At 45.3% G+C, this 54,671-nt stretch carries 66 protein-coding genes and 1 tRNA gene (2 of these 67 only partly in view); 39 read left to right on the top strand and 28 right to left on the bottom strand.

The genetic code is table 11. The features are described from left to right. The 4 genes from E4V70_RS02575 to E4V70_RS02560 form a co-directional block, all read left to right on the top strand. Window positions 1–910, top strand: partial view of an AAA family ATPase gene (locus E4V70_RS02575; protein ID WP_122862011.1) — the 3' portion only. Its footprint begins 53 nt before the window's first position; the window shows 910 of its 963 coding nt (coding positions 54–963); its start codon lies beyond the left edge, outside the window; the stop codon is at window positions 908–910. A gap of 1 nt (window position 911) precedes the next feature. Next, complete coding sequence (locus E4V70_RS02570; RefSeq protein ID WP_122862012.1) at window positions 912–1,397, top strand: phage protein GemA/Gp16 family protein; 486 nt, start codon at window positions 912–914, stop codon at window positions 1,395–1,397. After that, window positions 1,394–1,675: a hypothetical protein gene (locus E4V70_RS02565; RefSeq protein WP_122862013.1), complete on the top strand. Its 282-nt coding sequence runs from the start codon at window positions 1,394–1,396 to the stop codon at window positions 1,673–1,675. The genes E4V70_RS02570 and E4V70_RS02565 overlap by 4 nt, the downstream gene beginning before the upstream one ends. 63 nt (window positions 1,676–1,738) lie before the next feature. After that, window positions 1,739–2,554, top strand: coding sequence for a hypothetical protein (locus E4V70_RS02560; RefSeq protein WP_134482476.1), 816 nt, complete (start codon window positions 1,739–1,741; stop codon window positions 2,552–2,554). Window positions 2,555–2,562: 8 nt separating this feature from the next. Here E4V70_RS02560 and E4V70_RS02555 read toward each other — a convergent pair whose 3' ends face one another. The 10 genes from E4V70_RS02555 to E4V70_RS02510 form a co-directional block, all read right to left on the bottom strand. Beyond that, on the bottom strand, window positions 2,563–3,048 hold the full coding sequence (locus E4V70_RS02555; RefSeq protein ID WP_122862015.1) for a phage virion morphogenesis protein: 486 nt from the start codon (window positions 3,046–3,048) through the stop codon (window positions 2,563–2,565). A gap of 122 nt (window positions 3,049–3,170) precedes the next feature. Continuing rightward, window positions 3,171–4,418, bottom strand: coding sequence for a phage head morphogenesis protein (locus E4V70_RS02550; protein ID WP_122862016.1), 1,248 nt, complete (start codon window positions 4,416–4,418; stop codon window positions 3,171–3,173). Then, a complete protein-coding gene (locus E4V70_RS02545; RefSeq protein WP_122862017.1) occupies window positions 4,408–5,772 on the bottom strand; it encodes a phage portal protein family protein in 1,365 nt (454 codons plus the stop codon). Before E4V70_RS02545 ends, E4V70_RS02550 begins: the two co-directional genes overlap by 11 nt. Beyond that, window positions 5,769–7,412, bottom strand: coding sequence for a phage terminase large subunit (gene terL, locus E4V70_RS02540; protein ID WP_122862018.1), 1,644 nt, complete (start codon window positions 7,410–7,412; stop codon window positions 5,769–5,771). The genes E4V70_RS02545 and terL overlap by 4 nt, the downstream gene beginning before the upstream one ends. A gap of 8 nt (window positions 7,413–7,420) precedes the next feature. Next, window positions 7,421–7,906 carry a DUF1804 family protein gene (locus E4V70_RS02535; protein ID WP_021088424.1) on the bottom strand — a complete coding sequence of 162 codons (486 nt, stop codon included), beginning with the start codon at window positions 7,904–7,906 and terminating at the stop codon, window positions 7,421–7,423. Further along, window positions 7,899–8,297, bottom strand: coding sequence for a phage protein Gp36 family protein (locus E4V70_RS02530; RefSeq protein WP_122862019.1), 399 nt, complete (start codon window positions 8,295–8,297; stop codon window positions 7,899–7,901). Before E4V70_RS02530 ends, E4V70_RS02535 begins: the two co-directional genes overlap by 8 nt. A 152-nt stretch (window positions 8,298–8,449) precedes the next feature. Then, window positions 8,450–9,418 (bottom strand): major capsid protein, encoded by a 969-nt coding sequence (locus tag E4V70_RS02525; protein ID WP_122862020.1) that lies wholly within the window; start codon window positions 9,416–9,418, stop codon window positions 8,450–8,452. A gap of 10 nt (window positions 9,419–9,428) precedes the next feature. Beyond that, a complete protein-coding gene (locus E4V70_RS02520) occupies window positions 9,429–9,755 on the bottom strand; it encodes a hypothetical protein (RefSeq protein WP_122862021.1) in 327 nt (108 codons plus the stop codon). Window position 9,756: 1 nt separating this feature from the next. Next, on the bottom strand, window positions 9,757–10,605 hold the full coding sequence (locus E4V70_RS02515) for a phage protease (protein WP_122862022.1): 849 nt from the start codon (window positions 10,603–10,605) through the stop codon (window positions 9,757–9,759). Next, window positions 10,596–11,048: a hypothetical protein gene (locus E4V70_RS02510; RefSeq protein ID WP_122862023.1), complete on the bottom strand. Its 453-nt coding sequence runs from the start codon at window positions 11,046–11,048 to the stop codon at window positions 10,596–10,598. The genes E4V70_RS02515 and E4V70_RS02510 overlap by 10 nt, the downstream gene beginning before the upstream one ends. A 150-nt stretch (window positions 11,049–11,198) precedes the next feature. On the opposite strand from E4V70_RS02510, the gene E4V70_RS02505 reads away from it, so the two are divergent. The 17 genes from E4V70_RS02505 (at window position 11,199) to E4V70_RS11055 (ending at window position 20,597) form a co-directional block, all read left to right on the top strand. Next, the gene (locus E4V70_RS02505; RefSeq protein WP_122862024.1) at window positions 11,199–11,639 is read left to right on the top strand and encodes a glycoside hydrolase family protein; all 441 of its coding nucleotides are present in this window, start codon (window positions 11,199–11,201) and stop codon (window positions 11,637–11,639) included. After that, window positions 11,620–11,982 (top strand): hypothetical protein, encoded by a 363-nt coding sequence (locus E4V70_RS02500; RefSeq protein WP_122862025.1) that lies wholly within the window; start codon window positions 11,620–11,622, stop codon window positions 11,980–11,982. Before E4V70_RS02505 ends, E4V70_RS02500 begins: the two co-directional genes overlap by 20 nt. Window positions 11,983–12,212: 230 nt before the next feature. Further along, window positions 12,213–12,596 carry a hypothetical protein gene (locus tag E4V70_RS02490; protein WP_122862026.1) on the top strand — a complete coding sequence of 128 codons (384 nt, stop codon included), beginning with the start codon at window positions 12,213–12,215 and terminating at the stop codon, window positions 12,594–12,596. Further along, window positions 12,589–13,215, top strand: a complete 627-nt coding sequence (locus E4V70_RS02485; RefSeq protein ID WP_122862027.1) for a phage baseplate assembly protein V — start codon at window positions 12,589–12,591, stop codon at window positions 13,213–13,215. The genes E4V70_RS02490 and E4V70_RS02485 overlap by 8 nt, the downstream gene beginning before the upstream one ends. Next, complete coding sequence (locus E4V70_RS02480) at window positions 13,215–13,502, top strand: GPW/gp25 family protein (RefSeq protein ID WP_122862028.1); 288 nt, start codon at window positions 13,215–13,217, stop codon at window positions 13,500–13,502. Before E4V70_RS02485 ends, E4V70_RS02480 begins: the two co-directional genes overlap by 1 nt. Then, the gene (locus E4V70_RS02475; RefSeq protein ID WP_122862029.1) at window positions 13,499–14,584 is read left to right on the top strand and encodes a baseplate assembly protein; all 1,086 of its coding nucleotides are present in this window, start codon (window positions 13,499–13,501) and stop codon (window positions 14,582–14,584) included. The genes E4V70_RS02480 and E4V70_RS02475 overlap by 4 nt, the downstream gene beginning before the upstream one ends. Continuing rightward, window positions 14,581–15,135, top strand: a complete 555-nt coding sequence (locus E4V70_RS02470) for a phage tail protein (RefSeq protein WP_122862030.1) — start codon at window positions 14,581–14,583, stop codon at window positions 15,133–15,135. Before E4V70_RS02475 ends, E4V70_RS02470 begins: the two co-directional genes overlap by 4 nt. Continuing rightward, window positions 15,128–16,315 (top strand): hypothetical protein, encoded by a 1,188-nt coding sequence (locus tag E4V70_RS10825; protein ID WP_197730457.1) that lies wholly within the window; start codon window positions 15,128–15,130, stop codon window positions 16,313–16,315. Before E4V70_RS02470 ends, E4V70_RS10825 begins: the two co-directional genes overlap by 8 nt. Then, window positions 16,312–16,722: a hypothetical protein gene (locus tag E4V70_RS02460; protein ID WP_134482475.1), complete on the top strand. Its 411-nt coding sequence runs from the start codon at window positions 16,312–16,314 to the stop codon at window positions 16,720–16,722. The genes E4V70_RS10825 and E4V70_RS02460 overlap by 4 nt, the downstream gene beginning before the upstream one ends. A 2-nt stretch (window positions 16,723–16,724) precedes the next feature. After that, the gene (locus E4V70_RS02455; protein WP_122862032.1) at window positions 16,725–17,129 is read left to right on the top strand and encodes a hypothetical protein; all 405 of its coding nucleotides are present in this window, start codon (window positions 16,725–16,727) and stop codon (window positions 17,127–17,129) included. Window position 17,130: 1 nt separating this feature from the next. Next, window positions 17,131–17,280, top strand: coding sequence for a hypothetical protein (locus tag E4V70_RS10665; protein ID WP_163026437.1), 150 nt, complete (start codon window positions 17,131–17,133; stop codon window positions 17,278–17,280). After that, the gene (locus E4V70_RS02450) at window positions 17,277–17,909 is read left to right on the top strand and encodes a DUF7338 family protein (protein WP_122862033.1); all 633 of its coding nucleotides are present in this window, start codon (window positions 17,277–17,279) and stop codon (window positions 17,907–17,909) included. The genes E4V70_RS10665 and E4V70_RS02450 overlap by 4 nt, the downstream gene beginning before the upstream one ends. An 87-nt stretch (window positions 17,910–17,996) precedes the next feature. Then, window positions 17,997–18,410 (top strand): DUF5675 family protein, encoded by a 414-nt coding sequence (locus tag E4V70_RS02445; RefSeq protein ID WP_122862034.1) that lies wholly within the window; start codon window positions 17,997–17,999, stop codon window positions 18,408–18,410. A gap of 11 nt (window positions 18,411–18,421) precedes the next feature. Then, window positions 18,422–19,585: a phage tail sheath family protein gene (locus E4V70_RS02440; protein ID WP_122862035.1), complete on the top strand. Its 1,164-nt coding sequence runs from the start codon at window positions 18,422–18,424 to the stop codon at window positions 19,583–19,585. A 10-nt stretch (window positions 19,586–19,595) separates the two neighbouring features. Then, window positions 19,596–20,111 carry a phage major tail tube protein gene (locus E4V70_RS02435; protein ID WP_122862036.1) on the top strand — a complete coding sequence of 172 codons (516 nt, stop codon included), beginning with the start codon at window positions 19,596–19,598 and terminating at the stop codon, window positions 20,109–20,111. An 85-nt stretch (window positions 20,112–20,196) separates the two neighbouring features. Next, a complete protein-coding gene (locus E4V70_RS02430) occupies window positions 20,197–20,457 on the top strand; it encodes a phage tail assembly protein (protein WP_122862037.1) in 261 nt (86 codons plus the stop codon). 17 nt (window positions 20,458–20,474) lie between these two features. Beyond that, window positions 20,475–20,597: a hypothetical protein gene (locus tag E4V70_RS11055; RefSeq protein ID WP_269472412.1), complete on the top strand. Its 123-nt coding sequence runs from the start codon at window positions 20,475–20,477 to the stop codon at window positions 20,595–20,597. Here E4V70_RS11055 and E4V70_RS10660 read toward each other — a convergent pair. Beyond that, window positions 20,594–20,758 (bottom strand): hypothetical protein, encoded by a 165-nt coding sequence (locus E4V70_RS10660; RefSeq protein WP_163026438.1) that lies wholly within the window; start codon window positions 20,756–20,758, stop codon window positions 20,594–20,596. The two genes, E4V70_RS11055 and E4V70_RS10660, sit on opposite strands and share 4 nt — an antisense overlap. 49 nt (window positions 20,759–20,807) lie before the next feature. On the opposite strand from E4V70_RS10660, the gene E4V70_RS02425 reads away from it, so the two are divergent. The 4 genes from E4V70_RS02425 to E4V70_RS02410 are packed head-to-tail and all read left to right on the top strand — an operon-like array spanning window position 20,808 to window position 24,528. Beyond that, window positions 20,808–23,000, top strand: a complete 2,193-nt coding sequence (locus E4V70_RS02425; protein WP_122862038.1) for a phage tail tape measure protein — start codon at window positions 20,808–20,810, stop codon at window positions 22,998–23,000. A gap of 4 nt (window positions 23,001–23,004) precedes the next feature. After that, entirely contained in the window at window positions 23,005–23,379 is a 375-nt protein-coding gene (locus E4V70_RS02420) for a phage tail protein (RefSeq protein ID WP_122862039.1), read from the top strand. Then, a complete protein-coding gene (locus E4V70_RS02415) occupies window positions 23,372–23,563 on the top strand; it encodes a tail protein X (RefSeq protein WP_122862040.1) in 192 nt (63 codons plus the stop codon). Before E4V70_RS02420 ends, E4V70_RS02415 begins: the two co-directional genes overlap by 8 nt. Then, window positions 23,557–24,528: a phage late control D family protein gene (locus E4V70_RS02410; protein ID WP_122862041.1), complete on the top strand. Its 972-nt coding sequence runs from the start codon at window positions 23,557–23,559 to the stop codon at window positions 24,526–24,528. Before E4V70_RS02415 ends, E4V70_RS02410 begins: the two co-directional genes overlap by 7 nt. An 18-nt stretch (window positions 24,529–24,546) precedes the next feature. On the opposite strand, the gene E4V70_RS02405 is transcribed toward E4V70_RS02410, so the two are convergent. Next, window positions 24,547–25,419, bottom strand: a complete 873-nt coding sequence (locus tag E4V70_RS02405) for a tyrosine-type recombinase/integrase (RefSeq protein ID WP_122862042.1) — start codon at window positions 25,417–25,419, stop codon at window positions 24,547–24,549. Between the two features lie 18 nt (window positions 25,420–25,437). Next, a complete protein-coding gene (locus E4V70_RS02400) occupies window positions 25,438–25,950 on the bottom strand; it encodes a hypothetical protein (protein ID WP_122862043.1) in 513 nt (170 codons plus the stop codon). Between the two features lie 244 nt (window positions 25,951–26,194). Here E4V70_RS02400 and E4V70_RS02395 point away from each other — a divergent pair, with 244 nt between their 5' ends. From E4V70_RS02395 to E4V70_RS02385, 3 genes are all read left to right on the top strand, one after another. Beyond that, a complete protein-coding gene (locus E4V70_RS02395; RefSeq protein ID WP_122862044.1) occupies window positions 26,195–26,410 on the top strand; it encodes an XRE family transcriptional regulator in 216 nt (71 codons plus the stop codon). Between the two features lie 124 nt (window positions 26,411–26,534). Continuing rightward, window positions 26,535–26,774 (top strand): helix-hairpin-helix domain-containing protein, encoded by a 240-nt coding sequence (locus E4V70_RS02390; RefSeq protein WP_122862045.1) that lies wholly within the window; start codon window positions 26,535–26,537, stop codon window positions 26,772–26,774. 142 nt (window positions 26,775–26,916) lie between these two features. Continuing rightward, a tRNA-Ser gene (locus tag E4V70_RS02385) sits at window positions 26,917–27,007 on the top strand. A 276-nt stretch (window positions 27,008–27,283) separates the two neighbouring features. On the opposite strand, the gene E4V70_RS02380 is transcribed toward E4V70_RS02385, so the two are convergent. The 15 genes from E4V70_RS02380 to E4V70_RS02310 form a co-directional block, all read right to left on the bottom strand. Further along, a complete protein-coding gene (locus E4V70_RS02380) occupies window positions 27,284–27,793 on the bottom strand; it encodes a hypothetical protein (protein WP_122862046.1) in 510 nt (169 codons plus the stop codon). Beyond that, on the bottom strand, window positions 27,790–28,743 hold the full coding sequence (locus E4V70_RS02375; RefSeq protein ID WP_122862047.1) for a hypothetical protein: 954 nt from the start codon (window positions 28,741–28,743) through the stop codon (window positions 27,790–27,792). Before E4V70_RS02375 ends, E4V70_RS02380 begins: the two co-directional genes overlap by 4 nt. Continuing rightward, window positions 28,740–29,414: an ABC transporter ATP-binding protein gene (locus E4V70_RS02370; protein WP_122862048.1), complete on the bottom strand. Its 675-nt coding sequence runs from the start codon at window positions 29,412–29,414 to the stop codon at window positions 28,740–28,742. Before E4V70_RS02370 ends, E4V70_RS02375 begins: the two co-directional genes overlap by 4 nt. Continuing rightward, window positions 29,411–30,520: an ABC transporter permease gene (locus E4V70_RS02365; protein WP_122862049.1), complete on the bottom strand. Its 1,110-nt coding sequence runs from the start codon at window positions 30,518–30,520 to the stop codon at window positions 29,411–29,413. Before E4V70_RS02365 ends, E4V70_RS02370 begins: the two co-directional genes overlap by 4 nt. Next, on the bottom strand, window positions 30,510–30,698 hold the full coding sequence (locus E4V70_RS02360) for a hypothetical protein (RefSeq protein ID WP_122862050.1): 189 nt from the start codon (window positions 30,696–30,698) through the stop codon (window positions 30,510–30,512). The genes E4V70_RS02365 and E4V70_RS02360 overlap by 11 nt, the downstream gene beginning before the upstream one ends. After that, window positions 30,695–31,831 (bottom strand): nitrous oxide reductase accessory protein NosL, encoded by a 1,137-nt coding sequence (locus tag E4V70_RS02355; protein ID WP_122862051.1) that lies wholly within the window; start codon window positions 31,829–31,831, stop codon window positions 30,695–30,697. Before E4V70_RS02355 ends, E4V70_RS02360 begins: the two co-directional genes overlap by 4 nt. A gap of 14 nt (window positions 31,832–31,845) precedes the next feature. Beyond that, complete coding sequence (locus E4V70_RS02350) at window positions 31,846–32,691, bottom strand: tetratricopeptide repeat protein (protein WP_122862052.1); 846 nt, start codon at window positions 32,689–32,691, stop codon at window positions 31,846–31,848. Between the two features lie 11 nt (window positions 32,692–32,702). Next, on the bottom strand, window positions 32,703–35,399 hold the full coding sequence (ccsA, locus tag E4V70_RS02345) for a cytochrome c biogenesis protein CcsA (protein ID WP_122862053.1): 2,697 nt from the start codon (window positions 35,397–35,399) through the stop codon (window positions 32,703–32,705). Between the two features lie 20 nt (window positions 35,400–35,419). Continuing rightward, entirely contained in the window at window positions 35,420–36,391 is a 972-nt protein-coding gene (gene nrfD / locus E4V70_RS02340; protein WP_122862054.1) for an NrfD/PsrC family molybdoenzyme membrane anchor subunit, read from the bottom strand. Between the two features lies 1 nt (window position 36,392). Then, window positions 36,393–37,076 (bottom strand): 4Fe-4S dicluster domain-containing protein, encoded by a 684-nt coding sequence (locus tag E4V70_RS02335; protein WP_122862055.1) that lies wholly within the window; start codon window positions 37,074–37,076, stop codon window positions 36,393–36,395. Window positions 37,077–37,112: 36 nt separating this feature from the next. Further along, window positions 37,113–37,925 (bottom strand): FKBP-type peptidyl-prolyl cis-trans isomerase N-terminal domain-containing protein, encoded by an 813-nt coding sequence (locus E4V70_RS02330; protein ID WP_122862056.1) that lies wholly within the window; start codon window positions 37,923–37,925, stop codon window positions 37,113–37,115. Between the two features lie 54 nt (window positions 37,926–37,979). Beyond that, a complete protein-coding gene (locus E4V70_RS02325) occupies window positions 37,980–40,046 on the bottom strand; it encodes a cytochrome c3 family protein (protein WP_122862057.1) in 2,067 nt (688 codons plus the stop codon). Between the two features lie 97 nt (window positions 40,047–40,143). Then, the gene (locus E4V70_RS02320) at window positions 40,144–41,583 is read right to left on the bottom strand and encodes an ATP-binding protein (RefSeq protein ID WP_122862058.1); all 1,440 of its coding nucleotides are present in this window, start codon (window positions 41,581–41,583) and stop codon (window positions 40,144–40,146) included. Beyond that, entirely contained in the window at window positions 41,567–42,262 is a 696-nt protein-coding gene (locus tag E4V70_RS02315) for a response regulator transcription factor (protein ID WP_122862059.1), read from the bottom strand. Before E4V70_RS02315 ends, E4V70_RS02320 begins: the two co-directional genes overlap by 17 nt. A 79-nt stretch (window positions 42,263–42,341) precedes the next feature. Then, window positions 42,342–43,448 carry an FtsW/RodA/SpoVE family cell cycle protein gene (locus E4V70_RS02310; RefSeq protein ID WP_122862060.1) on the bottom strand — a complete coding sequence of 369 codons (1,107 nt, stop codon included), beginning with the start codon at window positions 43,446–43,448 and terminating at the stop codon, window positions 42,342–42,344. 52 nt (window positions 43,449–43,500) lie between these two features. Between E4V70_RS02310 and E4V70_RS02305 the strand changes: the two genes are divergently transcribed. From E4V70_RS02305 to E4V70_RS02255, 11 genes are all read left to right on the top strand, one after another. Continuing rightward, window positions 43,501–44,517, top strand: a complete 1,017-nt coding sequence (locus tag E4V70_RS02305; RefSeq protein ID WP_122862061.1) for an RluA family pseudouridine synthase — start codon at window positions 43,501–43,503, stop codon at window positions 44,515–44,517. Beyond that, window positions 44,447–45,664 (top strand): fibronectin type III domain-containing protein, encoded by a 1,218-nt coding sequence (locus tag E4V70_RS02300; RefSeq protein ID WP_232037800.1) that lies wholly within the window; start codon window positions 44,447–44,449, stop codon window positions 45,662–45,664. The genes E4V70_RS02305 and E4V70_RS02300 overlap by 71 nt, the downstream gene beginning before the upstream one ends. After that, entirely contained in the window at window positions 45,664–46,842 is a 1,179-nt protein-coding gene (trmB, locus tag E4V70_RS02295) for a tRNA (guanosine(46)-N7)-methyltransferase TrmB (protein WP_122862062.1), read from the top strand. Before E4V70_RS02300 ends, trmB begins: the two co-directional genes overlap by 1 nt. Then, window positions 46,826–47,497 carry a cell division ATP-binding protein FtsE gene (locus E4V70_RS02290; RefSeq protein WP_122862063.1) on the top strand — a complete coding sequence of 224 codons (672 nt, stop codon included), beginning with the start codon at window positions 46,826–46,828 and terminating at the stop codon, window positions 47,495–47,497. The genes trmB and E4V70_RS02290 overlap by 17 nt, the downstream gene beginning before the upstream one ends. Next, on the top strand, window positions 47,484–48,293 hold the full coding sequence (locus E4V70_RS02285) for a cell division protein FtsX (protein ID WP_122862064.1): 810 nt from the start codon (window positions 47,484–47,486) through the stop codon (window positions 48,291–48,293). Before E4V70_RS02290 ends, E4V70_RS02285 begins: the two co-directional genes overlap by 14 nt. Beyond that, the gene (locus tag E4V70_RS02280; RefSeq protein ID WP_122862065.1) at window positions 48,290–49,540 is read left to right on the top strand and encodes a murein hydrolase activator EnvC family protein; all 1,251 of its coding nucleotides are present in this window, start codon (window positions 48,290–48,292) and stop codon (window positions 49,538–49,540) included. Before E4V70_RS02285 ends, E4V70_RS02280 begins: the two co-directional genes overlap by 4 nt. A 71-nt stretch (window positions 49,541–49,611) precedes the next feature. Further along, complete coding sequence (pyrH, locus tag E4V70_RS02275; protein ID WP_122862066.1) at window positions 49,612–50,331, top strand: UMP kinase; 720 nt, start codon at window positions 49,612–49,614, stop codon at window positions 50,329–50,331. Window positions 50,332–50,346: 15 nt separating this feature from the next. Further along, entirely contained in the window at window positions 50,347–50,565 is a 219-nt protein-coding gene (locus tag E4V70_RS02270; RefSeq protein ID WP_122862067.1) for a DNA-directed RNA polymerase subunit omega, read from the top strand. Continuing rightward, complete coding sequence (locus E4V70_RS02265; RefSeq protein ID WP_122862068.1) at window positions 50,549–52,747, top strand: RelA/SpoT family protein; 2,199 nt, start codon at window positions 50,549–50,551, stop codon at window positions 52,745–52,747. The genes E4V70_RS02270 and E4V70_RS02265 overlap by 17 nt, the downstream gene beginning before the upstream one ends. 17 nt (window positions 52,748–52,764) lie before the next feature. Then, the gene (gene tyrS, locus E4V70_RS02260; protein WP_122862069.1) at window positions 52,765–53,973 is read left to right on the top strand and encodes a tyrosine--tRNA ligase; all 1,209 of its coding nucleotides are present in this window, start codon (window positions 52,765–52,767) and stop codon (window positions 53,971–53,973) included. Continuing rightward, a protein-coding gene (locus tag E4V70_RS02255; protein WP_122862070.1) for a nitronate monooxygenase crosses the window boundary here: on the top strand, window positions 53,973–54,671 show its 5' portion. It continues 393 nt past the right edge of the window; 699 of the gene's 1,092 nt are visible here — the first part of the coding sequence; it begins with the start codon at window positions 53,973–53,975; its stop codon lies beyond the right edge, outside the window. The genes tyrS and E4V70_RS02255 overlap by 1 nt, the downstream gene beginning before the upstream one ends.

Here is a 54,671-nt window from a genome sequence, read left to right as displayed (position 1 = left end):
TAACGAAAAGGTCGAGTTTTTGATAGAGGGCTTTTTAGTAAAGCAGCTAATCACGCTGATCTACGCGGACGGCGGCACGGGCAAAAGCTACATGGCCTTCGCGCTAGCTAAAAGACTTTGCGAAGAGGGCCAAAGGGTATTTTTCATAGACTACGACAACCCAGTAGGCGTACTCAAACAGCGCGGCGTAGATAGGCTACTTATAGAAAGCTACGAGAATATGAATTATATCCAGCGCAGCACGCTAGAGCTTTGCGGATTTGAGCTTGTTCTAAAGCTCGAGGAAAACGCCGTAGGCAAAGCCTATAAAGATTGCGTTTTTATCCTGGATAGCTTGCGGGATTTCGTAGACATCAACAACGACAACCGCATAAATAGACTATTTGGCGCACTTAAGAATTTACGCGAAGCGGGAGCTACCGTGATCATCCTGCACCACTCTAACAAAGACGGTAAAAACTATCAAGGCAGCAACCATATAAGAAATTCTCTCGACGTTATGTATCATCTACTAAAACGCCCTAGCAAGGAAAACGAGTTAAATTTCTTACTTGAAGTAGCCAAAGAAAGAGCCGGGGTAAAAGATAACGGTTTTTGCGTAAAAACGCTAAATTTAGAACTAAAAGAGCTTGACGTAGAGGTAGCTAGAATGAGCGAATACGAGCTAAATTTTACTACCCTAGCGCAAAAGATACTAGCCGGCGGAGATCTAAACAAGACCGAGCTGCTAAACGCTATGAATTACGAAAAAGACGATAGAACGGCTAGGGATTGCCTCGATAAATTCGACGGCAAGCTATGGTTTAGCCGTAAAACTGGCAAGAGCGTGATATATAGTTGTAAAGCGGAGACTACAACCGATACAACTATTACAACTATGGGTGAAAATACCTTAAATTTGGCGGTTTAGGATGAATACGAGCGAGCTTAAAAAGTACTATATCAAGATGATACAAACGTTAAAGCACAACTATTTCGTGGACGACGAGTGCAGAAAGATATATTTACAAGCGCAATTCGGCAAAGATAGCCTAAAAGAGCTAAGTATAGAGGAGCTTAGGGCCGTGCTAGAAGTCGTGGGATATAAGCCCCATAAAGGCGCAAATTTTAAAAAATCTACTCGTAAAACCAAAACAAGCAAAACGTCTAGCTCGTCCTTTATGTCTAGCGAAGATCTAACGCCCGCTAAAGGCAGCCTATACGCCACCAAAAAGCAGCTTGAGACTATCGCCGGCATCTGGGAAGAGATAGCCAACGTAAAAACGGGCATGGCTTTAAGAGAGTTCATCTTTAGAATAGTTAAAATCAGACCTTTGCATCTTAAATTTCTATCAAGGAGTGATGCCGCCGACGTCGTGCAAGCCCTTATTCAAATGAAAGATAAATATTACAAATGATAAATAGCTTCGATCTATTCGCCGAGTTCTACAACCGCGTCAAAGAGAGCGAAAACATGGCCGATATCATCAAAGAATACGGCGGAGCCAATATCTACGTACCCAGCTACAAAGGTACGTTTAGAAACTACGATATACTCAAAGAGTACGAAGAAGGCATAAAGCTAGGTAAACCAAGCCCTATCGTCATTCGCGAGATCGCCGCAAAACATAATCTGAGCTATAATAGCGTTTGCGCTATAACCAAAGAGATAAGAGAGCCTAGTTTATTTGAATAGGGTTATTTCTTGACAGTTTCCGTATAAAATAATTATAATTCTATAATTTTATCAGGGATAGTCATGGTAACATTATTAAAATACTCTATTATCATTTTTATAATATGTTCGGCTTTGATTTTATTGTTGAACCATTTCACTAAAAAGAAATGGGGTCGAATTTTGGGACGTAGGCCAACTCGTGAGGAGTTAGTCATAATAATAGACCTAGAGTCAATTAAGTATCCGCAAGATGAAATAGCCGAAATTTTAAAAAAATTCAATGCTAATTTAATTGATAAAAAAACGATATCGGAGCTTATAAAGAATAAGAGACGAGAACTAAAACAGAAAATAGTAGACGAAGTAGCTACAAAAAATAAAGCAAGAGAACTAAAATTTCAAGCAAAACAGCAAGAATTTCAAAATAAGCTAAGAGAGATTGAGACCCAAAAACAGGCGCTAAAAAATCAAAACTACGATATATCCGTCGTGCCGACAGATGAAGTTATGGAAGCCGAAATCATACAAGAGTATCCGGATGAAACGCCGGTTGAAATTATAGATTTTTACGAGAGACGAGAATTCGATGCTATGCGTTTTGCTCTACAAAAAATAGCCTACGAGATGGTTGGAGATAAACACTCTCGACAAGAAAAAGATAAATTTAAAAAGATTATGACATATTTTGCATACAAAGACCCGCTCTATAATGATTGTATAAAAAAAATAATCGGTATAGTGGCCAAAAACGAGGGCATGCTTCAAACGCAAATTTACCAGTATTTTAAAGAATATGACTCGGAAATAATGAGATACGTGCTTTATTTTGGTGGCGAATTAGGCGATATTCGCAGAGTCAAAAGCGGTCGTAGCTATAAGTTATATACAAGTATTTAAAATAGTCATTATTTAAAACCATCTTCCACAAATTTTATAATGACCTTTTTAACGACGTCTTTTACCCTGCCCGGCAAATTGCCGCTCCTATCGACCGGTAAAAACGGCCTAGCCGGTATCTTTACGTTTTTACTTCGCCCGGCTTTAGTCGTACCGAATTGATGAACTAGCCCGTAAGCAAAGCCGTTTTTATTCGTATTATTAGATACCGTGGCTTTCTTATCGTCTGCTTTAACTATCCATTTATCCGCCAAATTTCCGTCCGATCTTAAAATATTAGAGGACTTTCCTAGTTTTTGTTTTTGCCTAATCGTACTAGGTTTCAAGGCTTGCCATTTTTGTCCGAACGGACTGCTCTCGTTCTCAAAACTGGCTTCTATTTCGTTTTGTAAGATATTGCCTAGCGTTTGCATTAGCGGCTTGGTTTTTTTGTCGATATTTTGCAGAGATTTTAGCTTAGTTTGCAGCTCTTCTAGACCTTTAACTTCTATCATTGCGTTTGTCCTCTTAAAATGTGGTATAATTACACAAAGTAGATAAGAGATGGCCCAGATTTGGCAGGGTTCCAGTTGCGAAAGCAAGCTGTATATGACTTGGGTTCGATGCCCGGCCTTATCTACTTTATCTTTATATATCTTTTTTTATCTTTTAAAATAGCTTTATAGTTTTCTACAGGTATCCTCGTAATAGTCGCTATAAAATTATCGGTTTTAAATTTTTTAAGCGTATAGTCTAGGCGGATGACGGCGTAATTTACCATGTTGTCGTTTTGTAGGCTATTATAAAAATATAGTAAAACATTGTCCTTTTTATCGTAAAATACGCGTTTAGCTTCGTCAAATACGCCTACTACGGCTTTTATTTCATCGATATTGGGCTCTTTTCCCTTCGGCTTGCTATCTCTCGTGATGTGCGAGATGGTGTTTTGATAAACGGCTATACTGGATGCTTTGGGCTCTACGTCGATGATTTTTAGATTTTTCTTGATACCTTGCTTTAACTCCCCTACTTGAGCCACCTGATAAATTTTATCCTTGATGATTTTACCGCCAATTACAGCATTTACCATGTCGTCTAAGCTTTTTTGCCAAACGTAAACGTCTCGCTCATGCTCGAAGCTATCTAGGGATTGTTTTAAATTTTTCTTTGCAAGACTTGACGTAACGGCGTCTAAAACCTTATTTTGCTTGTCTTTTAAAATTTCATCCGTTTTGTCGACCTTACCCGGATTGTATTTGAAGTCTTTTTCTGCAGCCTGGGGCAAAAAAGAGCCGTCAGCAAGCGGTACGATGCCTCTAGCTACGCATTCGGCCTCTGTAAGCACCTGCACCTTACAGCGGCACCCCCAACCGTTTGGCGGATAGTTGGTATCCCAAAATTTATCCGTCTTGGGCAGGGTCTTGCCGTGAAGCTTCCTGTGGGCTTCTCTGGTCCTGCCGTCTAGCACGGCGGTATAGCGGAAGTATTCGCCTAGGCTTTGCATCTGGCTTTCATATCTAGCCTTGGCGTAAGCCGTTCTCATGTTGGTATTAAATATAGTCCTTAGCCGCCTATTGCCTACGTAAATTTCTTTTTCTTCGCCGGTCTTTGGGTCTTTTACCTTGATATTTCCTAGCCAGCCTTTCTTTGCAAGCATAGGCTTTACGCTCTTTTTCCACTCGTCAAACCCGACGCCCTCTTTAAAAGCCTTGGTGAGCGAAGCCTGCGTATCTTTAAGAAGATCCAAATTCATCATCTTTGCGACGGTAAAAGCCTTTTTATGCGCATCATACATGATCTCGTCGTAATCGAAATGGATCTCCGGCTTTTTGCTCTTTAAATATTCATAAACCGCCGTAGGCTCCTCGAAAAAACTAAATTTCATCTAGATATCCCAACATCTGGGCATTGGCCACGGCTTTAAACATCAAGGGCTCAAGCCTCTCAAAGGGTAGATCGTAAAGCTCGTAAAGCTTATCGAAAGCCTCTTCGTAAGTCTCGCTGCTTGCTATTAGTTTGTTTAAGACCGCTTCTATCTCGCCGTCTTCTATATCCATCTCGTTCGTGGCTTTATCAAATCTATCTAAAGCCTTTAAAGAGCCTTTTAAAGCCGTTAAATTTGCTTTATTAGCCTTTAAATTTCGGTCTTTTTCTTGCGCTTGCTCGTTATCGTCCAGCTCGATATTATATGCAGAGGTTATGTATTTTTTCGTAGGCGTGAAGCCCATATCGTATAGCGTCTTGTCTCTTGCGGCGCGCTCGGTATTAGGAGCGTCTTCGTCGAATAGTTTGGCGTAAAGCTCGCCGTTATAGCCGTTGATCTCCTTAAAAAAGCTTATGGCCTTGTTCATGACGAAGACTAAAATTTTGCCGTCGTTTGCGGCCAGATCCTCTCTAATCTCGTTATGCGTCTTCGCTGCGGCATAGCTTCCCTCTTTTACGTCGCTAGTCAAATTTGCGCCTAAAATAGCCTTGCTGATTTGATTGTCGAGGTATGCGGGAAGTCTCGTAAAATCTACGTTTGAGGTAGGCTGCACGAGGGTGATCTCCTCGTCCGTGTCTATGACCGCGCTATCGCCGCTAAGCATAGCTTGCACTTCCGCAGCCATTTCGTCGGGCTCGTAGCTAGTTTTTGCTATCGCCCAGGGCGATCCGAATTTTTCTAAAAACCTAAACCAAAACTTCAAGCTGGCGTTTTTCATTTTGACGGGGAAATACAGCTTTTTAAGTAACCCGTCTCCGTATACTTTTCTAAAATTCGCCCTGTTTAATGCATATATAACTTTTAAAGGCGGGATACTCTGCTCACTTCCGCCGGCGTTAAACACGAACTCGCTCGCGTCGTTAAATTTAAACTGTCTAAAATCGCGCTGCACGAGTCTTGGGTATACAAGACCTTCTTTTTCTTTATAGTTGACCTCGAATACGTTTAACCCGTAAAGATAGGTCTCTAAAATTTGGCTGACGATGTCGGGGTTAAAAATCTTTTTAAATTCGTCCTTAATTTTTTCATCGTCGCAAACGATTTGGATCTCTTTTTTCTCGGTCACGGACTTGCGGCTCACGTCGCACTGCGTAACAGTAAGATCGGCTAGTATCATATCCATATCGTCGTCGCCAATACTGGAAACTCCCGTATTTATCAGCAAATCTATCAGGGTACCGTTTTGAGGGATGAGAGCCGCTTTCTTGCGCTGCGGCTGCTCGGATTTATTTTTAAATAATTTGTCAAATATCATCTAGTGCGCCTTTTTACTTTCTTTTTTAGCTTTGTTAAGTCGTATGCGCCCGCCAAGCTGTCGGGCGCGTCGTCGTGCTTGGCTTCGGGATACTCCGTAAGCTGCTCGATAAGCAGGCTTTGGCTTTGATGAAAGAGTATTTCGCCGTCCTCTATAGGCACTTCAAGCTCCTCTATTCTTTGCCCTTTGCTTGCGGTATTATTCACGCCTTTTAAAGGTAGCTTAGCGCCTATCTCAAAGGCCTTTTCTCTTATCCAGCCCCTAAAAAACTCCTGCCCGCCGTTGCTCTCTATCGCGCAAACGCGGCATTTATAGAGCTGATTAAGCCTAATGATCTCTTTGATGGTCTTTTTGGTCTTCATGACCTCTACTATGCTTTCTGCTACGTAGATCTTGGCTTCTGCCTTGCTCACTCCTAACACCGTTATAGCCGTATAATCGCTCTTTTTCTTTTCGCCTGCAGGGTCGATATACATCACGAAGTAATCGCACCTCGGAAGCTCGCGGTAAAAATGCATACTCTCTTTGGTGAAAATTTGAGTCTCGCTACGCGGATCATTTTGCTGCTCTTTGTTAAAAGATTTCAAGTTTTCGGCGCGCTTTTGCATGAGCTTTAGGATCGGTAGCGCATCATCCCAAAGCACTCGAGAGCCCTCATCCATAAGGACTTTGTTTTTTAGATAAAACGTTTCGCTAGCCTCTTTGGATATATTTTTATAAAGCTCTGCCCATCTCTCCCACAGATCCATTCGCTTTGGGAAATTTATGATGCTTTGATATTTTTTGGCATTCCAAAATTTAAGCTTGAGCTTCCTAGCTAAAACGCTATCTGCATGAAGTACGGTGCCTATATAAAGAACGTCTAGGCTACCGTCTACGCTACCCAAATTTAAAACCGCTTCGTCTAGCCACTCCTCGAGCTTGTCGCGCTGCTCTTTGCTGCGTACGTTGGTGTCGTTTTCTAGGTCGTCTAGGACTACTAGATCGGGGCGGTATACGCCGAATTTTACGCCGCGCAGTCTTTTACCCGAGCCAAACGCCTTAAGCTTGACTCCGTTTTTAGAGACGAACTCGCCTATCTTCCAATTTTTGCTTGTGCCGCAAACGTGCGGGAAGTCCATTTTTAAATTTGCGTTATCCTCAAGCTCGGCTTTTATCGCCTCCAAACACCCCTCGACCAGTTCCACGGCGTCTGAAATTTCGACAATGAAGCGCTTCTTGCTAAAACAAATACACCAAAGCGGAAGAAGCTGCGAGCAGTACGTAGTCTTTGCATGACCGCGCGGCGCGGCGCGGGCGTATTTGTCTCCGCTTGCGTTTTGCGTCATGGCTTCAAAAATCTGCGCTAGATCTTCGTGAAGCGCGCAAGAGCTGCTAATGCTAAAATAGTGCGGGAAATAAGTCCTTGCAAAAAACATAAAATCGCGCTCGGCGCGTTTTACTCTTGCGGATCTATCTTTGGGGGATAGGGGGCTATTTAGATGTATCTGCTCTTTTAGCTCGCCGCTAAGCTCCTCTAGCCAGCCGTAAAAGTCTTTGCGCGTGAGCTTGCTAAGCTCGGGTTCTACGGCACCGGCTTGCTTGTGTGTTTCTCTACTGTCTTCTAGGAAGCTATCTAACTCATCTCTTGAAAAAAGCATGCGTCATCCTAAACGTCGAGCTCTTCGATAGCTTTGACGAACTTCTCGCTCTCGATGAGCTCGACTAACTTCTTGATGCACTCTTTGTTCTCGTCGTCCTTGAACTTATCCACCACAAGCATAATGACCTTTTTGGCGATGCTTAAGCGATATGCCGCCGGATTTTCGTAGCTTGCTACCTTGGTCATCTTCACGAAGCTATCGCCTATCTTTGAAAGCGCCTCGGCCTTTTTGCCCGCGGGCAGTTCGCTCTCTCTTATATCTTTTACGGCTAGGCGCATCTCTTCGATAAAATTTTGATAGATGTTCTGTTTATCTTCGCCGCTTTTATTTAGATAGCTTGCGGCTTTAAGCTCGTCCCAGTCGCCGTTTTGAGATTTGTAGTTTTTTATGGTTTTTACGGTTTTGTTTAAAATTTCGGCTATGCGCTCAAGGCTGAAGCCTTTTAGATAAAGCTCCTTAGCAAGCTCTTTTATATTTGGTTTCTCAGCCATTTAAATCCTTTAAGTCCATTTTTTTCTCGCTGTGCCTAAACGCTCTTATGCCGAGCCTGGGCGCACTATCGTCTTCTATTTGGCTCGGAAGCTTCTTGCTAGCCATCTTCAAAAGCAGAGCGTCCATCTTTTCTATCTGCTCATTCAGCGCCTCTTTGGGGAAGTTGTTGCGCTTTTTGAGCTCGATAATAGTCAAATTTACGCCGATGTCTTTTAATAGCGGCGTAGGGTTTTGCGGAAGTTTGATGAAAGAGGAGATATAAGCCAAGGCATCGTTTACGCTATCGTCTATGACGCTTTGATTAACGGCGCCGCTTCCCTCAAAGTCGCTGAGCTCTTGCAGCTCTCTAGTAGAAACTTCTTTTAGTAGATCCTCGTTTGTTAAAACCATTATTTTGTCTCCAAATATTTTAAACCTTTTGACCGTATTCGTTATTGGCTTTTAGCGAGCGTTAAAAGCGCGTTAAAACGTTTAAAATATTTTTCTCGTAGTTTTAGTCGTTTTTGATTTAAAAGGGCGTGAAGCCCTTTTAAATTGATTTGTTACATTTTTAGCTCGATGATCGCGTCAAGCCTATTGCAGATCGGAAGCGGTCTGCTTTCGCTAACAATGCCCCAGCCCATACCTTTGTCGAGCACCTCCGGAGCCGCAGCGAAGAATTTCGTCGGAGCCTTTCCGATGGCAGACGTATGGTTTGCTCTCGTATAAACTACCTCAAAGATGTCGTCCATCAAAGGCACTACTACGCCTTTTTTGCCGCTCATGTAGCTCGTATCTCTGCCTTTCGTGTTTTTGTACGAGGCATCGTAAGGCATAAAGGTCTTGCCGAAAAGTTTAAGAGTTAAAACTCCGTTACTGTCGACGACTTCGCAGGATTTTAGCTTTAGAAGCTCCTGGGCTTCGGCCAGTTTAAGCAGCTCGCTAAAAAGCTCTCTCGTTACTAGCGCGATATACGGCTTTGCAACGCCTAATACCTCTTTTTGAGCGGCCTCGATATCGCTTAGCAAATCCAATAACTTGGTCGCATTCGTGATAGTTATCTCTTTTCTATTTGCGCTAAGCTCAAACAACACTTTTCCTTTGCCGTCCATTACCTTGCCGAAAATAGCGCCTATGGCCATATACTCTACGGTGTTGGCGATATTGCTCTTTTGGCTAGCTAGTTTTTTGCCGATAGCCGCAGACAATGATTTAAGCTGCTCGCTTTGAGTATTGAGCGTTCTTAGCAAATTCATCTCGCTAGCCGGGAGCGTATCATACTGCGGGAAGCGAGGAAGCGGTACGGAGATGATAGTTTGGTCGGGATTTTTCGTTACCAAGTGCTCTCCGTTTTCGCTAACGCTTTCAAGGATTACGCCCGCGCCTTTTTCGATGATAATGTTATGGGTATTGGAAAGCGTCGGAGTCCATTTTTTGAAAAACGTATCCGTTATGAAACTTTGATCGGTCTTAGTCTGATTTATGATCTCAGTCATCGCCTCGACCGTAAATTTTTTTAAAAGTTCATCCATTTTTATCTCCTTATCTCACTATAATTTTTTGTTTGAATAGTGCGGTTTTTAGCTCCGCGGCGGCGCCTTCCAGCATTACCTCGCCAAGCACCAGCACGTCGGCTTCTTTGGTGGCCTCTACGTTGTCGCATAGCACGCCGAATACTGCTTGGGCGTTTGCGATGGTCGTAGTTTGGTTGTCGCTAGTTACGGCCGCAAAACTCTCGCCGCCGTTAATACTAAACAGCACGGCTCCGCACTCTAGGGCCTTAGTGGTCTCTACTTTGGCGTTAACGCCGAGCACCTTGTTTACGACCACGTCTCCGATGGTCTTTGGCTTTTTTTGTTCGTTAGACATTTTATTCTCCTCCTAATGCAAATTTAACGACGTCTATTTCTGCATCCGATTGGCTTTTGTTGGCAAACATATCGTTACTCGGTATGCTCGTTTTTTGTTGCGGCGGCATAACGCCTTTTAAAAACTCATTAAAGCCGTTTAAATCGGCCTTTGCGTAGCTAAGCGCCCACTGCTTTTGGCTTTCTTGAAGCTTGTTTGCGACAATAGCCGTGTCTACCGCGCTTTGAGCTAGTTGCTCTTTTAGCGCAGCAACCTCTTGTTTAGAGGCGTCAAGCTGATTTTTAAGCTCGACTATCTGAGCCTCATAGTTCGCGCCGTTTTGCGTAGCAGCCTGAGCCTGCGGCTCGCCTTTTGGATTTTTCGCATCATCCATGTTCGTCTCCTTTGTGAAATTTTTATTCGCTCTTACTTCTCCGAGTTCATCTAAAAACGGCTTATTGGTTAGCGCCGCGGAGTGCAACGTGCAGCCCTGCCAAGCTCCGGTTTTTTCGTCTACGCCCATAAAGTCGTAAACCGGGCTAAGATATTTATATTCGCCGTTTTTGATAAATTCTTTTGCTTTGGCTGTCCAACTTACGCGCCCGTAAAGCGCGCCGTCTTTTATAAAAAGCTCTTTTATCCAGCCCGCCGCGGGCGCTATCTCCCCGCTTAAAGTTTGGTGCTCGTAGTCGATCACTATGTCTAGGCTGCGCTTGTCGAAATTTAGTTTCATCTTTTCGATATCGGCGGCGTCTATACTAAACGTTCCTCCGGCGTGTCCTTGCCAAACGCCGGTTACGGCCAGGCAAATTTCGCTTAAAACTTCTTCTTTCTCGTCCTTTAACGCGATTAAGTCTTTGGTTATGAGCATAAGAATTCGTCCTTTTCTAAAAATTGCGTTCGTATCTGCCTGGTGAGCACGTAAACGTAGCCGTAGTCGGTAATATCGTTTAGCGACGCCTTAGCGCTTTGGGGCTCTATCCTAAACTCGTTACATAAATTCGAGTTTCTTAGCCTTTCATCTATTGCCTCGCATAGAGCGTAGGCTTTAAATTTATTGGCTTGTCGGTAATTTTGATTTTTGTTTGAAGTGCAGGCTAGTATATGGATATTATACGTCGCGCTTCGTTCTACTACGTTTTCGTATTTTTCATCCACGAACTCTACGAATACGAAGCTCTCGCCGCCTTTTATCAGCAGCTCCATCTCTTCTTTACTGTTAAACTCGCCCAGGTACGCTCTAGTTACCGAGTTTTTGGGTTCGGCCGCTTCTTTAATCGTGTTTATCAGTTCTTTTTCAAATTCTTCTAGCATTTAGCGCCTTTGATTATTTTTGTGCGAATTATGGGCTGTTTTGTGCCGAAAATCTATTACAGGACTTTGACAAAGTTTTTTAACAAAAAATCGTGATAGATTTCTGAGGCGGGCATGGCGTAATATTGCGGCAAAAGTTTGGAGGACGCCATGACCTTAATAGAAAAAATCAAAGAAAACGAGGGCCTTAAAGATCATAGGTACGAGGATAGCCTAGGAAGACCGACCGTGGGCTACGGCTTTTTGCTTGCCGCGCTTACGGCCGACGAGCTAGCGCTAAACGGCGGCAAATACGAACCTATGAGCAAAGCGACGGCCGATAAAATTTTAGAGCTCAAGCTTGAAAAACTAACCGCCGCGGTATTCGCGACGTTTGATTGGCTAAAGGAAAAACCGAAAAACGTCCAAGAAGTAGTGATAGAAATGGCCTATCAGCTAGGCGTTTCAAAGGTTAAAAAATTCGTAACCACGATGCACCATATAAGAGTGGGCGAATACAGAGCCGCCTATCAAAGCGGCATGAATTCTCTTTGGGCGAAACAAACGCCGAACCGGGCAAAGAAGGTGCTAAGTGGGCTACTTGATAACTAAACTACCGATTGTAGGCTTTGCCTTGGCCGCACTTTTGGGTTTTGCTTGCGTAAATTTGTTCCTCGAAAATTCAAAACTCCAAAGCGTAAATTCCGTCTTGTTTAAAGACCTTGAAAGCGTAAAAGAGAAAAACGAGCGACTGACCAAGGACTACGCTACGGTAAAAAATAATCTAAATGCCTGCAACGTATCTCTTTCTTTGCAAAACGAAGCTATAAAGGCCGCCGCGGTAGAGATCGACGATACTCCGTCAAAAGAGGCCGAGCGGATAAAGAAGATATACGTCAAAGATAAAAGCTGCGAGGCCGAACTAGCTGCATATAAGGAGCTATTTCGTGATTAGGATTTGGATTTTTTGTCTGTTTGCTTTGATATTTACGGGCTGCGCAGCCAAACCTCAAACGAGTGAGCCGCATATTATCTATCAGGAAAAATACGTACCCGTAAGGTGCAATGCCAAAATGCCGCAAAAGCCCAAAAATGATGGCACGTTTGAGACGGACAAGAAGATTGCTGTTTATTACCGCGATTGCGAAAAAAAACTGAAACAATGCCTGGGGATAAAGGAATAAAATGGAAAATAGCCTAAATTTTAGCGACGAGATTAAAGAAACTACGGGACTTATCAACTCGGCGGGAGCTTGGGGGACGAATGAGTTTTTGGTCTTTATGGTGATTTTCGGCTTTATCGTCTTCGTGGTAATCTTTTGGCTACTAAACAAAACCGCAAACAAAAACGCCGAAATTTTGGTGGATATTTCCGTAAGAAGCAACGAAGCTATAAATAACAACACGGCCGCTACCAGAGAACTGGTAGAAACGCTACGCACCGAAAACGGCGCAAACCGCCAAAAACTAAACGAAATTCACGATGACGTAAAAGAGATAAAACAAAACGTGAGACGAAGGCGACCTATTAAAAATAATAAATTTAGCGAGCATATCGGCGATGAGTAGAGAATATTTTATAGAAGTCGCAACGATCAGCGAGGTTCGCGGCGACAAGGCAAGAGTAGCCGTAGGCTCTATGGTTACCGATTTTTTGCCCGTGCTGCAAGCTTTTTCAAACTCCTTTGCCGTGAGCTTCTCTCCTATCAGAGCGGGCGAGCAGGTGCTGGTCTTGCCGGTAAGAGGAAACCTAAACAGCGGCGTCATACTTCGCGGACTCTACCAAAGCGCGCATAAAGAGGAGCCGACGGATAAAAAGGTGCGCGTAAGCTTTGAAGACGGCGTAAGCATGAGCTACGATACGGCTAGCTCTACGCTTGAAGTCAAAAGTCCGAAATCTATAAATATAACCTGCGAAAACGCAAATTTGAACGCTAGAAACGTAATAGTAACGGCAAACGACACCGTCGTAAAAAGCCCGAGCATAAAGCTACTAGGCGACACGTTCATAGAGGGCGCTATAAATACGGCCGGCGATGGCGGCGCAAGCGGAAGCTTTGAGATAAACGGGGACGTAAGAATAACCGGGTCTATAACGACGGGAGGCGACGCAAGTTTCGGCGGCAGCGTAAGAGACGGCAGAGGCGATCTAACAAATCATACAAACAACGGGGCGGCGAGGGACTAATGGCAAAGTATCTAGCGGATATAAAAGAAAGCATAAAAGACATCTTGCTCACGCCTCTAGGCTCGCGGGTTATGTTGCCCGAATACGGCAGCCGCTTGTTCGAGCTAATAGACCGCAAGGTAGACGACGAGTTTAGAGCCGATCTTGCCTGCTACGTCATAGAAGCCGTAGAAAGATGGGAAAAAAGAGCGAATATAGACGAGGTAAAGTTAATAAGCCTAAAAGACCATAGGCTAAATTTTAAGGTCGCTCTCACAAGTGGCGACGAGATAGGGATAGAGCTATGAGCTTTTTAAAAAATTTACCTTTTCCAAACGTAATCGAAGAGCTTAGCTACGACGAAATTTTAAAAAGCGTCAAAGGCGTCTTTAAAACGTATTTAAACGATGACGAAATTTCATTGCTTGAAAGCGACAATTACTCGGCCCTGCTTGAGACGCTGGCTTACCGCGAGCTGCTTTTACGCGCTCGCATAAATAGCTCGGTAAAAGCCATGCTGCTGCCTTTTTCTAGCGGTAGCGATCTTGACAATATCGTGGCGATATACGGCATAGAGCGCCTAAAAGGAGAAAAACCGACGGCTAGTATCGAGCTTTCGCTTTCGACTCCTAGAGATGCGGATACGATAATTCCGGCCGGAACCGTTTTAACTAGCGACAACGGCGACGTCGCCTACGTCAAAGAAACGGCGATCGTCAAAAAAGGAGAACTAAAAACTACGGCCGTATCGGTGCTTGATAAATTTATAAAATCAAGCCCGCTAAAGTGCGAATATATCCAAACCCCTTTCCCTTTCGTGCTAAAAGCAAAACAACTAAGCGAGTTTGGGGGTGGCGCGGAGGTAGAAAGCGACGAAAGGCTAAAGGAAAGAGCCGTGCTTTCTCTTGAAAGATTTAGTACCGCGGGAAGCAAAAAGGCCTATATCTATCACGCTCTTTCGGCAAACGCAAAGGTAGAAGAAGCCAGCGTACTAAACGGGGGACCGGGCATAGTAAAGGTATACCTAAAAACTAGCGATATGAGCGAAGAGACCAGACAAAGCGTGGCGGATTACCTAAGCGGCGAGAAAGTAAGACCGCTAACCGATACGGTTATAGTAGAAAACGCTACGATAAAAAATATAGAGGTTAGGGCCGAGCTGGAACTAACCGATATGTTTTTGCAAGATAGCATCGACAAGGAGATTAAAGGTTCGAAAAGCTCTCTTTCTATCGGCGAAGATCTAAATTTAAGCTACGTATATTCTACGCTTCACAAAAGCGGAGTATATAGGGCGAGGCTAATAACTCCGAGCGCAGATACCAAAGTAGGAGACGATAGCTTTATAAAAGTAAGTTTTTCTCTAAGCTATAAAAAGGCCGAGCTATGAACTTGCTGCCGAATCACAAAAGTAAATTCGACAAGAAATTTGACGAGCTGTTTGGAGTAAGGCTTGATAATCTGGATTTGGGAGCGATAAATATACTGGCCGACTCTTGCCCGGCTTCTCTTTTGCCTATACTGGCTCAAAGCTACGACGTGGATATAGAGGGGCTTGGCGAAACGGGCGCTAGGGGCCTAATAAAGGAAGCTTTTAAGATTCACTACTATAGCGGTACTTTTTACGCCGTAAAAAAGGCGGTTCATGCAATAGATAGCGGCGCGATAATAGTGGAAGGAAATTTGGGACAAAAATATAACGGAAGCATAAAACACGATAGAAGTAGATTTTACGGTTCAAACTCCCACTGGGCGGAGTATTCGATCATCGCTAGCGTACCGCTCTCAAAGAAAAAAGCAAAACAAATAAGCGATGCGGCAAAAAGCGCGGCGCCCGTAAGATGTACGCTAGTAGCCATAGAATATTCGGCTAATAGCGTAACGTATAACGGGCAAATAAAGTATAACGATCAATTCAATTATGGAGTATACAGTGGCTAACGTAAAAGAAGAAAACAGATGGGAAGAAGGCGTATATCAAATCGAGGTAACCGACCCCGTCGTAGGCGGGGTAGACGGTATAAGCAACAAGCAAGCAAAACAGCTGGCAAACCGCACTAGCTACCTCAAAGAAAAAGTGGACGCGCTAACGCCTGCAAAAATCTTTGAAGAAATCAAAAAAATAGACGGAACGGATAGCGGATTGGATGCGGACAAACTAGACGGGCTTGATAGCTCAAGCTTTGCAAAACTAGATAGTACCCAAATCCAGTACTTTACCGGAGACATCGGAGCGGGTAGAAGTTCAAGCTCAAATAACGAGGGCGGAGAGCTAAGGCTAAAAGCCGCACCGATCTCGGGGTTCATAGACAGTGCAATCGATGTTTATTCACCCCAAAGAGGAGTACAAAACATAAGAATACTGCAACCAGACATGAATGGTTCACCCAAAATCTTAACAATGCCGGCAGTAGATGGCACAGTTTGGTCTTCAGGAAACATGGGAGCTGGAAGCGGACTGGATGCTGATAAACTAGACGGTTTCGATAGCTCAAGCTTTGCTAGATTTGGGCAAGCCGTACCTAATGTGGCTTTGCCTCAGGGAGATTATAGTAACGTCGGTTTTTGGCGAAAAATAGATGCTGGATGGTATTGGTACTCTATCTCAATACAAGGCAGTAATAACCCTTCCCCTTATGGTTTTGTGCATGTTATCAAAATGGGAAACGAATGTGATATTTATTGGCACAGTAAGGGGTCGGCTACGATATTTAAATTCGGATTTAATGGGAGTATCTCTGATAACACTAATGTAGGTTGGGCGATAGTGACCTCTGAATTAACTATAGGGGCTTACCCTAATACGGCGGTCTTGAGGGACGCCAACGGCGGGATAAGCGCCGCCCATCTATCTTCCTCGATCCTCACCGGCAACAGCGCAACTCTAGATCTTTCAAAGGCCGATAACTTCGAAATAACCTTGACGAGCAAAGGCGTGCTAACGCTAGCTAACGGCGTGAGAGGCCAAAGCGGGGTAATTGCTATAAGCAATGCTGCTGCGAATATAACGGGGTACGCCTCAAACATCAAGTGGAGAACAACGCCGACAAACCTCCAAGCGACGGAAACCTTTGCGTATTTCGTCTGGCACGACGGATATATCAGTATAGGACGAGTGTGATGTGGTATATGCTAATAGGAATTCAAAAACAGATATACCAAAAAGCCGACGTCCTTTTCTCCGAAACCGCGTCTAGATACTTCGACGGCGGCGGGCAGGTATATACCGACCAAATATCCGTAAAAGGCAACATAAAGGAAATAAGCAAGCTAAAGATCACTACCATTCAAGAAATACCGGGCAACGGTAGCAATACCAGATCGGTAGCATATCCGCTGGGCGACTTTCTGGGCTCTAACGGCGCGGCACATAAGGCGTATCGAAACGACAATGGCGAAGAGTATTGCACTCTATACGTCAAAATAGAAATTCTAAACGATACTAGTATAAAAATACAAAGACGCTGCGTCGTAAATAACGGCCGTCACGTAAATTTCTACAGCATCAAAATAGAAGTAGAGGAGTAAAAATGAAACTATACGATACCAAAACAAAGCAAATTCAAGAGCTTGAACTCATAGAAACGAACGACGGGCTCATGTACGTATCTTTTCTTAGTGAAGAAGATTTATTAAAGAACGGATATAAAAAGGTAATTGAAGAAGCTATCCCTGAACATACTGAACAAGGTAAAAAGCTTGTAATGAAAACTGAGGAAACTTCTACTAGCTATAGAATCTTTTATGCTTTTGAGGAGCTCTCTTTAGAAGAGAAAGCCGAGCAAGCTTTAATGGAAGTACAAGAGCAGATTGAAGAAGTTGAAGGTTATATACGACATGCAATTCTTATCGGTAATGATAGAGTTCTGCCGGAGCTAAGGGAAGAGTATAAAGAACTCTTAGCTCAAAAACAAGCTTTAGAAAAGGAGGAGTAATATGAAAAAGAAAGCTAAACGCTGCGAAATTTGCTCAAGTAAGCTGGATAAGCAGGACAATTGCACTTGGGACGGCTGCCCTGCTAGCCCAAAGTATCAAACGGAAGAAAACGAATCAAAGCAAGAAGAAAAAACAAAAGGACAAAAATGAGAAGACTAAACAATAAAGAAATTTTACAAATTTCAAAAAATATCGCTATCGAGCTTCCGCTTGAGATAGCCTCTTTCGTAGTAGTGCCCATAGCTCTAGCTTTTACGAAGCCTAGCGACGATCGTCTTCCGAAATGGGCCAGATGGTTCGAGGACGCAAACGACTATTACGACGGGCAAAACGCGGCCATAAACGGCGACGGCGGGTGGAGACGGGATCACTTCCCGCCTCCTAAAAACCGCACGTACTTCGCGCGCCTTTGCTGGCTATATAGAAACCGCATAGGGTATTTTTCAAGCAAATACCTAGGCGTTAAGATGGACGACGTAGAGCCCGCTAGCGTAGTTACGGATGGCGACGTGCTTATCACGCAAAACAAAGGATGCAAAAGTGGTTTTTGCAAGGTAGAGTGCCGCCTCAAAGACGGCAGGAGGAGATTTGGCTACTACCGCGAGATAAGATACACGGGCTTTTTAAGCGGCTTTTATTGCCGCATTTACGTCGGCTGGAAACTCATGGACATAGCCGGTGCAAATCCAGAAAATTGGCACGAATTTATCGAAGACGGCGATAAAAAGGTGCTAAAGACTGTTTGGGCGTTTCATCCGCTGAAAAGGGTCAAAGAGTGAACGCGTCAACAAAGAAATTCGCAATCATTGCGGCGGCTATATTGATCGTGGCCGCAATGATAAATTTAATCAAATAGGGGAGCAAAAATGAAGCTGATAGTCGAGAGGATTAAAGAGATTTATGACGGCACGATAGGCAGATTTCGCCTAGTTTCGCAAGATAGGCGCGTGCTGCTAGAGGGCTTTACGCTCGAGCCCGCGGGTCCTGATACCGTAGAGCGAGGCCGCGATAAGCGGATACCGGCAGGAGTTTATCAAACAACCTGGCATGAAAGCGACAAATTTCAAAGGCTTTTGCCATTGCTTTTTAACGAAAAAGTGCCGAAAGATAGATGCATACTCATCCATAGCGGCAACGTCCCAAAAGATACGCAGGGGTGCATCTTGCTTGGAAACAAGGCGGACGAATACGGAGTTAGCGACAGCAAAAGAGCGCTGGAAGCTTTTATAGAGCTGACATTCAAAAAAGAATTTCAGGCAGAAATCATCAACAAATTTTAAAAGGAGATAGTATGGCAGCAAAGTTCGGAGTAAACGTAACCATTTCAGCCGAGGCCGCAAGACCCATCAGCGTAGAAAGCGTTACGCCCATAGGAATCGCCGGATACGAGGAGGTCCTAGATAACGGCCTACATTTTTTCATGACGACGACAAAGGCGCTTGAAGCGTTAGAGGCAAAATACAAAGCCAAAAAGGACGCGAGCCAAGCTTTTAAAAAGGGCTCGATTTATAGGGCTTTAAAAGGCATTGAAGATCAGGCCGTAAATACTCAAATAATTTTAAGCGTATTTACAAAAGACGACGATAGCGATACGAACGACGAGATTACCGAGTGTAAAAAGGCTATATCAGAGCTAACCAAAGCAAAATCCCGCTTCGGGTATAACCCTAATCTAATCATAGCGCCGGGATTTAGCAACGAAGACGCCGTAAAGGGCGAGATAGAAAAAGTGGCCACCAGACTAAAAGCGACCGGCATCGTAGATCTAAAAGCCCAGGATGCGGCCGCAGCGATAGTAAAGATGGGGGATTTCGGCACTAGAAGGCTCGTTGCAGCGTATCCTAACGTCAAGGTTTGGGACGATGAAACGAGCGCTTACGTCTATGAGGGGCAAAGCGCGAGAATAGCCGGAATGATAGCTCATACGGACGGCGCAAGCGAGTTTGGATATAGCGACAGCTACTCAAACAGAGTAATGATAGGAGTTTCGGGTACGGAAATAGACGTAGATTTCGAGCTTGGAGAAACTTGCACGGCCGATGAGCTAAGGGCGGCTAAAATTTCTACCGTCATTAGAGAAAGCGGCTTTAGGGCTTGGGGCGGAGAGACTAGCGATCAAGATACTATATGGAAAGACCTTGCAAGAGTCAGGGTGTTCGACCGTATTTCGCAGGCTTGCCAAAAAGGCGTGCTGTTTGCGATAGACAAAAAAGCCGACCAGCTCTATCACGCCAAAAGAAGCGTTAGCGAGCTACTGCGCGGTCTGGTCGGGGCAAAAGTACTGCTCGGATACGAACTTAGCTGGAGCGAGAAAAATACGCTGGCCAATATCACGGACGGCAAATTTTACCTAGACGTCAGAATGCAAAACAACCCCGTCGTAAAACAGCTTACGCTTGATTTTATCTATGTCGATAAATACGGCGAAACGCTTATGAACGAGCTAAACAAATAAGGAGTAAAAAATGGTAAAAAGACAGATACCTCAGGTGGTACAGGAGGCCAACGCTTTTATAAACGGTCAAGGATATTTAGGCGTAGTTAAATCGCTCACGATACCAAAGATAGAGCAAGAGACGATCGAAGCCAAAGGGGCACTCGGCGGTAATTTCGCAAGCGGAACGATAAAACCGGTGGAAATGGAATTTAAGCTAAGCGTGCTCGATAGGAACACATACTTGGGCTATGGACTCAACACTTGGAATAACAGAATTCCTTTTTTATTTAAGGCTAGCATATTCCAAGCTGGCAAAGGCGCTCCAGAGCCTTTTTCTATGGCCGTAACGGGAGATATTACCGAGATAGACCCGGGAAGCTTTGAAAGCGGTAAAGAGATGGAAGTAAGCATCAAGCTAGCCGTGCATTTCATGGATATATCTATCGGAAAAAATCAGCTAGCCATGTTTGACGTGGAGAACATGATATGCCTGATAGGCGGGGTAGATTATTTATCTCAAGTGCGTTCAAATTTGGGCGAATAATAAATATTTTCTATCGGCGACGAGAGCTGCGCCGATAGATTAAACGGCTTTTAAAGGCCCTTAAATTTAAATCAAAGGAATAAAAATGAGCAAGAAAAACGAAATCATCGAGCAAGACGGCATCAAATACACCGTCGTTACGTTATCAGACAGCAACGAAGTTAAAATCAGGCACCCAAAAGGCAAAGATCTTCGCTTTGCTATGAGCGCAGGCAGAAGCAATGAGGCCGATTTGACCTTTAGGCTAGCTAGCAACCTTACTTGCATGAGCGAAGCGGAGCTTGAGGAGCTAGAGGCTAAAGACTGCTCGCTTATCCTTAGCGCGGTAGCGGGTTTTTTAGCGTAGGCCACACTCGCGAGGGCGTGGCGATAATAGGACACGCGCTTCATTTTTCGTTTGATGAAATTATGGAGTTTTACGTAGACGAATACGAGGATTTTTTAAAAATAGCGATAGAAATTTTAAAGGCAAAGAGCGCTTATTAGCTTCTTATGCCGTCTATCGCGCCGCCGGCTAGAGCGCAAGCGATCATGACGCCGAAAGGATTTATATCAAAAAACGCCCACAAAGAGGCCCCCATGATAATCCCTAGGTTTACGCCTAGTTCTACGAAGTCGGTTTTTTGAGAGTCGATGTTTGTCTTCATGTTTTTATTGTAGCTCGCGAAAATTTAAAAGTCAAGAAAAAGGGCAAAAATGGATAGTACTCAAATAGGTATTTTTATCGGCCTTAAAACGGCGGGGTTTAGCGCGCTTAGCGGCAACGTTTCGAAACTCAATGCCTTATCTTCAAGCCTTGAAAAAGCCGGCAAAAACGTTACCAGGCTAAACGAAAAAATATCTAAAATAAAAGATTTGAAGCTTGGTATCGACTCTAAGATCTCAAAAATCGGCGGCGAGCTTAGTAATTGGCAGTCAAGACTAGCCGGCGCGGCCGGCTTCGCGTTGCCCGTAAAACTAGCCGTAGACGACGAGGCCGCTTTTGCGAACGTCAAAAAATACGTAGACGATAGCGAAGAGAACCTACTAAAACTCAAGCACGAGATGAAGACGCTATCAAACGAGCTCGGAGAAAGTTTTTCAAATTTATCGAGTATCGCCGCGGGCGGAGGAAAGATTAACTTAGCAGGCGAAGAGCTAGTGAAATATACGCGCTTGTTAGCTACCGGTTCTACGGCGTTTGAGATGAGCGCCGACGAAGTGGCTACGGCCGCAAACAATATGAAAGTGGGTTTTAAGCTAGACAAGGTAGACGGTCTAAAAGAGTTTTTCGACGTCGTAAATTTGCTCGACAACAAAGTTACCAACGCCGGCGCGGCCGATATACTTACTGCCACCTCTTTAACGGCGGGCAACGCAAATCTGCTAGGTCTAAACGAAAAAGCCGCCAGTGCGATCGCGGCAAGCATGCTAAGTACCGGCAAGGCCCCGTCGGTCGTAGGTACATCGCTAAATTCTCTTTATACCAGACTGGCCAACGTGGATAATCAGGGCAAGAAATTTCACGAAGCGCTAGCCACCATAGGCCTTGACGCTGGGTATTTAAAAACGGCCATCGGTAAAGACGCCGCGGGAGCCGTGACGCTGTTTTTAGATCGTATCGCCGCTGCACCTAAAGAGCTTCAGGCGGGGCTGCTTTATGATTTGATGGGCGGAAATTTTAGCGACGAAATCGCAGGCTTGATTACGAATATGGATGCCTTTAAAGCCAATATGAAGATGGCTTTTTCGGACGAAGCCGTAGGAAGCATGCAAAAAGAGCTACAAGTCAAGCTAAACACTACCAAATCGAGCCTCGAAAGATTAGCGCAAGCCTGGAGAAATATAGGCTCATCTATAGGCGAAGCGTTTTTGCCGACGCTAAAACTTCTAACCTCGGCGTTAAATTCTATCGCGAGCGGTATGTCTTGGTTTATAAAAGAACGCCCTGAAATATCTAAGTTCGTGTTCGGTCTAGCGGGCGGTCTTTTGGCTTTCGTGACCTTGGCTCCGGCCGTTAAAATTCTAGCTTGGAGTTTAGGTATAGTTTGGCAACAAGCCAAGATACTGGGCACGGCGTTTAGCCTCCTAAAAGAGGTATTTAAGCTCAAATATCTATCTACCCTAAAGCTAAACGCTGCGTATTTGATCACCGCTGCTCGCATGAAAGCCGCGGCAGCGGCTACCTGGATAGCAAACGCCGCTGGCAAAGCGTGGGCGGCGACTATGGCGGCGGTAAGAGGCGCGTCTATTGCGGCTGCGGCCGGTATGAAAATAATGCGCCTAGCCCTCATCTCTACCGGTATCGGAGCTTTGGTAGTAGCTTTAGGAGCGGGCGCGGCATGGATTATAGAAAACTGGGATAAGGTAAAAACCTTTTTTGAAAATATCTGGGAGAGCGTAAAGCCCTATTGGGAGGCTACTTCAAATTTCTTTAGCTCTATATTCGATTCGGTAGTAGAGTGGTGGAGATCTATCTTTGGAGGCTTTTTTGATTGGATCAGCGAGAAATTTCAGTGGATCGTAGATACCGTTAGCTCTATCGGCGACGCCTTGGGAGCGGCTACTAATTGGACGAAAGACGCTCTTGGTATAGGAGATGGTAAAGAAACGGCTTGGTATAATCCTTTTTCTTGGTTTAACGACGAAGAGCCTCAAAGCGCGCCGATAAAGGCCAAAGAGACCTTATTCGCGGCGTCTAAACCCGTCTCCCCGCAAGCCGCCGCAGTAGCGGCTACCGCAAGCGGAGCGAATATAAATATAAGCTTTAACGGCGATTTTTTACTTAATTCAAATAACGGCAAATTCGATCTTGAAAGCTTTAAGGCTCAAATAACAAGAGGTGTCAAGGAGGCTTTGAGAAGGGACGATTTTAACAGCGCCAACACCGAAATAAGAGAGCAAAGGTAGAGATATGGTACTAAATTTGGGCGGATTTAAATTTAACTGGAAGCAAGTAGGCGGCATATCGTTAGAGACGGAGTTTGGCATAAGCTCGCAGGACCGTATCCAAAATCACCCGGCTTTATTTGCGGCAAACCTCGGAAACCAAACCGTGAACATAGAGGGGCAGACTATGCCCTATAACGGCGACAAACAGACGGCGTTAAAAAGGCTTTATGAGCTAGCGCGCAGTAGGCAAAGCTATCCGCTAACCAACGGAAACGGCAAATATTTCGGCAGGTTCGCGGTTCTTAAAATCAGCGAAAAACAAGCCGTATTCACTCCAAACGGAGCGTTTTTTACGCAGAGCTTTAGTTTGGAGCTAAAAAGGGATTACGATGGATAAAATTTATATAGCTAAAGACGGCGATAGGCTCGATACTATCGTTTACGCGCATTACGGACATTTAAGATTTTTCGAACAAGTACTAGCTCTAAATCCAAAGCTGGGCGCTACGCTTAAAGCGGGCAACAAGGTATTTTTGCCCGAGATAAAAGAGAAAGCCAAGGAGCAAAATAAGCTATGGTAAAACATCCAAATTTTAAGCTCGAAGCAAACGGCAAAGATATTACGGAGATAATCAGGGCAAATTTAATCAGCCTAAATTTCGACGACAAAGAGGGAAGCAAAAGCGACGAGATAAGCTTTGGCGTTAGCGGTATATACGCCAAGCCCGTATTCGGCGATAATCTAAAGCTTTGGCTAGGATACGGGGACGATCTTTATCTTTGCGGCTCGTTTAGCGTGCAAACGGCTAGCAGGGATTATAAAAACCAAACCACCGAAGTAAGAGCCACTGCCGTAAACTTCGCAAGCCCTCAAAAAATCAAAAAGCGCAGGAGCTGGGAGAATACCACCGTATTTGAAATAGCAAGAAAAATAGCCGGCGAAAATAAGCTTGCCGTAAAAACGTCCGGGCAGGATCAAAACATCGCCTCCGTCTTGCAAAACGACGCGGGGGATCTAGATTTCTTATATGGGCTTTGCTTTGATTACGGCTTTATCATGGCGGTAAAAAACGCTACTATCGTCATAGCTTCCAAAGACGCCAAAGGGGACGAAACGCAAACTTCAAATACGCCTAAAAACGAAAGTCTACCAGCTTTTACTCTAAATTTAGCCGAGCTTTACTCCTTGGAGATTACCGAAGCCAACAGAAACTCATACGGAGCGGTTATAGTAGAGTGGCAAGACATAGAAGCGGGTAAAACAAAGAGTATCAAGGTAGGTTCGGGGGAGCAAACCTACAAGATGCAAATAGCCCAACCAAAATCAGATAACGAGGCTTTTAGGCAAGGCGAAGCCAAGCTAAACGAACTGCAAAAGGGCGGCATAAACGGTAGGTGTTCTTTGCCCGGAGCAAATATAATAGCGGGCGGAAAGCTTAAATTTAGCGGTATAGCGGGGCTAGAAGCAAACGAATTTAGTATCAAAAGCGTAAGCCATAGATTAAGTACGGATAATTACGAAATAGAGATTGAATTTGAGGGGTAAGGCCGAACGAATCGGCCTCTAAAAGACGTTTATATTGCGATCTATCTTCAAGTGTTCGTTTTTGATGAACCTAGCGTATACCTTGATCGTCATATCTAGGTTTGCGTGCCCTAGTATTTGCGAGACCCATTTGATAGGTATCTCGCCCCTCGCGGCGCGCTCTACCATGTGCGTGGCAAAAGTATGTCTCGTATGCCTCGCACTTCTATACGGCACTCCGCAACTATCTAGAAATTTGCGCCACTTGCCGTTCCCAAACAGCGAAGTAGAGCCAAACAAATGATCTCCTCTCTCTGAAAACACCCACTCGCTATCTCTTTGCCGCGCTAGCTCTTTGATATACGGTAGCAATGGCTCAAATATAGGTATGATCCTATCCTCGCCCGTTTTTGTTTGGTTTTTGACTAGGCCGTCCACAAGGCTTTTTGATATACGAATCGTCATACCATCCAAATCTATATCATCCCATTTGAGAGCCAAAATTTCGCAACACCGCGCTCCCGTATAAAATGCAAAGGCTAGATAGCTCTTAAGCCCGCCCGTAGCTCTTGATAGCATAGTTTCTATTTCATCTTTGGCGAAAGGGTCTATCTTTGAGGAGGCTATCTTCGGGCGCTTCACTCCTTGAAAAGGGTTTTTGTCTATGCCGCCCTTTTCAATAGCCTGTGCGCAAGCTCTGTTCCAACAAAGCACTACGCGCTTGATAGTATTTGGCGCTAGGTTTTTTTGCATAGCCGCGACCCATTTTTGAGTATCGGCCGACGTGATCTTTTCTACGTCCTTTGGTAGCTTCTCCGTGTGAGAGAAGCTGCTTTTTTGTATTCTATACCGTTCAAGGCTGATTTGGCCTAGGGTTTCTAGGTAGTCGTTTGCTATGTTTGAAAGTGTCATGATTGCACCCTAAAAACGCTACAGCTCTTCTCTATATTGCTCGCCAAATATAACCTGCCCATCAGCTGTTTCGCCCATATACGCTGTTTTTTCTAGATAGTTCCATCCTGCCCCATACCCATCGCCGTCGCAGTATATCATCAGGTCCCCAAACTTTTCCAAAACCTCCGGGGCGTCTACGTCCGCCCTCACTATATCTCCACACTTGACACCACGTGCGCGGAGCTCTTGCAAAAGCTCCTCTAGGTTGCAACCTGAAGCTAGCCCTAGTGCTTCGCAAATGTCTTCAAAATAGGCATACGCGCTACCTAGCTCGTCTAGGCTTTCAACATCAATGTCTAGAACATCTACCATTTCTTCCCACTCGCCTGCAGAAAACGGTATGGCGACGATATACTCCGCAATCACTGGGGTAGGTTCTGCGACAACCTCAATATCTCCGGTTTTCCATTCATCGCCTATTAAATACTGATGGTCCGCAAAATCAATGAAATATTTTGCCTCGCGTTGTTGTAGTATATCTTTTTGCATTTTAGATCCTTTATTAGATTTTGGTATAATAAAGGCTCCCGTTTGGGAGCACCTAGCGGCGAGATGTGATCTTGGCGGATTGTCTCGTCGCGCCTGCTTAAGATTGTATCGTTTCAATCTCTTTATATGCCGTTATTGTATCGTATAGATACTTAAGGGTATCTTAAAAAATGTATCTTTTAGATACAAAAATTTGATTTTTTTGTATTTTTAGGCTACTATTGCAAAAATCAAAGGAGTATATATGGATAAAGAGATTTTTCAAAAGCTACTAGATGTCGCAGGGCTTACAAAAAAACAGCTTTCTGAAATATCGGGGATACCATATCCCACAATACGAGGCTGGGGATCTACTACACCTTTTCCGCCCTATTTGCAATTTATGTTGGAAAATTACATAAAAGCCAAGAGCTACGAGAGTATGAGGGATCAGGTGTTTAGAATAGAGAAAATCAAGTAGTTTAAATGGCTTTTAAAGAGTGTTTAAAAAGGGAAACTGGTGTTTAAAATGAGAGCAAACGAGGCGTAATTTTTGCCTCACTCTCATTTTATATGCAAAATACTCTCATTTTATATGCGCGCCGATAGATTTTAAGAAAATCCCCTATGTCGGCGAGGCGACCGAGGCGGATCTGCTCGCACTCGGCTACGAGGATATCGCTTCGCTAAAGGGCGCGGATCCAAACGAGATGTTTGAACGCACAAAGGCGCTCGGACGCGGCAGCGACAGGTGCATCCTCTATGTTTACCGCATGGTCTGTTACTACGCCAGCACGCCCCATCCCGACAATGCCAAGCTAAAATGGTGGCTCTGGAAGGATTAAGTTTGCAAATTTGATACGCGCGAGCTGTTTAAACTCGATCAAATTTTGCGCGGCTATTTTTCTGCGGGAGGGCGGCAGGCGCGAAAACGCAAATTTAAGCAAGATATCAGCGGTATTTAATTATAATGCGGTTTCTTTTTTGGGACAGATGGGTGAGTGGCCGAAACCACACCCCTGCTAAGGGTGCAGCTTCTAACCGGGGCTCGAGGGTTCAAATCCCTCTCTGTCCGCCACCAACTTTTTATTAATTTTTTTAGTTTCAAAAACTTCTTTAAAAATATCCAGACCAATCAATTTTAAATCACTATGGTTTTGGTAGATTTTGAAAATAAATAATATCATACAGTAACTGCTAGACATTTTAGATGTTTACTGCTCGTGTTCTTGGCAATAAATAGAAAAATATTGTTTTGCGTGCAGCCTTGATTGTTATGCGACTAATTAAATGTGTATAAATGCAGTCCCATTGCGCTTCTCGGAGAATAAAATAGCCAAGCGGGCTTCAAAGCCTAAATTTTATTCTCCGAAAGCAAGATAAAAATTAGCGGATTTATCAGAGTTTCGCCGCGTGCGGCATAGAGCATGACGTCCTCGAAATAGTTGTCGTTGATGCCGTAAACGTGGTATTCGTATGCGCCGATGCCGTATCCCATCGGAGTGATGTCTACGCGCGAGTACCAGGCGTCTTTAGCTAGGATATATCGGCTGGTATCTTGCGAATACACCCACAGCACGACGTCATCTTTGTTCTTTTGCCGCATGAGCCAAGTAAACGAGTTTGAGATGTCGTAGAAAAAGTACGTATCGCCGTTTGGCATTACCGCCTGAGCTGTGTTATTTAGGTCGCTGATGAGTACCTTGCTCTCAAAGCAGAGGTATTTGTTTAGCTCGATTTCTAGCGGCTTTTTTTCTACGTTGCCGTGGCGAACGACGATCTTGCCCTCGCTAGTATCCACCGAAAACGCGAGCAGCGCCACCACGCCGATGAGCAGCACGGCGGCGAAAATTTGCTTTATCATAATAAAACTCCTCGCAAAAGGTAGTATTTAGCGACGAAAAAGCTGCAAACAAGAGCATTTACGGCCAGCCAAAAAGAGGAAATTTTGAGCAAATGCTCGTAAGGTTTTTTCACGATTAGCTCGACCAAAAACGCCGCGATACCGTAGAAAATACCCAAAAACAGCGAGCCCCAGATGAGGTAGCCGACGTAAAAATACTCGCCTTTTAGCATGCAGTACGGGCATTTGTGATTTGGCTGTTCGTAGACGTAAAGCCCGAAAAAATAAGTAATCGCGTAGTATGCGATAAATAAAAACAGCAGGTTACAAACAAAGCTCGCCATCGTCTGTTTGAGCAAATTTAGCGCCAAAATGACCGCAAAAACGGCATAGTAAAAGACGACCAAATTTAACTTCGTGTAGCCAAACGGTAGCTTTGGCGCCTGAAATACGACCGAGCAGCAAAAGACGGGCACCTTTAACGGCACGTTGCTAAAAAACAAAATCTCAGTAGCAAATTCGACCAAAACGCCGATAAAAAGCGCGGTGAAGATGACGTATTTTCGCTTTAAATACGGAAAATTCGTCGCCTTTAAATCAAGCGAATTTATGATGAGCCACAGTCCAAAGCCAAAGATGAGTAGTAGCTTTAACAGTAGCAAAATGCCGCCGAATTGATTTGATCCGATGACGCCCGCCGAGCACATGGCACCCGGCACTACGTCTGCTAGCTCGTTTAGAGATAACGCGAAAAATACGAACAAAACTATCTTGCAAACTACGGCGAAAAACAAAATCGTATTTACGAGGTAGTTGCGTTTTTCAAGATCGTATTGTAAATTTGACGTCGAGTTAAAGTCCCACAGCCGCATAATGCGCACGACGAAATACTGCGAAATACCCATCAATACGATAATGATGAGCTCGATCAGTAAAAACGCGATGACAACGTCCGATAAAAATACGCTCACAGCATCTCTCCGTCCTGCATCCTCACGTAGCCGTCCACGAAGTCCAGATCGTCAAACAAAATGTCGTGCGTGGCGACGACGACGGTCTTTTTTAGCTCTTTAAATTTTTTCAGCATTCGGGTGAAGATGAGCGAGTTTTGTTTGTCCAAATTTGCCGTCGGTTCGTCGGCTAGTATGACGCTAGGATCCATCGCTAGAGCCCTTGCTATCGCGCATCGCTGCTTCTCGCCGCCGCTTAGCTTTGAGATGATTTGATCTTTTTTGTGCGCGATGTTGGCGAGATTTAGCGCGCGATCGATTTGCGAATTTAGCTCGGCTTTTTTAAGGCTTGTTAGGCTTAGCGGCGCTAGTACGTTTTGATAGACGCTAAGCCCCTCGATCAGGTTAAAAGACTGAAATATAAACCCGACCTCGCTATGTCTAAAATTTGAGCTCATGATGTCGGGTAGCTTTGAGACGTTACGACCGTTGATCAGCGCTTCTCCGCTGCTTGGTTTGCTAAGTGCGCCGAGTATTCCTAGTAGCGTGCTTTTGCCGCTACCGCTGACGCCTTTTAGGATGACTAGATCGCCGCTTTTTACCGTCAAATTTATATTTTTTAGCGCGTGAAATTCGTTGGGTTTGTTTTGATTGTAAATTTTACAGAGATTTTTTACTTCTATCGCGTTCATTTTACCGCCTCGCTCATGTCGCTAACGGCTATGCGCCACGACGGGATGATGACGAATGCCAAAAACGGAATCACGCTAAAAACAAAGATCAAAAATAGCATATTAAAGTCGATGATCGGCGTGAAATCGGTAAAATTCGCCACCTCGCTGCCTAAAAATATATCGCGTAAAAACGGCGCGCCGAATAAAAACACGTAGAGATACGCTCCCGCGACGCCTAGCAAATAGGCGCTAAAAGAAACGACGATGTTTTGGATAAATTTAAGCGCGATGATATTTCTCACGCTAAAGCCGATACTGCGCAATATCGCGATCTCCTTTTTCTTTTCGCCGTAAGCGAGCGAAATTTGATTTTTCAGCAGGATGAAAAACGAAACCATCGCCACGACGTAAAGCACCATGAAAATGCCGCCTTTGTAGTAGTAAAGGTGCCTTATTTTGGCCACGCCATCCTCGATGCTCGTAACCTCGGTGTTTGGATATACGTTTTGGATCTTTAGCGCCACTTCGCTGATCTCGTTGACGTTTGGTACTTCGACGTAGAGCCTCGTGTATTCGCCCTCTTTAAGGCTTAGCACTTCGCGCGCGGTGGCGGGATTCATATAGATAACGTCGTTTGAGACGATACCCGTTTCATGCGGCGCTATTTTGTTGATCTTTATCGGGATCATTTTTTCTTCGGTTAAAAAGTTAAAAACGTCCTCGTAATAAAGCTCCGCCATCTCTTTTTTCACGCCTTCGCCCACGATCATCTCGTTTTCGTCCAAATCTTCGTCGCCGACGATGTGAAACCAGACTCTTTTTTGCGCGAAATAATACTCTCCCTCGACTGCGCCCTCTACGCTAGCTACGCCCGCGATCTTTGAGATGTCGTAGATGTAGCCGTCGTGCATCAAGTCGCGTTTGCCCGCGCGCAGAGCTTCGACGACGACTTCGGGCTTTGAGCGGGTCAAATTCGTAAGGTCGCTTTGGATGGAGCTTGAGACGAAAAGAACCGCGCTTAAGATAAACACGATAAAAGCGAAGATAAAAAAGCTAAAAGCGTGATCGGCGCGGTCTTTATAGAGCAGCGTAACTGCGTAATCGATAAAATTTTTACTCGGCATAGACAAACTTCCCGTACTCTTTTGAAATAAAATTCGTCGAAATTTGCGCGTCTTTGACGGATTTTTGGATCAAATTTAGCTGAGCCTCCTTGCCCACTCTATCAAAGCCTAGATAATGCGCCCCGATACAAACGTAAAGGATCGCGAAAAAGCCCGCTAAAACGCAGATGAGTCTCACATCAACCTCTCAACCAAAAGCGTAGTTATCTCGTCAAATTTGACGATCTGTTTGCCGCCGTGGTCTTTGGCGAAGGTCTTAGCGTCCTCTTCGCTGGCAAACGGTATGAGCTCGTTGCCCATAGGTCCGAGTACGTTTGAGCCGGTTACGTAGTAGGCGGTTCTAGCGTCGATTTTGTTTAGCTTGTAGTAGTCGCTAACGTAAATTTGATCGTCTTTTTTGCCTTTTTCGAAATAATACTTCATCATATCCTTGACGCCGTCAAAGTAAAGCTCCTCTTTGCTTGTTTTCATCATCGTCGCCCACTGCGGGTTTTTGCCGATTAGCATACCGCAAACGGGGCAGCGCGCGCCTTTTGGCACGACGATCCTCTCGGCTTTTTGCGTTTTTTGCTTAGATTTTGTGGCTTGATCGCTAGAGCCTAAATTTGCCGGAGCGTCCCATAGATACAAAGCCGCGGCTTGCAGGTGTTTGTCGTATTCATGGGCTTTGCTAGCGCCCTTTTGGTCGCATGTCTTTTTGAGATGGGCTTTTAGCTCGGAGATAGCTTTAAAGCTTTTTGGATCGGTTTTCTCGCAGTTTGCTTCGTAAAATTCCTTACCGTGTGCGTAAACGCCGCCCTCGCGTTTAGCTTTGATCATCTTGTTATCGCCCTCAAAGTCCTGTCCCGCGATCTCGTATGCTTTGGCAAAGTCCATTATCTCGCCGCCGTTTTCGGCTTGGAACTCTTTTGCGTCGGACTCGGTTGAGAAGGCGTATTTGCTATTTCTAGTCATCGTGCCGCCGATCTTGCTACCGACGACGTAAAAGGCTTTATTTGCATCGATCAAATTTAGATTTTTCGTATCTACGACCTGCGCGTCGCTTGGGATTTTTCCTTCCGTGAGCTCGTATAAGCAGTGCAGAGATGCTACCTGTTTGCCGTTATAGACGTGGTTTGTTTTATAAAATTTAACCAAATTCATTCCGCAAACGGCGCAGTACTCTTTATCCTCACCGCTTCCTACGAGCGTAGCTTTGCTTGGATCCACGCTTTGAAACATCGGCTTCATCTTGCCTGCTTGCTCGTTTGCTTCGGCGCCAAACATTAGCGCCGCCAGCAGCGCCGAACCCAAAATAGAACGTAAAATCATACTATCTCCTTAAATTATTTAGTTTTATTTGTTTCCGGTTTTAAAAACTCTGCATTCTCGCACGCGACTTTTAGACCCTTTGCGCAGCTTTTGTCAAAGAGCTCTTTGGCCTTGATGGTGTCGGCCGCGACGCCTTTGCCCTCGGCGTACATTATGGCTAGGTTGTTGCAGCCTTTGTCGTAGTTTAGGTTGCATGATTTTTCGTAAAATTCTTTAGCTTTGGCATAGTCTTGCTCCGTGCCTTGACCGAATGCATACAAAAAGCCGAGGTTGTCGCAGCCGATGCCGACGCCGCCAGCGCATGCCTTTTCATAAAATGATTTTGCTTTAGCGTAGTCTTTTTCTACGCCCATGCCCTCAAGGTGCAAGTAGCCTAGGTTATTGCACCCCATCATATCGCCGTAGTTGCAGGCTTTGGTATAGAGCGAGATGGCTTTTTTGATATCGGTTTTGACGCCTGCGCCGTTTGCATAAAGAAGTCCTAGTGCGGTGCAGCCCTCGTCATCTTGGCAGGCTTTTTCGTAGTAAGCGGCGGCTTTAGCAAAGTCCTGAGTCGCGCCGTTGCCGCTTTCGTAGATGTAGCCTAGGTTGTTGCAAGCAAGCGCAAATTTGGCATTGCAAGCTTTTTGGTATAAATTTATCGCCTTTTCGTAATTTTTCTCCACACCGCCCGTGCCTTCAAAATACACCACGGCAAGGTTGTAGCAGCCCGAGGCCTTGTTTTCCTCGTGGCAGGCTTTTTTGTAGATTTCTATCAGCTTTTTATGGTCGCCGCTTTGCTGGGCTTGCATGCCTTCTTGGATAAAGCCCGCGTTTGCGCTAGCGCATAAAACCGCCGCCAGTAGTAGTTTTTTATACATTTTTTCTCCTTTTAAATCGTTTTTACGTCGCGCCCTCTAAAGGCTAGCGCGGTTATCAAAAGCATGCAGCCAAGCGCGATATAGACGCTAATGTGCACCGGCGGCAAATCTCCGCTGGCGTAAGAGTGCATGCCCGTTAGGTAAAAATTTACGCCAAAATAAGTCATCGCGATCGAAGCGTAAGAAAACACCGATGCGATCAAAAATACGTAGAGCGAATTTAGCTTAGGGATAAAGCGCAGGTGCAGCGCGATCGCGTAAACTAGGATCGATACGTACGACCACGTCTCCTTGCTATCCCAGCCCCAGTAGCGACCCCAGCTCTCGTTCGCCCAGATCCCGCCGAAGAAATTCCCCACCGTCAGTAGGCAAATGCCGATAATCAGGCTTGCTTCATCGATCGCCGCGATATATCTGATCTGCTCGTTTAGGCGCGTTTCGTTGGCTTTGTTTTTAAACGCCATGAGTCCTAGCGCGATCAGCCCAAGCACGCAGCCAAGTCCCAAAAATCCGTAGCTAGCCGTGATGACCGAGACGTGGATACTGAGCCAATACGACTTTAGCACCGGGACTAAATTCGTTATCTGCGGATTTACGAAGCTCATGTGAGCTACCAGCATCACGATGCCGGCTAGTAGCGCCGCCGCCGCAAGCGCAAGTAGCGAACGCCTAAAAAATATCATCCCTGCTAGCGCTCCCGACCACCCGATATAGATCATTGATTCGTACGAGTCGCTCCAGGGTGCGTGCCCCGAGACGTACCAGCGTAGCGCCAAGGCGGCCGTATGCACCGCAAAACCGAGCGCGAACGCCGCTAAAATAGCTCGCTCAAGCAGCAAAATCCGTTTTGATAAAAACACCGAAGCAAGCCCGAGTAAAAGCGCGGCAAAGCCCAAAATCCAGTAGAAATAAACGAGCTTTTTAAACACCGAAGCGCGGTTATAAAATACCTCGGCATCGACTCTGCTAACGCTAGGTAAAATTTCCGCCGAAGCCGTGCGCTGATAGTTTCTTAGCACAGCTAGCGCGGAGTCGGCCTTTCTCCAGTTATTATCCGCGATACCTTCTTGTAGGCCTATGAGGTAGTCGTTTAGCATGTTTTTTGCGTCTAGAGCGACTCGCTCGTCGTTAAAGGCGTCGTTTGGCGAGAGCCAGGCATTTTGCGGGTCGTTTGCTACCGGGATAAATTTAAAAAACGTGCCCTTAAACGTGAGATACGCGATGTTTAGTCGCTCGTCAAATTTGATGAGGTCGTTATCGAGCGTGCCTCGTTTTGATAGAGGTTTTTCGTTCGCGGCTTCGACCTGTGCGGCCAGTCTATACTCGCCGTTTGCATCAAACGCATCCCTAAAGCTCGCATAATCTCCGCTCAAATTTAGCATTTTTTTTATCTCACCGTTTTTTATCTTGACGATTTTTATCTCTTGCCACAGCGCGGGATTTAGATTCATCCCAAGCACGATTTGTTCGGCACTTAGACCGTAAAGCGAGTCTGTACCGGAAATTTTATTTACGATCTCGCCCGCTTCGGTGCTAAGCGGCTTTATCCTGCCCGCGTAGTCTTGCACGAGAAGCTTTGCAAATTCGCCGTTAGCGTGAGCGGCGGTGTTTGCGGCGAAAGTTTTTAAAATCTCGCTCTCGTTTTGCTCGGCCGCGTTTGCGTTAAAATTTAAAAAACCAATCGCGATAAATGCCGCAACGAGCGAAAATCTACTGTTTTTGATGAAATTTATAAGCTTTAAAAATCGGCTGTTTTTAGTAAAAAAGTTGCCGATGACTCCGACGCAAAGCAAGAAATATCCGATGTAGGTCGGGATTTTGCCCGGATCGCGATTGACCTCTAGCACCGTGCCTTGCTCGTCCGCGTCGTAGGATGACTGAAAGAGCTTAAAACCTTGCAAATTTAGCGGATGATTCATGTAAATTTTATATCTCGTTAAAACCTCGCCCGCGTCAGAAAGTGCCTCTACTTCGCTAGAGTATGAGGACGGGCTTTGAGAGCCTGGGTAGCGCTCAAGCTCAAATTTAATAAGCTTTATCGAAAAGGGCAAGCTAACTAGCTTTGAGCCCCAAGTTAGCATTATCTCCTCGCCGTCAAAATTTAGCATACTAGGCTCGCCCAGCCAGCCTACGCCGCCGTGGATTTTGGCTGTTTGTTCGCGCTGTCCTTCAAAGCCCGCTTTTACTACGAGAGTGCCTCGCTCGCCTTTGGGAGCGGCTTTATAGGAGTCAAATTTGACGGTGAAATTTTTTGAGTTTATGGTTTGCGTGAAGCTAAAATTATTATCGCCGATTTGGGATAAATTTAGCGGATACTCGAAAAATGCGTCTTTTGTGCGTATTTGCAAAAACGGCTTGACGCTCACCATCTCGTTTTCGCTCTCGCCCGCTCTTACGTGCAGCACGCCCTCGGCTCCCAGATAACGCGTCAGCGCCGCGCCGATAAAGATAACGATAAATGCCGCGTGAAGGACGAATGAACCGAAGCGGCGCCACATTTTGGTTTTTACGATGATAGCGAGCAGGCAAAGCGCAAGCGCGCTCATGACGCACTCGTACCAGCGCGCCTCATAGACTAAAATTTTAGCCGTTTGCGTATCGTAAATGCTTTCTAAAAAGGTTGCGACGCCGGCACCCGCGGCAAGGATAAAGAGGAGGCAGAGCGCAAATTTGTAAGAAGTGAAAAATCTAAATAAATTTACGCCCAAAATCGCCTCTTTCGAATTTTTTACATTATTATATCGTAAGTTTGACCTGCGTATAGTATAAACATTCTAAGAAGTAATACTCCGACCACGCTAGCAAGCGCGCTAACGTAGAACGCAAATGCGGTGTGAGCGATCTTTTTGCCCAGTGCGAAATTTAAAACTAGCGGTACGCAAAATCCTACGCCTACGACGCCTAGCCAAAATAGCTGAGCATAAATGCCCTCGCTAAAGGCGACGCTCGCGGCTTTTTGCACGTCGCTTCCGGTGATGAGCGAGACGAAAATCATGCCGATTAGTAAAATTTCCATCGCTAAAACCGGCCACTCGACCGCGTGTAAGGTTTTTAGATCGCTGCCGTGAGGATCCGCTTTAAAGAAAAGCGCGGCTATTAGGCTTGAGCCCGCGATACCCGCCGATAAGCCCGACGCCACGAAAAGCGCAGGTAAAACGGCGGTATTAAGGATAGGAAATCTAACCAAAACCGAGATCAAAAAGCCCGTATAGGCACATATCGCGACCGCAAAAACAAGAGTAAGCGCAAGAAGCAGCGGGCGAAGCGCGTTTAAAATTTTCATTACCAGCGTGAAAAGCCCTTTTAAAAAAGTAAGTCTGTGCGATAAAAATCCGCTAAGATCAGCTTTAAACGCATAAAGGCAGGCAACGAAGCTAAGCGGGATATAGACGCAAAGCGCCGCCACGCCCACGGACATAACCGAGGTGAAGTTATAATTAATCAAAATTTTCCAAAAAAGAAGCGGTCGCTCTAAATCGGCTACCAGGCAAACCATACCGAGTAAGATCGCTACGAAAGATAGCAGCGACGCAGCCTTAAACAGCGGCGTGCTTTCGGTCTGTTTTTTATAAAATCTAACGAGGATCGCGACTACTAACGCGCCGCCGCTCATACCCGCTAGCAAAAGATAAACCGCAATCGGCCAGCCCCACTCCACGCCGTGCGAGAAGGTCGCAGTGAAATTTATAGCTCCGTTCATATCACACTCCTAGTTTTACCGCAGGAATATAGCGCAGGCTCGGCTTCGTGCCGCACTCAGGATGCATGCGCAGGCTGTCTTTTACGCGAAGTAGCTGGCTGATGTGCGACTCTTCGTCGTTTAGATCGCCGAACACGATCGCCTCGTATCTGCACGCCTCGATGCAGGCTGGCTCGCGGCCGTCTTTTAAATTCGTATCCAAGCAGAAGTTGCAACTCTCTGCGGCTCTTGTTTCGTGGTTTATGAAGCGCACGTCGTAAGGACAGGCTACGATGCAGTATTTACAGGCGATGCAATCATCGGTGTTCATCGTCGTGACGCCGGTTTTTTCATCCTTGTGACAGGCTTTTGTCGGACATACGGTCACGCACGGCGCATCCTCGCACTGCTGGCAGGAAACCCTGACGTAGCGCTTTTCTTTCAAATTTAGCGGATCTGTTTTATCCTGGATAAAAAGCCTCATTTGGCCTTTTGGGACCAAATTTACCTTTTGACAGGCGACCTCGCAATCGGTACAGCCGACGCATTTGTTCTGATCGAAGATCATGCCGTAGTGCGGCTTTTTGCCGTTTTCCGTTTGGGCGTCTAAATTTATACTCTTGCCCAGTACGCTAGTCGCACCCGCAACCGCCGCGCCCGAAGCAAGGAACTTAAAAAACGTCCTTCTTGTATTTTGCTCTTTCATATTCTTCTCCATCCGTATGGATTAAATATCCTAAATTTATCTACCAACGCTACTTCCGTGGCTATGCGCGCCATGGAAATTTCGCGGCTGAGTTTCGCTTAGTTTTTTGGCTGCGCCGGCTAGTTCGCTAGGCTTTAGAGCCTTTACTAGCTCGACTTCAAAAATCAGCGTCGAGCCGCCCGGTATCTCGTCTGCACCCTCGTCTCCGTAAGCCAGGCGAGACGGGATTACGAATTTATATTTTGAGTTACCGTTCATCATCATGAGGCCCTCTTGTAGGCCGTCTATTAAATTTACCATAGAAAGGATCGCAGGCTCGTTTCTAGAGTACGTATCGTCAAAAACTTTGCCGTTTATGAGGTAGGCTTTGTAGTTTAGCGCCACGACGCTCTCGGGTCTTGGCTTATCGCCGTCGCCGACGGCCATGACTTCGTACTGAAGCCCTGATTTAGTCGTTTTGACCTTTTTATTTTTGGCGTTTTTCGCCATAAATTCTTCGCCCTCTTTTAAATTTTTTTCAAGCGCTTTTTTTAGCGCGTCTTGGGTTAGCTTATTTAGTTTTTCGTCTCTTTGGTTTAGTAGAGAGATGATCTCTTCGTCGGTTAGTTTTTGTTCTTTTTTAAAGGCGTCGGTAAAGCCGTCTAAAAGAGCCTTGCCGTCAAATTTAACGCCTAGGCTTTCTTGTTTTTTTAGTTGTGCGGAGATATAGGTTCCGGTTGAAATTCCGATACTGTATGATTCTTTTTGCTCTTGTGTCATCGCCTCTTTATCCGCCGCGCTAGCGCATAAAACGTAGCCGGCCGTTAGGCAAAGAGCTAAAAGCGGGTTTTTGCTAAATTTAAAACGCATAAATTTTACCTTATTAAATTTGGACGCCGCGCTTTTGCGGCGTCCGTAATCGCATCATAAATTGTTGTTTATGATTCTTTGGGCTTCTTTGATGTACTCTTTAGAAGCATCAAGTCTTTGTTTTGTGTATTTAAAGCCGTGCATACCCCATGAGCCGTCTTTTTGTAGCAAGTCTATCGTGTCTTGCGCTTTTTCGATTAGCTCATAAACTCTCGTCTTATCGCTAGGGCTTAGTTTCTTAGTTTCTAAGATAGCATAAAGTCCCTCGATACCTATTTTGACTTGAGAGAAGTCGTTTTTAACAGGAGTTTGCCATCCCGTTACTTCGTCGTAAACCTGTTTTTGGTTTTTGAAGTGAAGCGTTGGTTTTAGCTCAGATAAAACAGGGCTGTGGCAGCCTTTAGTATCTTGCATATCTTTATCGGCCCAAGACGTTCTAGCGCACGCCCACATTAGGTCAACGAAGTTGTGCCCGTCTTTATCCCTTTGGAAGTGCCAATCTTTAGCGTCTCTCGGTCCTTTAGCAGCATCGCCTGCAACTAGAGATTTTCTAGCAGGATCTACGTCGATCTTCCAGATGTGAGATCTTCTTTGAGTATCGAATCCGGCGTTGTCTTGGAACTGGATAGCGTAGAAGTTCTCGCAGCTCATCATGAACGGCATGTGGCAAGATGCGCAAGTGTTATCTTTGTGCGTATCGGCTCTAGAAGCGATATATGCTTGCTCTTTGTGGCAATCTTTACAATCTTTTCTGATTTTGGGTTTAGTGTAAAGCGCACTTAGGTAGCCTTGCTCTGAGTTATAGTTTACGCCCTTGATGGTCTTGTCGCCTACGACCGGACCCGTGTTATCGTGTGGATCGTGGCAAGTGGTGCAGCGCATGCCTTTATCGTAGTGAGCGGTAAAGTATGATTGTGAACCCTCAGATCCGCATCCTGGTCCCATTGATTTAAATTTAGAGCTTAGAGATAGATCAAGCTTGCCTTGGTTTAGAGGATTAGCGCGAGCTAGGTCTGGGCTATAGTTAAATCTTTGGTGACAGCGTTCGCAGTTTGAAGTTCTAAAGTTTGTAGCTCCGTCAAGGTGACCGCCGGCTCCGTGACACTCCTCACAGCTTACGCCTTTAGAGATAGTGTGTTTTTGAAGCTCTTTAGCATTACCGAGAGCGGCATAGAACTCTTTCTTAGTTTTAAAGTCAAATTTGAACGGGTGGCAAACTTCGCAGTAAGAGCCGTTTGCTTGGAAGAACATTGACTTTTTGTATTTAGCGGCGTATGAGGCTAGACCTCTGACGTATCCGCCATTATCGCCGTAATCAGCTAGAGTTTCTGGGAAATCAGGAACGAAATCTTTGATTTTCTTAACTGTTTCAGGAGTTAAATTTAACGCCCAAGTTCTTTGGAACTGGTTACCGCCTGCTACGATCTGACCGGTGCCGTCTCGTAGCAAACCGCCCTCTACGTGGTAAGTTCCTCGCAGCAACCACGCGTCTACGTAGCCAAATTTAGTTCTTAGGTGTCCAACGGTGGCGTAAATAACGTCCGGAGTAATGCCTTGAGGCAAGATAGACGCAGTATCTGGGCTAAATACCGGATCAGTTAGGTTGTTGTTAACCTCCGGGTGCTCGCCAGGGAAGCGGATAGTAGTAGCGTGGCGTGATCTGCTCCATACTTCGTACTGTGCAGGGTGGCACTCGCCGCACTTTTCGGATCCTACGAATTTGTTAGGAAACTGCAAAGACGAACCCGCAGGTATCCTATACATCATAGAGCTGTAGCCTTTACCGCCGTCTCTTTTACTGGCTTTTGACATGTCAAAGCCGTGACCTTCGGCAAGCCACTCAAGTCCACGGTCGTGAACGTCCAGTTTACCGACTGTTTTACCGCCGTATTTTGTGAAAATAGGGTGGTTTTTAAACAGCCACTCATACATCTCTTGCTCTTCTACGATGTAGTCTTGCAAGGATATTATGCCTCTAGTTTGAAGCGTGCCTTTTGGGTTTGCTATGACGTCTCGCGCTTGTTGAGACATCTGCATGTTGTGTTCTTCGCAACAGGCTTGCGATGCGAAGACGCTAACGCCCATAAGCAAACCTAATAAGGTTTTACTTAAATTCCTCATTGCGCCCTCCTTATAAATTTTGGATCTAAAATCAAAAAGATTTCATACTGATAATGCTATCGTAAAAAGGGGGCGAAAAAAGGGGAAATTTAATAAATTATGAATTTTTAAATTTAATAGTAAATACTACGCCATTATTTATATTTTGTGCGTAAATTCGGGCGTTATTTTTTTCGGCTATCACCTTACTCATATATAGCCCAAGCCCGCTGCCTGACTTTTTCGTAGTAAAATGCGGCTTGAAAATTTTATTTATCACCGCTTTATTTATATTACCGGCGTTATTTTCGAGCGTTATTGCTCGCTCACCGTTTTGCAAAAGGGCTGTTATTAAAATTTGCATTCGGTTTGTTTGCGTTCGATCTTGCGGCGCGTTTAAAAATGCTTCTTTAGCGTTATTCATGACGTTGATTAAAATTTGAATGAGCTCGTTTATATTTCCGTAAAGGGTAAAATTTTCTTTTATTTCGACTTTTACGTCGATGACGTGCCTTTTGAGCGTCGCGTTTAAAATTTTACAAGCCTGTTCTATGGCCTGTTTTACCTCAAATTCGCTCTTTGGCATATTTGGATTAAAGAAATTTTTAAAATCCTCGATAGTGCCTGACATAAATTTGACCTGCTCGTTCGCCTCCTCGATGGCCTCTTTTAGCCTCTGCTCGCTTAGCTTGCCTCGCTCGGAGTAAAGCTCCAAATTTACCAGAGTCGAGCTGATCTGCGCTAGAGGCTGGCGCCACTGGTGCGAGATGTTGCCGATCATTTCACCCATCGAGGCCAGGCGGCTTTGATTTATCATCAAAAGCTCGTTTTGCAACTTGGTTTTTTCGTTGCTTTTGTGGATTTTATAAACGAAAAATAAAAACGCCCCGAATATCGCCGTGATCGCCACGCCGCTAACGATAAATTCCTGTTTATGATAAAGCAAAATGCTTTTTACCGGGATTTTAAAGCTCACCATCGCTATCGTGTCGCCGACTTTGCCCTCGAAATTGTTCAAATTTCCGTATTGTTCGAGCATTTTTTTAGGCGCGCTGTTTATGTTGTGGCACTCGACGCAAGACGGGTGGGAGTTTTTGACCGGAAGGCCGACGAAAAAGTACGAGGCGTTTTGATCTTTGATTATGTCGGAGTAGACCTCGTATTTACCCTCTTTAAATCCTTCTAAAATTTCATTTTCGAATTCCGTGCCTTCGTGCTCGGGGTTTAGTGGGTTCGTCGCCGTTAGTCTATAGTCGTAGTTTATGTTTTTTTTGGCGAGCTGGATTTTGTAAATTTGACGAGTTATATAGGATGAGGACATTAGCCTTGGATCAAAAAGGTCTTTGTCAATCGCGCCGTGATCTTTTAACTCATCTATGAGCGGGCGCTGGACGGTAGAGATGTAGTCGCGTATGCCGTTCATCGCATCAAGTACGTAAAATGCCTCCTGTCTGGCGTCCTTTAGCGCAAGATCGCGGTAAAAGTTAAAAACCAAAACGGTAATGGCGCCGTACAAAACGACGAGTAGCAGGACGATAAACTTAAATTTGGACTTCACATAGATATCCTACGCCGTATAAATTTTTGATTGTGTCTTTGCCGATCTTGCGGCGCAGATCCTTTACGATGGTTTTGATGGCTTCTTTGGTCGGTTGTTCAAATTCCCACATGTAATCAAATAGCTGTTCGTAAGTGATAGTTTGGTTTTTGTTGTTTAAAAAATACTCCAAAAGCTTGCTCTCGCTTTTGGAGAGGCGACAGGCCTCTTCCTTTATATATATGATTTTTTTACTAAAATCATATTTGAGCTCGTCGTTGATACTAAACATCGGCGTATGGTCGATGAGCTCCATCGCAACGTCTTCTAGCGCTTTTATAAACGTATCTTTATCGTAGGGCTTTGAGAGATATCTCGTGATCTTTAGCTCGACCGCGCGCCACAGATACTCTTGCTCAGTGTGGCTTGAGATGATGACGATAGGGATTTTGCGGTTTGCACAGCGGATCTTTTTAGCTACCTCTAAACCGTCCATGTGCGGGACGCTGACATCTAGGACAAGCGCGTCGTATGAGCCGCTCATAGCCTCGTCTAGCGCTTCGATGCCGTCGCTTACGCCTTTTACTTCGGCAAAAAATAGCTCAAGGGAGTCGATCATATTTTTTAATATATAAGGCTCATCCTCTAAACAAAGGACTTTTTTGTTAGATAAAACATCTAAAATAGAGTAATCTTGCATCTTTTTCCCGTACTAAATTTTGCCGATACTAACACAAGCAAGCTTAAGGGGTGATTATTATTTGGTACAATTTGAATACCTAAAATTTAAATTGTACTAATTTATATGTCGAATCAAACCTAAACGCGAGCAAATTTTGTAAAATCCCAAAAAGGCACATAAAAGTAACGAAGCTACTGCCGCCGTAACTGTAAAACGGCAGCGGAATGCCCACCACAGGCGCAAAACCGATCGTCATCATGATATTTATACTCACGTAAATAAAAATAAGCACTCCGATCCCCGACGCCATCGTCTGAGTAAAATAATCATCCTTTAGCCCGTAGTTTAGGCTGAGCAGATGAGCTATCAGCGCGCCGTAAAAGCTAAGTAGCGCAAGCCCGCCGTAAAATCCATATCGCTCGATCGTGTATGCGAAAATAAAATCGCTAGTCGAAATCGGTAAAAATTTAAAATGTGTCTGCGTCGCCTCGTCTTTTGGTTTGCCTTTTAGGCCGCCGCTGCCGATAGCGATGATGCTTTGGCGCACGTGGTAGTTGGACTCTTCGCTTAAAAAATCGGTAATGCGCTTTTTTTGATAATCGTGCAAATTTTCATAAATCACGGGTGCCGAGAGCAAAATCCCCGCAAATATCGCGACCCAAATTTTTTTATTTACACCGATGATAAAAAGTACGGCGTAGCCCACGATGAGCAGTATTAAAGCGGTGCCAAGATCGGGCTCTTTTAAAATCAGCACGAAAGGCAAAAGGATATAAAAGCTAAGGCGTAAAAAGTCCTTGAGACCGTAGCCGTATTCCTCCGGCGGGCGCTGTTTGATGAGATAGCCTAGCATCAAAAGAAGCGCCGGCTTCATGATCTCTGAGGGCTGAAGCGTAAAGTGGATAAAGGGAAACTCGAGCCATCTTTTTGCGCCTAGTTTGCTAGTGCCAAACAAATCTACGCTAATAAGCAAAACGATGCAAATCCAGTAAAATAGAGGTATGAGCCAGGCAATCTTGCGAATCGGGAGCAAAAAGAAAAATAAAAACGCAGCTAGACCGACGCCGAAATATACAAGCTGCTTGCCGGCTAGGATAGAATTTGCCTCAGAAACCAAAATGTATGATAAAATAATAATAGGAAGTATCAAAAACGGCTGAACGAAGTCAAAATGGGTTAAAATTCGCCTATCGAGTCTTATCAAAAATTTGCCTTTTTTGAGCGATTATAGCATTTTAAAGGAAACAAATCCAAAAATGACGGAAAAAGAAATCAAAATTTTAGAGGATGCGCAGGCTAGGGCGGACGCATTTTTGGCTACCGAGCTAAACGTCGCTAGAAACCAAGCGCTAAATTTGATAAAAAGCGGGCTGGTTAGTCTAAACGGCAAGCTGCTAACTAAGCCCTCGGCGAAGCTAAATTTGGGCGACGTTTTGAGGATCAAATTTGAGCAAAGCGACCCTGATACGACTAAATTTGAAGCGGAATTCGAAGTGCCGATCATTTATGAGGACGAGGATTTGCTCGTGCTAAATAAACCGGCAAATTTGGTCGTCCACCCCGCTCCTAGCGTCAAGGAACCCACGCTTGTGGATTGGCTCGGTGCGAAGGGGTTTTTGCTATCAAATTTAAGCGGACAAAGTAGGGCGGGTATCGTTCACAGGCTAGATAAGGGCACTAGCGGAGCTATCGTCGTGGCTAAAAATAACGCCGCTCACGCTGCGCTTTCAAGCCAGTTAAGCGACAAAAGCATGGGGCGGATTTATCTAGCGCTAACGGATTTGCCGCTCAAGCAAAACTGCATCGTCGAACGAGCTATCGGACGAAATCCCGCTAACCGCCTAAAAAAGGCGATCGTCTCGGACGGCCGCGTGGCAAAAAGCGCCTTTGCGAATTTGCTTTTTAGCGAATTTGACGGCCCCGTGCAGAGCAAAAACGCGGGTGTAAATTTGATCGCGGCAAAGCTTTTTACGGGTAGAACTCATCAGATAAGAGTGCATCTAGCTAGCCTAAACCGCCATATTTTGGGCGATGCTTTATACGGTTTTAAGAGCGAAAAGGATAAAATCGGCCGAGTAATGCTTCACGCCTACGGGCTGTATTTCACGCATCCGCGCACGGGCGGGCAAATGAGCTTCGTAGCGCCTGTCTGGGATGATTTTAGTGAAATTTTACTTAGCAAATTTAGCAAGGAGAATATAGATGAAAAGATTGATTTTGTGGGGCTTAGCGAGCTCTTTGGCCATTGTGATGAGTGGATGCGTATCCTCTAGCGGGCCTGCGCAAGTAAATCCGAATTTGCCGACCGTCCAGAGCCTAAAAACCATCAGCGATATGACCGAAGTGGGCTTTGAGTGGACGCCGACTCCGACCTCAAACGTCGCAGGCTACTATCTATACCGCTCAAATCCAAACGAAAATAACGGCAAAATGAAGTTCGTAGCCGACATAAAAGACCGCTTTGCCAGCCACTACGTGGATGCAAATTTAGCTCCCGAGACGACCTACTCGTACGAAATGAGAACGTATAACGAAAGCAAGCAAATCTCGGGCCCGGGCATGATCGTTAGTACCACAACCAAGCCTCTTATGGACTCCGTACCTTTCGTTAGAGCGCTTACGAATTTACCTGAGCGCGTGAAGCTCATCTGGAGACCGCATCCGGACCTTCGCGTGGCATCTTACGTCGTCGAAAAGGCCGATATAAATAAAGAAAACTGGAGACAAATAGCCGAGGTAAAAGGCAGACTAAATGCCGAGTATATCGATGACGATGTGAAGTCGGGTAGAAGCTACAAGTATAGAGTTTTCGTAAAAACGACTAGCGGTACGATCTCAAAACCTAGCGAGATCGTGGACTCTACGACGAAGCAGCTACCAAGCGAGGTCGTAAATGCGCAGGCTACTCAAAACGTGCCTAAAAAGATTATTTTGACGTGGGACAGCGTGGCTAGCGACGACTTTGGCTACTATAAAATTTATAGCGCGTCAAGTAAATTTATGCCGTACACCTACCTCGTCAAAACCACGTCTAATAGCTACGAGGATCTCATAAACGAAAACGGCGCGACTAGATACTATAAAATCACCATCGTCGATAAAGACGGCCTAGAGTCTAAAAAGCCTAGCGAGCCTATAATCGGCATGACGCTAGGAGCTATCGACGCGCCGGTCGTATCATCTATCGTGGCTGACAGCACGGCGGTTAAGCTCACGTGGAACGCCTCTGATAAGGCTAGAAGCTTTACCGTTATAAGAGACGGCGGCGGAAGCGAGCAAAAATTTACAAATATAACGGGCAACGAATTTGTCGATAATAGCGTAACATACGGGCTAAAATACAGCTATAAAGTGATCGCCGTAGATGAATACGGCATAAGCTCCGACGCTTCTCAAAAAGCCGAGATAGCCGTCGAATAATGCCCAATTTTATAGCTAAAAACGTAAATTTTACGCCAAAAGATTGCGGCGAGATAAGCTTTTTGTGGGAGGCTCGCGGCAGGCAGGGCGTAAGCCTCGTTTATACAAAAAGCTCTAGCGAGGAGTTTTTTATCACGCTAAAAAAGCGTGAAAACGACTGGGTCGTAAAGGGCGAAAAGCTAACGAAGCCTGCCAAAATAGGGCTTTTGCAAAATGCTTTGATTAAATTTAAAGAGCTTTACTGCGATCAAATTTTAAGCGAAGCCATCGCGGTAAAAAACACGCGCCTCACGCAAAAAGACTCGGCGATCTTTAGCGTGGGCGAGCTGCTTGAAAATTTAAATCAGAGCGAATTTCAGAGCAAATTTATCGAGATCGGATTTGGTTCTGGCAGGCACTTGCTATTTCAGGCGGAAAATAATCCAAATACCCTAGTCGTCGGTATCGAGGTCTACAAACCCTCGCTCGAGCAGGTCGCAAAGCTGACAAAAGCTAAAAATCTAAACAACGTCATGCTCGTAAACTGCGACGCGAGGCTACTTTTATCGCTTGTGGAGTCAAATTTTATAGATAAGATTTTTTTGCATTTTCCCGTGCCTTGGGACGACGCTCCTCATAGGCGCGTGGCATCGGCTAAATTTGCCCTGGAGTGCGAGCGAACGCTAAAAGTGGGCGGCAAATTTGAGCTGCGAACCGATAGCCGCGAGTATGCGGACTTTACTTTGGCGCAAATTTTAGATCTAAGCGACGCCGACGTGCAAATTTATAAAAACCGCGACCTAAAAGTAAGCAGCAAGTACGAAGACCGCTGGAAAAGGCATCAAAAAGATATTTACGACGTTATCTTTACCTGCGAAAAGCAAAGCGAGCCTAGAGCAGATCAGGGCGAGCTAAAATTTGAAAACGGCTACGACACGAGCAAAATCTCGGCTAAATTTAGCAACCAAACGATAAAAGAGGATGATTTTTTCTTGCATTTAGAGGAAAAATACGAAAAAGAAGGCGGCGAAATTTTAATTCGCGCGGCGTTTGGCGCATTTAACGCGCCCGAGCATTGCTATGTTTTGCTTGGCGAAAAAGGTGCGGAATATTTTATAAAAAAGCCGCTCGTTACGGCTGAAAATTTAAAGGCGCATCTTGCGTTGAAGGAGTATTTGGCGGATGCAAAAAATAATTAGCGCAAGCGGGCTTTGTCTAGGATACGAGGGCTGCGAAAAGCTCATAACGGACGCGAAATTCGACATTTACGCTAATGATTTCGTTTTTATCACGGGGCAAAGCGGTAGCGGCAAATCGACGCTTTTAAAATCTTTTTACGGCGAGATAAAGCCAAGCGCGGGCTCGCTAAACGTTTGCCTAACCGATATGATGAATCTTGGCGGGCAAAATCTAGATAAACTAAGACAGCGCATAGGCGTGGTTTTTCAAAACTACCGTCTGATAAGCGAGTGGAATATCGAAAAAAACGTTATGCTGCCGCTAATGATAAAAGGCCTTAGCGCAAATGTTTGTAAAAATCAGGCGACTAAGCTCTTAAAGCACGTAAATTTGCTCCACAGAGCGCACAAGTATCCAAACGAGCTAAGCGGTGGCGAACAGCAGCGAGCTGCGATGGCTAGAGCTCTGGCGCATAATCCAAATTTGCTGCTTTGCGACGAGCCTACGGGTAGCCTCGATGAATATTCAAGCGACGTTATCTGGGGGCTTTTGCGCTCGGCCAAGGAGTTTTTGGGTACCTGCATCGTGGTCGTCACGCACAAAGTGCCAAGCTCTCTAAGAGTGCCTTACAGACATTTTGTTATAGAAGACGGACATGTACATGAAATCCTTTAAAACCCATCTAAGCGCGATAATCCCGCTAGTGGCGCTGCTCGTGGGCATTCAGTTTATATTGCTAGTCGGGCGAGTGGTGGATGAGTACGAGTCCGTGATGAACAAAGACTATAGCATCATCATCGTAAGTCAAAACGAGCTAAATGCTACCGACGTAAAGCCGCTTATTTATACCTTCGAGTCGCTTGAACCGCTTAGCTCAAAGCCCGTGCTAGAGAGGCTTGCTAAGGACATATCGTCTAAAAATATCGCCGTTTTGCAAAACGCGTTGCCTAAATTTTACTCGCTAAAGCTAAACGCCTTTCCAAGCACGAAATATATGGAAGAAATCAAGGATAAAATTTCAAAGATTAACGGCGTGAGTAGGGTTGAGACCTTTTCAAAAACGCACGATAAAATTTATAAAATCATGCAGCTGATTAAAAATATATCCGCGATATTTTCGGGCCTAATCGGCCTAATCGGGCTCATGCTTATCGCAAAGCAGATGCGAATTTGGCTCTATGAGCACAAAGAGCGTATCGAGATAATGACGCTTCTTGGCGCTCCGTCGTGGCTAAAATCGGGCGCTTTATACAAAACCGCGCTGTTTGATTCTTTTATCGCGACCGTTTTGGTGGCGGTTTTTTATATTATTTTGCCGGATTTGCAGCCGGTTAAAGAAGTAGCTACCGACCTAAATATAAATTTGCCCGCGATAGATCTGTTTTACGAGGGCGGTGTACTGCTGGGCGTTTCGCTTGCGATTAGCTTTTTTGCCGTTTATCTCGTGATGAGAAAAGCAAGGGCGATATGAGGAAAATTTGCTTTTTGCTGGCTGCCGCGCTTTGCTTAAATGCAAGCACGGGCGAGAAGATAAAAAATCAAACGACCTATCTCGAGTCCTCAAAAGAGCTTGAAAAGCAGCTAAATAAAAAGCTCGACGACCTAGCCGGCGACATACTCGGCGGCGAAAAAAGCGTCAAGCAAACCGACGATAAGATGAAAGAGCTCATAATGCAAATAGCTCAGTTAGAAAATAGCGCCAAAAGCGCTAGCGGCGAGCTTGACGAGCTGGTAAAGCAAAACAAAGACCTCACGCAAAGCCAAAAAGACATACAAAAAAGCATCGTACGTATCATCTCGGACGAGTTTTCTTTCGATCTCATAATGCCAAAAGAGTACGAGGAGGGCGTGGATAGCATCATCGCGACCGAGATTTTAAGCAAGCTAAATTCGGTACTAAAAGATGATTTTAACGAGCTAGCCAAGCAGTACGAAAGTACGCAAAATTTGATAAAAACCCAAAACGATAAGATCGACGGGATAAAGTCGAATTTAAAAACCTTTAAATTTAAGCAAGCCGAGCTCGTTTCTCTGCAGGATAAGCAGATGAAAACGCTGGCGAATTTAAAGCGGGATAAGGAAATTTATCAAAAGCAACTCTCGCGCCTACAAGCCCAACAAGACGAGATCAGAAAGACGCTAGAAGAGCTAAAAATCGTAGCAAAAAGGGAGAGTGAGGAGGCTAAAAAAGCCCTAGCCGCGCAAAAAGCAGCCGAAGCTAAAGCTCAAAAAAATAAGAAAGATAAAAAGGGCGAGGCTACCGCGAGCGCGTCTGATGGCGACGTCAAGCAGTTTGGCTCGAGCTATCAAACTAGCCTCGTAAAAAAATATAGCGGCGAAAAGACGATCGCGCCGCTTGACGGTTTTACGGTCAAGCAAAAATTCGGCAACTACGTAGACCCCATCTATAACATCAAAATTTTTAACGAATCGGTCGTGCTAAGCGCAAATTCGGCCGACGCAAAGGTAAAAAGCGTATTTAACGGCAAAGTGGTCTTTGCCAAAGAAACTGCGATGCTAGATAAGGTCGTCATCATCGAAAATCCAAACGGCATCCACACGATCTACGCGCACCTTAGCCAGATCGCTCCTACGGTAAAAGTGGGCGCAAAGGTACAAAAAGGCTACGTCATCGGGCGCGTGCAGCGAGATCTAACCTTTGAAGTAACGCAGAAAAACTACCACATAGACCCCCTCGAGCTAATCAGCCTAAAATAGCACTCGCGCGCCGAGATTAGCAAAATTTAAAGCAAATTTAGCTAAAATCCGAAAATTTAAGGAGATGAAAAATGGAGCGAAAAAAGCGAATTTTGGTTAAATTTTCAGGCGAGGCGCTAGCCGGCGACAGCGGCTTTGGCATAGATAACGCGGTGCTTAAATTTATCGCAAAACAGATCAAAGAGCTAGTCGAAAACGGCATCCAAGTGGGTATCGTCATCGGCGGAGGCAATATCATACGCGGCGTTAGCGCGGCTAGAGACGGCATCATAAAGCGCACTAGCGGCGATCACATGGGCATGCTAGCTACCGTGATAAACTCTATCGCGATGAGAGAAGCGCTAGAGAGCGTAGGCCTGGACGTGCGCGTACAAAGCGCGATAAAGATGGAGGCTATCTGTGAGACTTTCATCGTCGGGCGCGCAAACAGACACCTTGAAAAAGGCCGCGTCGTGATATTTGCCGCAGGTACTGGTAATCCATTTTTCACCACCGATACGGCGGCGACTTTGCGCGCTATCGAGATCGGTTCGGATATGATTATTAAGGCCACTAAAGTAGACGGCGTTTATGACAAAGACCCGCATAAATTTGAAAATGCGACGTTGCTGAAAGAGCTAAACTACGAGCTTGCTATGAGTGACGATATCAAAGTGATGGACGATACGGCAATTGCGCTAGCTAAGGATAATTCGCTACCGATTTTGGTGTGTAATATGTTTAAAGACGGAAACCTGCTCAAAATCATACAAGGCGACGAGAGTGCGTTTTGCTCTATCGTGAAAAATTAAATTTAAGGAGAATAAATGAGATCTGAAGAAGTAGCGGCAAAGGCTCTAAAACTAGTCGGAGACGATAGATATAAGCTCGCTCTAGTCGTAGCCAAAAGAGCCGAGGCGCTAGCCGGTGGAGCAAAAAGCCTGCTTGATATCGACGTTAGCAAGATGAAATTTGCCGATATCGCCCTACGCGAGATAGCCGAGGGCAAAATAGCTTTAGAGGGCATAGTTGAAGCAGCTAAATAGCGGGTTTTTACTAGAACAATTAATCGACGATATAACCGCTTGCAAGGACGTCGCGCAGGCGAGGCAACTTCTTAGCGTACTCATAAATTTGACGCCGAATTTAGAGCGCGCGATCGAATGCTGCGTCATCTCGCACGCTGGTCAGTTTAGAAAAAGCGGCGAACCGTACGCGATACACCCTATCTTAGTGGCCTGCATCGTGGCACACATGGGCGGGGACGAGGATATGATTATCGCCGCCTTGCTGCACGACGTGGTCGAGGATACGGATAGGTCGATCGAGAGCGTGCGTGAGGACTTTGGCGAAGAGGTCGCAAAGCTAGTCGAGGGATTAACTAAAATCGTAGCCATCAGAGAGGATAAGCTTGCAAGCTCGGAGTCAAACGAGCGTCTGGCGGCGTCTGCGATGACCTTTCGCAAGATGCTGCTAATATCTATCGAGGACGTGAGAGTGCTCGTGGTAAAGCTCTGCGATAGACTGCACAATATGCTAACGCTACAAGCTTTGCGCCCCGAAAAGCAAAAGCGAATCGCTGAAGAGACGCTGATGGTTTACGCTCCGATCGCGCATAGACTGGGTATTTCGTCGATAAAAAACGTACTTGAGGATCTTAGCTTTAAGTATGCTTTGCCCGAAGAGTACAAAAAAATCGACGACTACTTAACCGAGCACAAACAGCAGCTTGTGTTAAAGCTAAACGCGTTTACCGATAAAATTTTTCAAATTTTACTTAAAAACGGTTTTAGCGAAAACGACTTTGAGATACAAAAGCGCATCAAGCACCACTACTCGATCTACTTAAAAATGCAGAGAAAAGGCATCTCGATCGAGGAGGTGCTGGATCTGTTAGCCGCACGCGTGCTGGTTAAAGAGCCGCAGGATTGCTATCTGGTGCTTGGAAATTTACATATAAATTTTAATCCTCTAATCTCGCGCTTCAAAGACTACGTCGCGCTTCCGAAGCAAAACGGTTACCAAACCATACACACGACGATATTTGATAACAAAAGCATCTTTGAGGTTCAAATTCGCACCTTTGACATGCACAAGACCGCAGAATACGGCGTTGCAGCGCACTGGAAATATAAAACGGGCGGCTTTTTAAACCCGAAACTAGACTGGCTAAGCGATATCAGCGGCATAGAAAACGGCATGGAGGAAGCGAGCGAAAACCCTGAGGAACTCTACGAATACGCAAAAGATAGCCTTTATGTAGAGGATGTCGCGGTTTATTCGCCAAAGGGCGACATATTCACGCTTCCGCGCGGCGCTACGGCGCTTGATTACGCTTACGAGATACACACGCACGTAGGCTTGCACGCCAAAGAAGCCTACGTAAACCGCGTGCGAGTACCGCTACTAACGGAGCTAAAAAACGGCGATATCGTGAGTATCGTGACCGGCGATGAGCCAAAATACCGCTGTTCGTGGCTAGGCAGCGTAAAAACGGGCAAGGCTAGAGCCACGATCCGATCGTACTGCAAGCAAAAGATAAGAGATATCAACAATATGGTCGCGATCGAAATTTTAAGCGGCATTTTTGCCGTGCCTTCTCAAACTATCGAGCAGTGGCTAGAGACTGAAAATTTGACCAAGAAAATTTTTAGAGCTGCGTTTGACTCGGTGTATCTGCAAGACGTGGTAAACGCGCTAAAAAAATACGTAAAAAGAGACCGTCCGTTTGCTATCGCGATGACGGATAAATATAACGTCAAAAAGCAAAAATTTGAAAATATCGTGATCTACTCGAACCACAAAATAAATAGCATCGAGTTTGATTATTGCTGCAACCCAAAGCGCGGAGACGATATCGTGGGATTTAGAAACTATCACCACGTCACCGTACACCACAAGCTTTGCGAGCGTTTTATGAAGCTAGCCGAAGAAAAAAACGAGATGATTTTCGTCAAATGGACGCGGGTCGCTCCGCATAGATTTAAGATCATCCTAAGCCTTGAAAACAGGCGTGGGTCTCTAGCCGAGTTTTTGACGTATATGGCGAAAATGCAAGTAGATCTCGTAACCATCAGCCTTACCGAGACCAGAGAGGCGACGGCGGACTTTTTCGAGCTGACGATCGAGCTTGGCGAAAATTTGAACGTGAACGAGATAAAAGAACGACTAAGAGATCGCTACAAGATCATCGACTTCGTGTCGCTTGACGACGCATACGGACATTAATAAATTTAGGAGAGAAAATGGGCGAAAATTTGAGCAAAATAATGAGCGATATAAAAAAGGGCGTCGCCGAGATGATAGACGAGGAGCGCGTCGAAAATTTAGTAAAAAACTACTATGAAAAGGGCGAAAATTTCTACGTTAAAGCAGGCTTTGACCCGACGGCTCCCGATCTGCACCTAGGCCACACCGTAGTGCTTCAAAAGATGGCTCTTTTGCAAAAACACGGTGCGATAGTGCAGTTTTTGATAGGCGATTTCACGGGGCAAATCGGCGATCCAAGCGGCAAAAGCCAGACGCGTAAAAAACTAGACCGCGAGACCGTCGCGGCAAACGCCAAAACCTACGAGGAGCAAGTTTTTAAAATCTTAGACCCGCAAAAAACAAAGATAATGTTTAACTCCAAGTGGCTAAACGAGCTGGGGGCTGCGGGTATCGTGGAGCTAACCAGCATCTTTGCTGTGGCTAGGATGCTTGAGCGCGATGATTTTGAGAAAAGATACAAAAGCGGCGCCTCGATCTCGATAAGCGAATTTTTATACCCGCTGCTTCAGGGCTACGACAGCGTCGCGATGAAGTGCGATATCGAGATGGGTGGTACGGATCAAAAATTTAACCTTCTGATGGGGCGAACTTTACAGCGAGTTTACAACGTCGGCAAAGAGCAAGCCGTCATAATGATGCCGCTTTTAGAGGGACTTGACGGCGTAAATAAAATGAGCAAGAGTCTAGGAAACTACATCGGCGTGACCGATGAGCCAAACGATATGTTTGCTAAAATTTTAAGCGTAAGCGATGATTTGATGTGGCGCTGGTACGAGCTACTAAGCGACAAAAGCGCGGAAGAAATCGCAAATTTAAAAACGGACGTAGCTAGCGGCAAAGCTCACCCAAAAGCCGTAAAAGAGGCTCTCGCGCTAGAAATCACGGCTAGATATAACGGCGAAGCGGCGGCAAAAGAGGCGAAGGCCGAATTTGACCGCGTGCACTCGCAAAATTTGATCCCGACCGAGATGGACGAGTTTGAACTCTCAGCTCCGGTTTGGATCGTGCAGGCGCTTACTCACTGCGGACTCTGCGCCAGCAGCTCTCAGGCGCGCCGAGACATCGCGGCAAACGCCGTGAGCTTAAATCAAGAAAAGATCGCCGACGAGCAGCTAAAGCTTGGTGCCGGCGAATACGTCTTGCAAGTAGGCAAGCGTAAATTTGCAAAACTAAAGGTAAGCTGATGCAACCCGTAAAAATCGGAAAATACGATATAAAATATCCGATAATCCAAGGCGGAATGGGGCTTGGTATCAGCTGGGATAGGCTCGCAGGAAACGTCAGCCTAGAAGGCGGCCTAGGCGTCATAAGCTCTGTTGGGACGGGCTACTACGAAGGGCGAAAATATATCACCAAAGAGCTAAACGCTAAGCCCTACGGTAGCGGAAATTTCTACTCGCGAGAGGGGCTAAAAGCCGTCATCGATAACGCGCGTAAAATTTGCGGCGACAGGCCTCTTGGGGTAAATATCCTATACGCAAGCAACGACTACGAACGCATCGTAAAAGACGCCTGCGACCACGGTATAAACGTGATTATTACGGGCGCGGGGTTGCCTACGAATTTGCCTGAATTTACGGTAGATTACCCGGATGTGGCTTTGGTTCCTATCGTATCCTCGGCAAAGGCGCTAAAAATAATCTGCAAACGCTGGCAGGGACGCTACAGCAGGCTTCCGGACGCCGTGGTGCTAGAAGGACCTCTTAGCGGCGGGCATCAGGGCTTTACGTACGAGCAGTGCATCGATCCGGCATATAGACTTGAAAATTTGATAACGCCCGTTAGCGAAGAGATAAAGCAGTGGGGCGATTTTCCGTTATTTGCGGCGGGCGGTATCTGGGATAAAAACGACATCGATAGGGCTATTTCGCTTGGCGCAAAC

The sequence above is a fragment of the Campylobacter showae genome, from assembly GCF_900699785.1.
GTDB lineage: Bacteria > Campylobacterota > Campylobacteria > Campylobacterales > Campylobacteraceae > Campylobacter_A > Campylobacter_A showae_D.
This window is presented reverse-complemented; position numbering and strand designations above follow the sequence as displayed.

Bases quoted from the DNA above. Each gene is read 5' to 3' on its own strand.
- E4V70_RS02570 (WP_122862012.1), top strand. From the start codon at position 912: ATGAATACGAGCGAGCTTAAAAAGTACTATATCAAGATGATACAAACG.
- E4V70_RS02565 (WP_122862013.1), top strand. From the start codon at position 1,394: ATGATAAATAGCTTCGATCTATTCGCCGAGTTCTACAACCGCGTCAAA.
- E4V70_RS02560 (WP_134482476.1), top strand. From the start codon at position 1,739: ATGGTAACATTATTAAAATACTCTATTATCATTTTTATAATATGTTCG.
- E4V70_RS02555 (WP_122862015.1), bottom strand. From the start codon at position 3,048: ATGATAGAAGTTAAAGGTCTAGAAGAGCTGCAAACTAAGCTAAAATCT.
- E4V70_RS02550 (WP_122862016.1), bottom strand. From the start codon at position 4,418: ATGAAATTTAGTTTTTTCGAGGAGCCTACGGCGGTTTATGAATATTTA.
- E4V70_RS02545 (WP_122862017.1), bottom strand. From the start codon at position 5,772: ATGATATTTGACAAATTATTTAAAAATAAATCCGAGCAGCCGCAGCGC.
- terL (WP_122862018.1), bottom strand. From the start codon at position 7,412: ATGCTTTTTTCAAGAGATGAGTTAGATAGCTTCCTAGAAGACAGTAGA.
- E4V70_RS02535 (WP_021088424.1), bottom strand. From the start codon at position 7,906: ATGGCTGAGAAACCAAATATAAAAGAGCTTGCTAAGGAGCTTTATCTA.
- E4V70_RS02530 (WP_122862019.1), bottom strand. From the start codon at position 8,297: ATGGTTTTAACAAACGAGGATCTACTAAAAGAAGTTTCTACTAGAGAG.
- E4V70_RS02525 (WP_122862020.1), bottom strand. From the start codon at position 9,418: ATGGATGAACTTTTAAAAAAATTTACGGTCGAGGCGATGACTGAGATC.
- E4V70_RS02520 (WP_122862021.1), bottom strand. From the start codon at position 9,755: ATGTCTAACGAACAAAAAAAGCCAAAGACCATCGGAGACGTGGTCGTA.
- E4V70_RS02515 (WP_122862022.1), bottom strand. From the start codon at position 10,605: ATGCTCATAACCAAAGACTTAATCGCGTTAAAGGACGAGAAAGAAGAA.
- E4V70_RS02510 (WP_122862023.1), bottom strand. From the start codon at position 11,048: ATGCTAGAAGAATTTGAAAAAGAACTGATAAACACGATTAAAGAAGCG.
- E4V70_RS02505 (WP_122862024.1), top strand. From the start codon at position 11,199: ATGACCTTAATAGAAAAAATCAAAGAAAACGAGGGCCTTAAAGATCAT.
- E4V70_RS02490 (WP_122862026.1), top strand. From the start codon at position 12,213: ATGGAAAATAGCCTAAATTTTAGCGACGAGATTAAAGAAACTACGGGA.
- E4V70_RS02485 (WP_122862027.1), top strand. From the start codon at position 12,589: ATGAGTAGAGAATATTTTATAGAAGTCGCAACGATCAGCGAGGTTCGC.
- E4V70_RS02480 (WP_122862028.1), top strand. From the start codon at position 13,215: ATGGCAAAGTATCTAGCGGATATAAAAGAAAGCATAAAAGACATCTTG.
- E4V70_RS02475 (WP_122862029.1), top strand. From the start codon at position 13,499: ATGAGCTTTTTAAAAAATTTACCTTTTCCAAACGTAATCGAAGAGCTT.
- E4V70_RS02470 (WP_122862030.1), top strand. From the start codon at position 14,581: ATGAACTTGCTGCCGAATCACAAAAGTAAATTCGACAAGAAATTTGAC.
- E4V70_RS02455 (WP_122862032.1), top strand. From the start codon at position 16,725: ATGAAACTATACGATACCAAAACAAAGCAAATTCAAGAGCTTGAACTC.
- E4V70_RS10665 (WP_163026437.1), top strand. From the start codon at position 17,131: ATGAAAAAGAAAGCTAAACGCTGCGAAATTTGCTCAAGTAAGCTGGAT.
- E4V70_RS02450 (WP_122862033.1), top strand. From the start codon at position 17,277: ATGAGAAGACTAAACAATAAAGAAATTTTACAAATTTCAAAAAATATC.
- E4V70_RS02445 (WP_122862034.1), top strand. From the start codon at position 17,997: ATGAAGCTGATAGTCGAGAGGATTAAAGAGATTTATGACGGCACGATA.
- E4V70_RS02440 (WP_122862035.1), top strand. From the start codon at position 18,422: ATGGCAGCAAAGTTCGGAGTAAACGTAACCATTTCAGCCGAGGCCGCA.
- E4V70_RS02435 (WP_122862036.1), top strand. From the start codon at position 19,596: ATGGTAAAAAGACAGATACCTCAGGTGGTACAGGAGGCCAACGCTTTT.
- E4V70_RS02430 (WP_122862037.1), top strand. From the start codon at position 20,197: ATGAGCAAGAAAAACGAAATCATCGAGCAAGACGGCATCAAATACACC.
- E4V70_RS10660 (WP_163026438.1), bottom strand. From the start codon at position 20,758: ATGAAGACAAACATCGACTCTCAAAAAACCGACTTCGTAGAACTAGGC.
- E4V70_RS02425 (WP_122862038.1), top strand. From the start codon at position 20,808: ATGGATAGTACTCAAATAGGTATTTTTATCGGCCTTAAAACGGCGGGG.
- E4V70_RS02420 (WP_122862039.1), top strand. From the start codon at position 23,005: ATGGTACTAAATTTGGGCGGATTTAAATTTAACTGGAAGCAAGTAGGC.
- E4V70_RS02415 (WP_122862040.1), top strand. From the start codon at position 23,372: ATGGATAAAATTTATATAGCTAAAGACGGCGATAGGCTCGATACTATC.
- E4V70_RS02410 (WP_122862041.1), top strand. From the start codon at position 23,557: ATGGTAAAACATCCAAATTTTAAGCTCGAAGCAAACGGCAAAGATATT.
- E4V70_RS02405 (WP_122862042.1), bottom strand. From the start codon at position 25,419: ATGACACTTTCAAACATAGCAAACGACTACCTAGAAACCCTAGGCCAA.
- E4V70_RS02400 (WP_122862043.1), bottom strand. From the start codon at position 25,950: ATGCAAAAAGATATACTACAACAACGCGAGGCAAAATATTTCATTGAT.
- E4V70_RS02395 (WP_122862044.1), top strand. From the start codon at position 26,195: ATGGATAAAGAGATTTTTCAAAAGCTACTAGATGTCGCAGGGCTTACA.
- E4V70_RS02380 (WP_122862046.1), bottom strand. From the start codon at position 27,793: ATGATAAAGCAAATTTTCGCCGCCGTGCTGCTCATCGGCGTGGTGGCG.
- E4V70_RS02370 (WP_122862048.1), bottom strand. From the start codon at position 29,414: ATGAACGCGATAGAAGTAAAAAATCTCTGTAAAATTTACAATCAAAAC.
- E4V70_RS02365 (WP_122862049.1), bottom strand. From the start codon at position 30,520: ATGCCGAGTAAAAATTTTATCGATTACGCAGTTACGCTGCTCTATAAA.
- E4V70_RS02355 (WP_122862051.1), bottom strand. From the start codon at position 31,831: ATGATTTTACGTTCTATTTTGGGTTCGGCGCTGCTGGCGGCGCTAATG.
- E4V70_RS02350 (WP_122862052.1), bottom strand. From the start codon at position 32,691: ATGTATAAAAAACTACTACTGGCGGCGGTTTTATGCGCTAGCGCAAAC.
- nrfD (WP_122862054.1), bottom strand. From the start codon at position 36,391: ATGAACGGAGCTATAAATTTCACTGCGACCTTCTCGCACGGCGTGGAG.
- E4V70_RS02335 (WP_122862055.1), bottom strand. From the start codon at position 37,076: ATGAAAGAGCAAAATACAAGAAGGACGTTTTTTAAGTTCCTTGCTTCG.
- E4V70_RS02330 (WP_122862056.1), bottom strand. From the start codon at position 37,925: ATGCGTTTTAAATTTAGCAAAAACCCGCTTTTAGCTCTTTGCCTAACG.
- E4V70_RS02325 (WP_122862057.1), bottom strand. From the start codon at position 40,046: ATGAGGAATTTAAGTAAAACCTTATTAGGTTTGCTTATGGGCGTTAGC.
- E4V70_RS02315 (WP_122862059.1), bottom strand. From the start codon at position 42,262: ATGCAAGATTACTCTATTTTAGATGTTTTATCTAACAAAAAAGTCCTT.
- E4V70_RS02305 (WP_122862061.1), top strand. From the start codon at position 43,501: ATGACGGAAAAAGAAATCAAAATTTTAGAGGATGCGCAGGCTAGGGCG.
- E4V70_RS02300 (WP_232037800.1), top strand. From the start codon at position 44,447: ATGAAAAGATTGATTTTGTGGGGCTTAGCGAGCTCTTTGGCCATTGTG.
- trmB (WP_122862062.1), top strand. From the start codon at position 45,664: ATGCCCAATTTTATAGCTAAAAACGTAAATTTTACGCCAAAAGATTGC.
- E4V70_RS02290 (WP_122862063.1), top strand. From the start codon at position 46,826: ATGCAAAAAATAATTAGCGCAAGCGGGCTTTGTCTAGGATACGAGGGC.
- E4V70_RS02285 (WP_122862064.1), top strand. From the start codon at position 47,484: ATGAAATCCTTTAAAACCCATCTAAGCGCGATAATCCCGCTAGTGGCG.
- E4V70_RS02280 (WP_122862065.1), top strand. From the start codon at position 48,290: ATGAGGAAAATTTGCTTTTTGCTGGCTGCCGCGCTTTGCTTAAATGCA.
- pyrH (WP_122862066.1), top strand. From the start codon at position 49,612: ATGGAGCGAAAAAAGCGAATTTTGGTTAAATTTTCAGGCGAGGCGCTA.
- E4V70_RS02270 (WP_122862067.1), top strand. From the start codon at position 50,347: ATGAGATCTGAAGAAGTAGCGGCAAAGGCTCTAAAACTAGTCGGAGAC.
- tyrS (WP_122862069.1), top strand. From the start codon at position 52,765: ATGGGCGAAAATTTGAGCAAAATAATGAGCGATATAAAAAAGGGCGTC.